54 protein-coding genes (2 of these 54 only partly in view) are annotated in these 57,671 nt (G+C 39.4%); 36 read left to right on the top strand and 18 right to left on the bottom strand.

Features of this window, described 5'->3' with window-relative positions:
- The 3 genes from BUB93_RS01695 to typA all read right to left on the bottom strand — a co-directional run.
- A protein-coding gene (locus tag BUB93_RS01695; RefSeq protein ID WP_073269321.1) for a CheR family methyltransferase crosses the window boundary here: on the bottom strand, window positions 1–411 show its beginning. Its footprint begins 414 nt before the window's first position; only the first 411 of its 825 coding nucleotides appear in the window; the start codon lies at window positions 409–411; its stop codon lies beyond the left edge, outside the window.
- Window positions 412–755: 344 nt separating this feature from the next.
- Window positions 756–2,753 (bottom strand): sensor domain-containing diguanylate cyclase, encoded by a 1,998-nt coding sequence (locus BUB93_RS11220; protein WP_084116808.1) that lies wholly within the window; start codon window positions 2,751–2,753, stop codon window positions 756–758.
- Between the two features lie 583 nt (window positions 2,754–3,336).
- Complete coding sequence (typA, locus tag BUB93_RS01675; protein WP_341465267.1) at window positions 3,337–5,157, bottom strand: translational GTPase TypA; 1,821 nt, start codon at window positions 5,155–5,157, stop codon at window positions 3,337–3,339.
- A 188-nt stretch (window positions 5,158–5,345) separates the two neighbouring features.
- Between typA and BUB93_RS01670 the strand changes: the two genes are divergently transcribed.
- The 13 genes from BUB93_RS01670 to BUB93_RS01610 all read left to right on the top strand — a co-directional run bounded on the left by BUB93_RS01670 (window position 5,346) and on the right by BUB93_RS01610 (window position 17,383).
- Window positions 5,346–6,095, top strand: a complete 750-nt coding sequence (locus BUB93_RS01670) for a hypothetical protein (RefSeq protein WP_073269319.1) — start codon at window positions 5,346–5,348, stop codon at window positions 6,093–6,095.
- 147 nt (window positions 6,096–6,242) lie between these two features.
- Window positions 6,243–7,109 (top strand): SDR family oxidoreductase, encoded by an 867-nt coding sequence (locus BUB93_RS01665; RefSeq protein ID WP_073269318.1) that lies wholly within the window; start codon window positions 6,243–6,245, stop codon window positions 7,107–7,109.
- Window positions 7,110–7,253: 144 nt separating this feature from the next.
- Window positions 7,254–9,173, top strand: a complete 1,920-nt coding sequence (locus BUB93_RS01660) for a BglG family transcription antiterminator (protein ID WP_073269317.1) — start codon at window positions 7,254–7,256, stop codon at window positions 9,171–9,173.
- Window positions 9,154–9,600 carry a fructose PTS transporter subunit IIA gene (locus BUB93_RS01655; protein ID WP_073269316.1) on the top strand — a complete coding sequence of 149 codons (447 nt, stop codon included), beginning with the start codon at window positions 9,154–9,156 and terminating at the stop codon, window positions 9,598–9,600. The genes BUB93_RS01660 and BUB93_RS01655 overlap by 20 nt, the downstream gene beginning before the upstream one ends.
- A 57-nt stretch (window positions 9,601–9,657) precedes the next feature.
- Window positions 9,658–10,728: a PTS fructose transporter subunit EIIC gene (locus BUB93_RS01650; protein WP_073269315.1), complete on the top strand. Its 1,071-nt coding sequence runs from the start codon at window positions 9,658–9,660 to the stop codon at window positions 10,726–10,728.
- Between the two features lie 20 nt (window positions 10,729–10,748).
- Entirely contained in the window at window positions 10,749–11,066 is a 318-nt protein-coding gene (locus BUB93_RS01645) for a PTS fructose-like transporter subunit IIB (protein WP_073269314.1), read from the top strand.
- A gap of 151 nt (window positions 11,067–11,217) precedes the next feature.
- Window positions 11,218–11,733 (top strand): hypothetical protein, encoded by a 516-nt coding sequence (locus BUB93_RS01640; RefSeq protein ID WP_073269313.1) that lies wholly within the window; start codon window positions 11,218–11,220, stop codon window positions 11,731–11,733.
- Window positions 11,734–11,752: 19 nt separating this feature from the next.
- Window positions 11,753–12,223: a heme-degrading domain-containing protein gene (locus BUB93_RS01635; RefSeq protein ID WP_084116806.1), complete on the top strand. Its 471-nt coding sequence runs from the start codon at window positions 11,753–11,755 to the stop codon at window positions 12,221–12,223.
- A 76-nt stretch (window positions 12,224–12,299) separates the two neighbouring features.
- Window positions 12,300–13,166 carry an SDR family oxidoreductase gene (locus BUB93_RS01630; RefSeq protein ID WP_073269312.1) on the top strand — a complete coding sequence of 289 codons (867 nt, stop codon included), beginning with the start codon at window positions 12,300–12,302 and terminating at the stop codon, window positions 13,164–13,166.
- Between the two features lie 217 nt (window positions 13,167–13,383).
- Window positions 13,384–15,396, top strand: coding sequence for a BglG family transcription antiterminator (locus BUB93_RS01625; RefSeq protein WP_073269311.1), 2,013 nt, complete (start codon window positions 13,384–13,386; stop codon window positions 15,394–15,396).
- Window positions 15,397–15,409: 13 nt separating this feature from the next.
- On the top strand, window positions 15,410–15,883 hold the full coding sequence (locus BUB93_RS01620) for a PTS sugar transporter subunit IIA (RefSeq protein WP_242945273.1): 474 nt from the start codon (window positions 15,410–15,412) through the stop codon (window positions 15,881–15,883).
- A gap of 75 nt (window positions 15,884–15,958) precedes the next feature.
- On the top strand, window positions 15,959–17,008 hold the full coding sequence (locus BUB93_RS01615; protein WP_073269310.1) for a PTS fructose transporter subunit EIIC: 1,050 nt from the start codon (window positions 15,959–15,961) through the stop codon (window positions 17,006–17,008).
- Window positions 17,009–17,071: 63 nt separating this feature from the next.
- Window positions 17,072–17,383, top strand: coding sequence for a PTS fructose-like transporter subunit IIB (locus tag BUB93_RS01610; RefSeq protein WP_073269309.1), 312 nt, complete (start codon window positions 17,072–17,074; stop codon window positions 17,381–17,383).
- Between the two features lie 31 nt (window positions 17,384–17,414).
- Here BUB93_RS01610 and BUB93_RS01605 read toward each other — a convergent pair whose 3' ends face one another.
- Window positions 17,415–18,200, bottom strand: coding sequence for a histidinol-phosphatase HisJ family protein (locus tag BUB93_RS01605; RefSeq protein WP_073269308.1), 786 nt, complete (start codon window positions 18,198–18,200; stop codon window positions 17,415–17,417).
- 182 nt (window positions 18,201–18,382) lie between these two features.
- Between BUB93_RS01605 and BUB93_RS01600 the strand changes: the two genes are divergently transcribed.
- From BUB93_RS01600 to mscL, 8 genes are all read left to right on the top strand, one after another.
- Window positions 18,383–18,613, top strand: a complete 231-nt coding sequence (locus tag BUB93_RS01600) for a hypothetical protein (protein ID WP_073269307.1) — start codon at window positions 18,383–18,385, stop codon at window positions 18,611–18,613.
- Window positions 18,614–18,712: 99 nt separating this feature from the next.
- Window positions 18,713–20,521 carry a translation elongation factor 4 gene (gene lepA / locus BUB93_RS01595; protein WP_073269306.1) on the top strand — a complete coding sequence of 603 codons (1,809 nt, stop codon included), beginning with the start codon at window positions 18,713–18,715 and terminating at the stop codon, window positions 20,519–20,521.
- Window positions 20,522–20,535: 14 nt separating this feature from the next.
- Window positions 20,536–21,672 carry a radical SAM family heme chaperone HemW gene (gene hemW, locus BUB93_RS01590; RefSeq protein ID WP_073269305.1) on the top strand — a complete coding sequence of 379 codons (1,137 nt, stop codon included), beginning with the start codon at window positions 20,536–20,538 and terminating at the stop codon, window positions 21,670–21,672.
- Between the two features lie 108 nt (window positions 21,673–21,780).
- Window positions 21,781–22,836 (top strand): heat-inducible transcriptional repressor HrcA, encoded by a 1,056-nt coding sequence (gene hrcA, locus BUB93_RS01585; RefSeq protein WP_073269304.1) that lies wholly within the window; start codon window positions 21,781–21,783, stop codon window positions 22,834–22,836.
- A complete protein-coding gene (gene grpE / locus BUB93_RS01580) occupies window positions 22,823–23,386 on the top strand; it encodes a nucleotide exchange factor GrpE (protein ID WP_073269303.1) in 564 nt (187 codons plus the stop codon). Before hrcA ends, grpE begins: the two co-directional genes overlap by 14 nt.
- Window positions 23,387–23,408: 22 nt before the next feature.
- A complete protein-coding gene (dnaK, locus tag BUB93_RS01575) occupies window positions 23,409–25,247 on the top strand; it encodes a molecular chaperone DnaK (RefSeq protein ID WP_073269302.1) in 1,839 nt (612 codons plus the stop codon).
- Between the two features lie 84 nt (window positions 25,248–25,331).
- A complete protein-coding gene (gene dnaJ / locus BUB93_RS01570; RefSeq protein WP_073269301.1) occupies window positions 25,332–26,477 on the top strand; it encodes a molecular chaperone DnaJ in 1,146 nt (381 codons plus the stop codon).
- 132 nt (window positions 26,478–26,609) lie between these two features.
- Window positions 26,610–27,047, top strand: a complete 438-nt coding sequence (mscL, locus tag BUB93_RS01565; RefSeq protein WP_073269300.1) for a large conductance mechanosensitive channel protein MscL — start codon at window positions 26,610–26,612, stop codon at window positions 27,045–27,047.
- Window positions 27,048–27,088: 41 nt separating this feature from the next.
- Here the strand turns inward: mscL and BUB93_RS01560 are convergent, their stop codons facing one another.
- The 3 genes from BUB93_RS01560 to BUB93_RS01550 form a co-directional block, all read right to left on the bottom strand.
- A complete protein-coding gene (locus BUB93_RS01560; RefSeq protein WP_073269299.1) occupies window positions 27,089–27,667 on the bottom strand; it encodes a nitroreductase family protein in 579 nt (192 codons plus the stop codon).
- A gap of 66 nt (window positions 27,668–27,733) precedes the next feature.
- The gene (locus tag BUB93_RS01555; protein WP_073269298.1) at window positions 27,734–28,054 is read right to left on the bottom strand and encodes a thioredoxin family protein; all 321 of its coding nucleotides are present in this window, start codon (window positions 28,052–28,054) and stop codon (window positions 27,734–27,736) included.
- 89 nt (window positions 28,055–28,143) lie between these two features.
- Window positions 28,144–28,386 carry a (2Fe-2S) ferredoxin domain-containing protein gene (locus BUB93_RS01550; protein WP_073269297.1) on the bottom strand — a complete coding sequence of 81 codons (243 nt, stop codon included), beginning with the start codon at window positions 28,384–28,386 and terminating at the stop codon, window positions 28,144–28,146.
- 148 nt (window positions 28,387–28,534) lie between these two features.
- Here BUB93_RS01550 and BUB93_RS01545 point away from each other — a divergent pair, with 148 nt between their 5' ends.
- Both BUB93_RS01545 and BUB93_RS01540 read left to right on the top strand, forming a co-directional pair.
- The gene (locus tag BUB93_RS01545; RefSeq protein WP_073269296.1) at window positions 28,535–29,164 is read left to right on the top strand and encodes a Crp/Fnr family transcriptional regulator; all 630 of its coding nucleotides are present in this window, start codon (window positions 28,535–28,537) and stop codon (window positions 29,162–29,164) included.
- A gap of 96 nt (window positions 29,165–29,260) precedes the next feature.
- On the top strand, window positions 29,261–29,770 hold the full coding sequence (locus BUB93_RS01540; RefSeq protein ID WP_073269295.1) for a 4Fe-4S binding protein: 510 nt from the start codon (window positions 29,261–29,263) through the stop codon (window positions 29,768–29,770).
- Between the two features lie 65 nt (window positions 29,771–29,835).
- On the opposite strand, the gene pflA is transcribed toward BUB93_RS01540, so the two are convergent.
- Window positions 29,836–30,570, bottom strand: a complete 735-nt coding sequence (pflA, locus tag BUB93_RS01535) for a pyruvate formate-lyase-activating protein (RefSeq protein WP_143159039.1) — start codon at window positions 30,568–30,570, stop codon at window positions 29,836–29,838.
- 16 nt (window positions 30,571–30,586) lie between these two features.
- A complete protein-coding gene (gene pflB / locus BUB93_RS01530) occupies window positions 30,587–32,821 on the bottom strand; it encodes a formate C-acetyltransferase (RefSeq protein WP_479722684.1) in 2,235 nt (744 codons plus the stop codon).
- A 513-nt stretch (window positions 32,822–33,334) separates the two neighbouring features.
- Here pflB and nuoE point away from each other — a divergent pair.
- The 4 genes from nuoE to BUB93_RS01510 are packed head-to-tail and all read left to right on the top strand — an operon-like array spanning window position 33,335 to window position 37,780.
- Window positions 33,335–33,820 (top strand): NADH-quinone oxidoreductase subunit NuoE, encoded by a 486-nt coding sequence (nuoE, locus tag BUB93_RS01525; RefSeq protein WP_073269293.1) that lies wholly within the window; start codon window positions 33,335–33,337, stop codon window positions 33,818–33,820.
- Between the two features lie 2 nt (window positions 33,821–33,822).
- Entirely contained in the window at window positions 33,823–34,221 is a 399-nt protein-coding gene (locus BUB93_RS01520; RefSeq protein WP_073269292.1) for a (2Fe-2S) ferredoxin domain-containing protein, read from the top strand.
- Window positions 34,222–34,232: 11 nt separating this feature from the next.
- Window positions 34,233–36,023 carry an NADH-quinone oxidoreductase subunit NuoF gene (nuoF, locus tag BUB93_RS01515; RefSeq protein WP_073269291.1) on the top strand — a complete coding sequence of 597 codons (1,791 nt, stop codon included), beginning with the start codon at window positions 34,233–34,235 and terminating at the stop codon, window positions 36,021–36,023.
- Window positions 36,024–36,037: 14 nt separating this feature from the next.
- On the top strand, window positions 36,038–37,780 hold the full coding sequence (locus BUB93_RS01510; RefSeq protein ID WP_073269290.1) for an NADH-dependent [FeFe] hydrogenase, group A6: 1,743 nt from the start codon (window positions 36,038–36,040) through the stop codon (window positions 37,778–37,780).
- 51 nt (window positions 37,781–37,831) lie between these two features.
- On the opposite strand, the gene phrB is transcribed toward BUB93_RS01510, so the two are convergent.
- The 3 genes from phrB to BUB93_RS01495 form a co-directional block, all read right to left on the bottom strand.
- Window positions 37,832–39,142, bottom strand: a complete 1,311-nt coding sequence (gene phrB, locus BUB93_RS01505; protein WP_073269289.1) for a deoxyribodipyrimidine photo-lyase — start codon at window positions 39,140–39,142, stop codon at window positions 37,832–37,834.
- A 66-nt stretch (window positions 39,143–39,208) separates the two neighbouring features.
- Window positions 39,209–40,237 carry a 3-deoxy-7-phosphoheptulonate synthase gene (locus BUB93_RS01500; RefSeq protein ID WP_073269288.1) on the bottom strand — a complete coding sequence of 343 codons (1,029 nt, stop codon included), beginning with the start codon at window positions 40,235–40,237 and terminating at the stop codon, window positions 39,209–39,211.
- 104 nt (window positions 40,238–40,341) lie between these two features.
- Window positions 40,342–40,821 (bottom strand): flavodoxin domain-containing protein, encoded by a 480-nt coding sequence (locus BUB93_RS01495; protein ID WP_073269287.1) that lies wholly within the window; start codon window positions 40,819–40,821, stop codon window positions 40,342–40,344.
- Between the two features lie 169 nt (window positions 40,822–40,990).
- Here BUB93_RS01495 and BUB93_RS01490 point away from each other — a divergent pair, with 169 nt between their 5' ends.
- The 3 genes from BUB93_RS01490 to BUB93_RS01480 are packed head-to-tail and all read left to right on the top strand — an operon-like array spanning window position 40,991 to window position 43,986.
- Entirely contained in the window at window positions 40,991–41,392 is a 402-nt protein-coding gene (locus BUB93_RS01490; protein ID WP_073269286.1) for a DUF2177 family protein, read from the top strand.
- A 23-nt stretch (window positions 41,393–41,415) separates the two neighbouring features.
- Complete coding sequence (locus BUB93_RS01485; protein WP_073269285.1) at window positions 41,416–43,200, top strand: DAK2 domain-containing protein; 1,785 nt, start codon at window positions 41,416–41,418, stop codon at window positions 43,198–43,200.
- A 12-nt stretch (window positions 43,201–43,212) separates the two neighbouring features.
- Window positions 43,213–43,986, top strand: coding sequence for a DUF1295 domain-containing protein (locus BUB93_RS01480; RefSeq protein ID WP_073269284.1), 774 nt, complete (start codon window positions 43,213–43,215; stop codon window positions 43,984–43,986).
- A gap of 9 nt (window positions 43,987–43,995) precedes the next feature.
- Here BUB93_RS01480 and trmB read toward each other — a convergent pair whose 3' ends face one another.
- The 4 genes from trmB to BUB93_RS01460 all read right to left on the bottom strand — a co-directional run bounded on the left by trmB (window position 43,996) and on the right by BUB93_RS01460 (window position 48,483).
- Window positions 43,996–44,631 (bottom strand): tRNA (guanosine(46)-N7)-methyltransferase TrmB, encoded by a 636-nt coding sequence (gene trmB / locus BUB93_RS01475; protein ID WP_073269283.1) that lies wholly within the window; start codon window positions 44,629–44,631, stop codon window positions 43,996–43,998.
- A 62-nt stretch (window positions 44,632–44,693) separates the two neighbouring features.
- Window positions 44,694–45,833, bottom strand: a complete 1,140-nt coding sequence (nspC, locus tag BUB93_RS01470) for a carboxynorspermidine decarboxylase (protein WP_200789372.1) — start codon at window positions 45,831–45,833, stop codon at window positions 44,694–44,696.
- Window positions 45,834–45,842: 9 nt separating this feature from the next.
- A complete protein-coding gene (locus BUB93_RS01465; RefSeq protein WP_073269282.1) occupies window positions 45,843–47,042 on the bottom strand; it encodes a saccharopine dehydrogenase family protein in 1,200 nt (399 codons plus the stop codon).
- A 106-nt stretch (window positions 47,043–47,148) separates the two neighbouring features.
- Window positions 47,149–48,483 carry a citrate/2-methylcitrate synthase gene (locus BUB93_RS01460; RefSeq protein ID WP_073269281.1) on the bottom strand — a complete coding sequence of 445 codons (1,335 nt, stop codon included), beginning with the start codon at window positions 48,481–48,483 and terminating at the stop codon, window positions 47,149–47,151.
- A gap of 211 nt (window positions 48,484–48,694) precedes the next feature.
- Here BUB93_RS01460 and BUB93_RS01455 point away from each other — a divergent pair, with 211 nt between their 5' ends.
- Both BUB93_RS01455 and sfsA read left to right on the top strand, forming a co-directional pair.
- Window positions 48,695–50,122, top strand: a complete 1,428-nt coding sequence (locus BUB93_RS01455) for an MFS transporter (RefSeq protein ID WP_073269280.1) — start codon at window positions 48,695–48,697, stop codon at window positions 50,120–50,122.
- Window positions 50,123–50,149: 27 nt separating this feature from the next.
- Window positions 50,150–50,851 (top strand): DNA/RNA nuclease SfsA, encoded by a 702-nt coding sequence (gene sfsA / locus BUB93_RS01450; protein ID WP_073269279.1) that lies wholly within the window; start codon window positions 50,150–50,152, stop codon window positions 50,849–50,851.
- 22 nt (window positions 50,852–50,873) lie between these two features.
- On the opposite strand, the gene BUB93_RS01445 is transcribed toward sfsA, so the two are convergent.
- Both BUB93_RS01445 and speA read right to left on the bottom strand, forming a co-directional pair.
- Window positions 50,874–51,368, bottom strand: a complete 495-nt coding sequence (locus BUB93_RS01445; RefSeq protein WP_073269278.1) for a rubrerythrin family protein — start codon at window positions 51,366–51,368, stop codon at window positions 50,874–50,876.
- 151 nt (window positions 51,369–51,519) lie between these two features.
- On the bottom strand, window positions 51,520–53,439 hold the full coding sequence (speA, locus tag BUB93_RS01440) for a biosynthetic arginine decarboxylase (protein WP_073269277.1): 1,920 nt from the start codon (window positions 53,437–53,439) through the stop codon (window positions 51,520–51,522).
- A 191-nt stretch (window positions 53,440–53,630) separates the two neighbouring features.
- On the opposite strand from speA, the gene BUB93_RS01435 reads away from it, so the two are divergent.
- From BUB93_RS01435 to BUB93_RS01420, 4 genes are all read left to right on the top strand, one after another.
- Entirely contained in the window at window positions 53,631–54,572 is a 942-nt protein-coding gene (locus tag BUB93_RS01435) for a carbohydrate kinase family protein (protein WP_200789371.1), read from the top strand.
- A gap of 192 nt (window positions 54,573–54,764) precedes the next feature.
- A complete protein-coding gene (gene licT / locus BUB93_RS01430; protein ID WP_084116800.1) occupies window positions 54,765–55,616 on the top strand; it encodes a BglG family transcription antiterminator LicT in 852 nt (283 codons plus the stop codon).
- 153 nt (window positions 55,617–55,769) lie between these two features.
- Window positions 55,770–57,668: a sucrose-specific PTS transporter subunit IIBC gene (locus BUB93_RS01425; RefSeq protein WP_073269275.1), complete on the top strand. Its 1,899-nt coding sequence runs from the start codon at window positions 55,770–55,772 to the stop codon at window positions 57,666–57,668.
- Window positions 57,661–57,671, top strand: the start of a protein-coding gene (locus tag BUB93_RS01420) for a glycoside hydrolase family 32 protein (protein WP_073269274.1). 1,402 nt of this gene lie beyond the right edge of the window; only the first 11 of its 1,413 coding nucleotides appear in the window; it begins with the start codon at window positions 57,661–57,663; the stop codon falls past the right edge of the window. Before BUB93_RS01425 ends, BUB93_RS01420 begins: the two co-directional genes overlap by 8 nt.

Raw genomic sequence — 57,671 nt, 5'->3', positions numbered from 1 at the left:
TATGTCCGTGGCAATAATGCGATACCTCTTTTTTATTTGTTTTTTTGAAGTTATACTTTCAATCAGCATTGCGATTGAATAAACTTCCTGACCTGACGAACAACCTGCAGACCAGATCCTCAGCTCATTATTGTCTGATTTTTCTTCCATCAGACGCGGCAGGATCCATTGCTCTAAATGTGCAAAAGTTAGAGGATTTCTGAAAAATTCAGTATGGATAATATTCAATGATTGGAAGAGTATTGTCGCTTCATCGGAATTGCTTGATAAATATTGTATATAGTCGGAAATGTTCTTGGTTTCTGTAATCGAGCATCTTTTTTCCACCGCTCGTTTAAGAAATGAAATATCATACTTTGAGATATCTAATCCGTAGATGCTTCGCACGCTATGTATTATTTCGTTGTTCATCTTATCTCCTCGAACATGCTTTTTTTCATTAAAAAGTCTATAAAAGCTGAATTCACTTATTTTTTTCAATCAATGGACTTCTCGGCTTATAATGGAGTAAGCTAGACGCTTATCAGCTGCTTATTTTGGGGTTATACACTCTAAGTATTTACACCTCATGCTTATTTAAATATTTAAATATTTAAATATTTAAATTTATTATATTCTATATATCGAATAATGTTAATTAAAATATTCATTGTTGTCGAAGCGAAGAGATTAACCTATGTTGTAACCACAAAAGAACTATATTCTAGGCACTCATATTGTCGTGACTGGGGTACTCTACACTTTGAAAGATACATTTACAGCGAGTTTACGAAGGTTGTTTTATCATTGGCAAATGTTATTCGATTACGGCCTTGTTTTTTAGAGCTATACAGAGCTTCATCTGCCATTGCGACTACTTGTTTTGGTGAAAATAAGCTAATCGTGTTAACGCTTACAACTCCAAGGCTAACCGTAACATATTCAGCAGTATCGGATGCAGAGTGAGGAATCGAGAGATCCTCAACGCCTTTTCGAATTCTTTCCGCCAAAGTTTCCGCGCCAAGGCGTTCTGTTACCGGCAGGATAACAGCAAACTCTTCTCCACCAAATCGTGCAACAATGTCAGTTGCTCTTCCGACAATCGTCTTAAGCGTAGTTCCAATCCTTATCAAACAATCATCCCCGGCTAAGTGGCCATAGCTGTCATTGAATTTTTTGAAATGGTCGACATCGAGCATGATTAGAGACAAAGTTGCCCCAAAGCGCTTCAACCTGTAAAACTCCGTATTGAGAGCCATATCGAAAAATCTACGATTCACCAATCCGGTCAGACTATCTGTTATTGAATTGAGTTGAGCTGTATTTTTCTCGATTTCAAGCTGTTGAACGAGCTCTTGTATATGCTGCTCAGCCAGCTTGCGCTCTGTTATATCACGGATAATAAATACCATTTTAATCGGTTGTCCGTTGGCGTTTCGAACAAACCCGCTATTTACCTCAATATTAAAGATGCTTTTATCTTTACGCACTCCCCGGTATTCATTCGGCCTCCTGGGATCTCCTTGGTACATTAGTAGGAGGTTGGATTGTGCCCTTTCAATATCCTCGGGCACGATGAAGTCAAGGAGTCGCATGCCAATAAACTTATCAAAATTCGGTTCGTAACCGAACATTTTTTTTGCCGCTGGTGAAATCATGAGGATGCGTCCATCTAGGTCCGTGATGGTTATGTTATCAGGGGAAGCGTTGAGGATAGATCGATATTGTTCCTCGCTTTCCATAAGCGCCTCTTCAGCCTGTTTGCGTTCGGTTATATCGCGAACAACGCTGACAATATGTGGTATCGACTGAATTAAAATAATTCTGGCGGAGATCATTCCGAAAAATTGATTGCCGTCTTTGCGATGAAAAATAAATTCCTTGTTTTCACAAATCCCTTGATCATTCAATTCAGCGAGAAATAGTTTTCGATCCTCAGTATTATGCCAGACATTAATATTTATTGTGGAGGATCCAAGTACTTCATCACGAGTATAACCGGAAAGAACTGTAAATCCAACATTAACGTCTACAAATAAACCATCACTCAATCGAGTTATCAATGCAGCATCAGGACTTGTGTTGAAAACCAATTGCATTTTTTCTTTTTCTAAGCGGTTTTCTATATTCAGACGCTGGTTATTCATGAGGATAAACCCAAAAGTCCATAGAGTACTGGCTACAGTTGAAACAATAAATCCTGCGTTAAGAATAGAAGCGTGCTCAAGATACGTTTGTGCAGGGGGTATACTGATTGTCCAAAAAAAACGCGTAGTTAAAAAAACTCCATAGATGAGAAAAACAGTAGCGATAAAGTTGGCTGAGGTAGCGATAAGGCTGTCTTTTTCGGAGAATAGCTTGCGTGCGCTCAGAAATGAAATCGCAGCTAACGCAACATTTATTACAATTGAACGACTAGAAATACTATTACTAAAATACATATAGTAATAATAAAAAAGGCTAAATATAATATAAATTGAGCTGAGCATCCATAGATTCTCTTTCTTATCAAAAAATCGTATAATGCCAATATAGAGGAAAATTTGACCTAAGACCATCAGTGGGTTAGCAATCCTAGCAAGTATTTCTAGTGATTTTACGTTAATCATAGGCATAAAGATTACCCCAAGTGCCATTAGGCTAGAACCCAGTAGCCACCATCCAATGCCATTATAAGTTCTATTTCCAATTTTATATTGAACAAAAAGAGCTATAAACTGGATAAAAAAGGCTAGGCTCAACATAAAAGCAAGGGTTTGAGTATCAAGTTTCATAAATACCGCTCCTTATTTCTTAATATATTTTGATTTTTTAGAACCCAACGTATGGGAGAAGATATCAAATATATACACATTATAAGAATACTATCAATATTTTAAATAGTCTATAAATTTCTTTACCGCCAAAGATGCGGTCTTTTTATCTCTCATAATAAGGCCGATATTCTTGTATGGCGGCACATCCTGCTCTTTTTCTGCTATATGTTATGGCAGACGCTTCAGAATCAGTTGTGGAAGGATACTTATACCAAGGCCGATTTCTGATTGCGTAATCGTCTCATGTGGCAAAAGCTCATTTGGTATCAGGCCATGTCGCTCGAGAATTTCCGATACCTAAGCTTTTGCTCTTTTTTCAAGAAGCAGAAAAGGGTCAAGGGAACACTTCAGCCGATTCAGATTATCTGTGGTGGCGTATTTGCGGCTTTATCGATTTTTAACTTGATACTAATTATATTTCTAGGCATAAGAAAAACTCCTCTCAAAGTAGATTCGAAATTTTTGTTATTTCAAGTGTTTACTTTGAAAGGAGCATATCAACATTTGGGGTGCATCTTAATTTCGGTAGCTTAGTTTATTATCAGGAAACTTTGCCGCTTCTCTTTCTGTCCAGTTCTTTAAGGAATTTCTTTCTGATTCTTATTTGCTCTGGAGTGATTTCAACCAGTTCATCGTCGTTGATGAATTCAAGGGCATCCTCCAAGGTCAGCCTCAAAGCAGGTGGAAGCTTTATCGCATCGTCAGAGCCGGAGGCACGAACATTTGTCATTTTCTTGTTCTTGCAAGGATTAACGGTCATGTCATCGCTTCTCGAATTAAGTCCCACGATCATTCCTTCATAAACTTTTGTCCCTGGTTCGATAAAGAATTGGGCTCTTTCACTTAAGTTCATCAGGGAATATCCCATGGCCTCACCGTCAGTTTGAGATACCAAAACGCCGTTTGTTCTTTGAGGAATTTCGCCCTTGTATGGCTCGAAACGCTCAAAACGTCTGACCATTGTGCCTTCTCCTCTGGTGTCGTTTATAAAATCTGTAGAATATCCAAGCAGTCCCCTTGTAGGCACTAAATATTCTAGATTTGTAAACTCACCTTCTCCATTCATCGCCTCCATAACGCCTTTTCTAACATTCAGCTTGGAAATGACTGCGCCTGAGAATTCCTGGGGTACCGATATAAGGACCTTTTCTACAGGTTCCATGAGCTTGCCGTTTTCCCTGTGCATTATTACTTCTGGTTTAGATACGCCCAGCTCGTAGCCTTCTCTTCTCATGTTCTCAATTAGTATGGACAAGTGAAGCTCGCCTCTTCCGGATACTTTAAAGCCGTCAGTTTGGTCAAGAGTTTCCACTTTAAGGCCTACATTTACTTCAAGCTCTCTTTCGAGTCTTGCTTTCAGGTGTCTTGATGTAACGTATTTGCCTTCTTTGCCGGCAAAGGGAGAGCTGTTTACCAAAAAGTTCATGGATAGAGTGGGCTCTTCGATATGCAGCAGTTCCAAAGGATCTACTTTGTCGATTTCACCTATGGTTTCGCCTATTGAAATATGTGGGATGCCGCTAATTACCACTATGTCTCCGCTTTGAGCTTCTTTTACAGCTATTCGCTTTAGGCCTGCATATGTAAATACAGATGCGATTTTACCTTTTACCAGGGTTTCATCTTCCTTGAAGATTTCCACAGCCTGGCCCTCTGAAAGAGTGCCTTTGTAGATTCTTCCAATACCCAATCTGCCCAGGTAATCGTCGTAGGCCAAAGAAGAAATTTGAAGCTGTAAAGGCTCGTCGTTTAAGTTGGGGTATGTAGAAGAGTGCTCTAAAATAGTTTCAAACAACGGAACGATTCCGTTTTCTTCGTCTTCCATGTTCTTTTTGACGATTCCGTCCCTTGCGATTCCGTATAGTATAGGAAAATCAAGCTGCTCGTCATTGGCTCCAAGCTCTAAAAACAGATCGAATACCATGTCGACGACTTCTTCAGCTCGTTGGTCTTTTTTATCGATCTTGTTGATTAACAGTATAGGATTAAGTCCTATTTCCAGAGCTTTGTTGAGCACGAACCTTGTCTGGGGCATAGGTCCTTCAGATGAATCTACAAGAAGTATGACCGTGTCTACGGTCTTGATGATTCTTTCAACCTCGGATGAAAAATCCGCATGGCCAGGGGTGTCCACGATATTTATCTTTATGTCTTCGTACATGACAGAGCAGTTTTTTGAGTAAATAGTAATTCCTCTTTCACGCTCCAGGTCGTTTGAATCCATAACGCATTCTACAACCTCTTCATTTTCTCTAAAAACGCCGCTCTGTGATAAAAACGCGTCTACAAGTGTGGACTTGCCCGCGTCTACGTGGGCGATAACAGCAATATTGATAATTTTGTTGGTAGTGATGGTAATCAATTCCTCTCTATTAATATAACTTAATTATTTTATACTTTTTTTGAGAAAAATACAAGAAAAAGATTGTTAAATCTAGATTGAAGAGAATTAAATGCTCTAAAATCAGCTTTTCAGGAAGAAATGATATAACCATTCAGCTAAGGGTATAAATACAATGAGATTTAAGTTAAGTAGAGAAGGTGAGAAATATGAAAAAAGCATCAAGCGCATTATTTGCGATTTTTTTGATTTTGATATTGACAGCGGGATGCTCCATCAACGGAGGAGAAAATGGCAACGACAACGGAAGTGGTGAGGCGGATTTAATTACAACAGAAGGTTATTACATTGGATTGGCAGACACCAACAGCATGGAAGTTCTCGTGGATGGCGAGCCCGTTATCTTTAGAAAAGCAGGTTTAGTTGATATCGTGGAGGATATGAAGCTGACTGAAGATGAAAAGATTAGGATCGATTACATCCAGACTGAAGACGAAAAGACCGTGCAGGAGATAGAGATATTAGAAGTTGAAGCTTCAACAGGGATTTTTGTAGGATTTGAAGACAATAATTCATTTGAGATGATCGATGAAGAACAAGGATTCAAAATGATGTACGCTGAAGGCGTTTACGATGAACTTTCTGATAAGGAGATAAACACCGGTGATTTGATAAAGGTTTTTTATCAGATTATTGATGATCAAAATCGGATGGACAGGTTTGTTCTAGTTGAAAATACAAGCCAGGATGTGCAGTTAGAAACAGCAACTCTGACTCTTAACGGGATAATCGACAACAATAGCTTCGAGGCGACGGCGGCAAGCGAGACATTAGTTCTGAGATACTACAATACACCGGAAAAATTTGATGAGCTGGGAATTGAAGACAAAGATGAAATTAATGCCACTTGGTACGAAAACAATGCAGGGCAGCTTATTGCAGTTTGGCTTGAAAAATAAAAAGCATTAAGATTATGCGATTCGTAAAGGACACAGGTACAATCCTTGCCACATTATGCGGTAAGGATTGTGCACTTTAGGTCCTTTTTTTTTATTGTTCCAAAGAGTATGATTGACTTGTAAATAAAAGTGAAAAGGAGATTGCTGATGAAAAAGATATTTGTAACAGGGGGAAATGGTTTTTTTGGAAAGAGGTTTACAAATGCATACAGCTCGATGTATGAAATATTGTCTACAGATGTGGATACCCTGGATATTACTGATGAAAGACAGGTGATTAAGACAATAGTAGATTTCAAACCGGATTATATCGTTCATGGAGCAGCGGTTGCTGATACCGGATTTTGCGATAACAACAAGGAACTTGCAAGAAAAATAAACGTAGATGGAGCTAAATACGTTGCCAAGGCTGCTAAAGAAGTGGATGCAAAATTGGTATTTTTCAGTACAGAACAGGTTTTTAACGGAAATACGAAAGGCGCGCCCTTCAAAGAGATCGATGAGCCGGTTCCAAATACTCAGTATGGAATAACTAAGCTTGAGGCAGAGGGGGAGTTAAGAAAGATTCATAACAAGTTATGGATTTTGAGATTTACCTGGCTTTTCGGGCTTCCTGAGAGAAACCTGGCGATAAATCCAAATATATTGTGGGATACGATTAATATTGCACTTAAGGGAGAAGTGCAAAAGGTTGCCTGTAATGAATATAGAGGACTGACATATGTATATGATATTATCGATCAATTCGAAAAGGTGTTCGATCTGGATTACGGGACTTATCATACAGGCAGCAATAATGATTTAAGCAGGTATGATGTTAGCAGATTCATACTGGAGAAGCTCGGGATGGATGAGGGCAAGATAAGGGAGCTATTGGTAAAGGATGAAAAGAAGTATAGTGAATGTGCAAGAAACGTGCGCCTGGACACAGGGAAAATCAAAAGGTGTGGATTTGTATTTGACGATACCGTTCAATCGATTGAAAAATGCTTGAAAGAGTTTAGATATCTATAATAGGCGATGGCCATAAGCTTGATATTTCCACATTAATAAGGTAAGCATATTGAATAATGCCGTATATCAAAACAGGATGCAAAGTGATAATATTATATTTAGAAGAATGATGGCATGATGCACTATGTGAGTGAGGTAATATAAATGGCAAGAAAAAAGGATTTGAATAGTGAGATATTAAGCGTATTGATTGAAGAAAAAGCGCCTGTGACAGTGGAGGAGATTGGCAAAATCGTTGGGAGGTCCGGAAAGACTGTCAGAAACCATTTGAACTCGCTGGCTGAATTCCTGAAAGAAGAAGGAATGAGCCTGGTAAAGAAGCCCAATGTAGGTGTTTATCTAGATGTAAACGAAGAGCAAAGGGTGAAGCTGAAAAGTAATTATGGAAATCTCAAAAGAGAAGAGACATATGACTTTCGGTACAGAAAAGAGTACATCCTTGAGATTCTTTTGATAAATAAGTTCAACTACACGATGCAAATGTTTGCCGATGAGCTATACTGCAGCAAAAGCACCATTGTAAACGATTTGGAAGCGGTGGAAGAATGGTTGGAAAACTACAGCTTAAAGTTAAAAAGGAAGCAAAACCAGGGGCTGTGGATTGAAGGTGAAGAGATTGATTTTAGAAAAGCGATAGTCGAATTTTTTCATGATATGGACAAAAGCAAAAATGACGAAATCGCTATAGACTTCGAAGAACTTGACTACAGGTTGAGTATCAGAAACTTCAATAAGCTGAAAGAGTTTTTTTCAGATATCGATTTGATAAAGGTGCAAAAATCCATACAAAATTCTGAAAAGAGACTGGGTTATTCCTTTACAGATCAGGCATTTCTAAACCTTTTAGCCCACATAGCCATCACGATTAAAAGAGTAAAGGGAAACCAGGAAATCATAATGCCTGATGGTTACACTAAAAATATCCAAGGAAATAAGGCTTATGATATAGCCAAGGAGCTATTGGAAGAACTAGAAGAAGCCTTCAGCCTTAAATTTCCTGAAGACGAAACGGGTTATATCTGCCTTCACATGCTAGGGGCGAAGATACAGGAAGATATAACTGATGATAACTGCAAAGAGATCCTTGCTGTGCAAAATGAGCTGTATGTAAAGCTTGCAAAAGAGATAATCCGGGTTACCAGCGATATCTTAGGGGTTGATATGACGAAGGACGATGTACTGTTAACATCACTGGTTCTGCATATAAGACCGATCATCGTACGGCTTGAAAACGGACTTAAGCTCAGAAACCCCATGCTCGAGACCATAAAAAACGAATATACAGGAATATTTGGTGCTACGTGGGTATCCGGCTCGATTTTTGAAAAAGAATGCGGGATTATGATCAATGAAGACGAGGTTGCCTATATCGCGATGCATATCGCAGCAGCGGTTGAAAGAAGCATGAAAACTTATAAAACGGTGATAGTGTGTTCCAGTGGGATAGGTACGGCGCAATTAATTAAAACAAAACTTGCAAAGAGATTTCATAACTTGGAGATAATAGCTGTTATTTCGGCCGAAAAGCTAAGTCAAAGCCTTATTGAACAATCAGACATAATAATATCCACAATTCCATACAACATAAGCTCAAAAAAAGTGGTTTATGTCAGCGCTTTGCTGAATAATGAAGACATATTTAAGATAAACAGACTTTTAGGAAGCTTCAATCAAAGACAAGAATCTGTTTTACAACCCTCCGACGACGATAAAGGCTACGCGGCGGAAGGCTTTATAGAAAGCATACTAATAAGGGAGAAAAAATCATCTACATACATAGGCAAAGGTTTGGCAATACCTCACAGCAAAACGGAATTTGTTAAAAAATCTAAAATAGCGGTGATAAGGCTTAAAAGACTGATGGTTTACAAGCATGAAATGATAGACACCATATTTATCCTGTGCATAAAAATGGAAGGTTATGACATGGCTGCTAATGTATTTGGACAATTTTACGAGATGCTTGACGATGACAGCCAGATAGCAGAGCTGAAAAAAGCTTACACACCACAAAAAATTAACGAGGTACTAAGGAGATTTAATTATGGAAAAATTGATAAATGAAAAACTGATTTTTTTAAAAGAAGAGCTGGATTCTAAAGATGAAATAATTACATTTATGGCTTCAAAAATCAATGATGAGGATAGGCTGCACGATATGGACAAGTACATTGAATGCGTCTATGAGAGAGAAAATAGCTTTCCCACATGTGTAGGATTTCATGTAGCGATTCCCCATGGGAAATCCGGTAGCGTTAAAACACCTACTTTGGCATTCGTGAGTTTGAAAAACGACGTAGTATGGCATTGTGATGACAGCGTGAAACTGGTATTTATGATTGCTGTCCCTTCTGAGTATGAAGGCAATTTTCATCTAAAGGTACTGGCTGAGCTGTCAAAAAATTTGATGCATGACGAGTTCAGAGAAAAGCTTTTATGTTCAGAAGACAAAGGAGAAATAGAATCCATGCTTTCGTTTTCCATTGTTTAAAATATATGCAGGCCTTAAAAAGCATGCTGTATATAATATTTAAAGGGAGGAACATTAATGAATGATTTAAGACTTATTTTCAAGGACACAAGAAAGCATCTGATGACGGGGGTATCCTACATGATACCATTTGTAGTAGCGGGCGGTATTTTGCTGGCGCTGTCAGTTGTAATCTACGGTGAAGGAGCGGTTCCCTTAGAGGGAACATGGCTAAACGATCTGTTTTTTATCGGAGTAGCCGGATTCGAACTGATGATTCCGATATTGGCGGGTTACATTGCATTTTCCATATCTGATAGGGCAGGAATCGCACCTGCTGCGATAGCGGCTCACGTTGGCAATAAAATGGGAGCAGGGTTTTTTGGAGCGATACTGGCGGGTATAATAGGTGGCGTCGTGGTTTATTATCTAAAAAAGATAAAAGTTCCGGAAACGTTGAGATCTATAATGCCAATATTTGTTATACCTATAATTGGTACATTCATTACAGCAGGATTTATGCAGTGGGGATTGGCCACTCCTATAGCGGCATTGACAAATGCTCTTACAGGCTGGCTTCAAGGTATGTCTACAACGAATTTCGTTTTATTGGCAATAATAATTGGTCTTATGGAAGCATTCGACATGGGTGGTCCTGTAAATAAGGTAGCATATGCTTTCGTTATACTTTCAGTAGGAGAAGGAATATACACGATTCCCGGAGTATCAGCTGTCGGAGTCGCGGTGCCATCTATTGGAATGGGACTAGCTACTTTCCTGGCACCTAAAAAGTATACTCCTGAAGAAAAAGAAGCAGGTAGAGCTGCCTTGTTGATGGGTACCGTCGGTATTACAGAGGGCGCTATACCTTTTGCAGCAGCAGACCCGATTAAAGTCATTCCATCTATCATGGTTGGTGGAGCTACAGGTACGGCAGTTGCTGCGATATTTAATGTTCAGTGCATGGTCGCGTGGGGCGGACTTATAGTATTGCCTGCAATTATAGGCAAGGTTGGATTCCTGATAGCATTAGCTGCTGGTTCTGTAGTTACAGCTTTGATGGTGAATGCATTAAAAAAACCTGTATCTGAAAGAGTGATGAAGGATATTAAGACCTGTTCAGACGAATTTGAAGTAAGCATTGATTGATAGCAATAGGAGATGAGAAAATGAAAATTATTGGTGTTACAGCGTGTCCTTCGGGAGTTGCACACACGTATATGGCAGCAGAAGCCATCAGAAAAGCATGCAAGGAAAGAAACATAGAGGTAAAAGTCGAAACTCAGGGTTCAATAGGATGCGACAATTATCTTACTGAAGATGATGTAAAATCAGCAGACGGAATAATTCTCACCAAGGATATAGACATTCAGGAAGCTGAAAGATTCAAAGGAAAGCCCGTGATAAAGGCTTTTGCCGGTGACGTAATAAAAAAAGCTCCTCAAATTGTTGAGAAGCTCGTCCAGTATTTAGAGCAAAACAAGTAACACTGAGTTGCCCATGGGAAGGAGCCGGCCTAAGGGCTCCTTCCCCTCCATTTAGTAAAAATATACCCAAAAAAAAGGGATAAGTCAATGTGTTTGTGTTGAATTTCGTAAATGTTGATTATTTAAATTATAAAAGAGGGTCGTATGAGTTATGGATGATATAAAAAATTTGATATACATATTAATCGTTACTCTTATTACTATTCAAAGCCTTGTAAAAATTGGGGTTACGGAATATAAGAGAAAGAACGCAGGCAAGTGCTTGGAACAAATGGATAAAAGATTTGATGTGAAAGGGATATTCCAACTGGGGATTTATTATTTGTTTTCACAGGGGCTTATAAATGTCATTGCTCAAGGAGAAACGTCATATAAAATTGAGGTTACAACTCTGTATATAAATGTTATAATGACAATAATCGCAATCACTACTGTATATTTCAGCATGATGGATAAAGGGGTTTATGAAAACGGCGTGGCAGGTGATTATGGCATAATATTTTGGGATGAAATCAAGGAATGGGAGATCACGAATCCAAATAAGGGCAACAGCCGGACCATAAAAATTCATTCGAAGAAAAATCGCGTCATAAAAAGGATTAAAATCAAAGCAAGTAAAACAATCATTGCCAAAATGGAGAAAATTTTAAAAAAGCAGGTTGTTTGAGAGTGTCGGAGGGATAGTCGTGGGAAAACTTGATGTTAAGATGAAAGAGATTTTAGAAACTGAAAAAAAACTTGTATTTGATTCATTTACCAGTCAGGACGCACTGAATCTGGGTATGATGTTGATTGAAAAGGGGAAAAAGGCGTATAAGCCGATTGCTATCAATATAAGCGTGAATAGAAGATGCTTATTTCACTTTTCTTTTGACGGAGCTTTACCGGATAATGACAATTGGATTCAAAGAAAAGAAAATATAGTTTATCGTTTTTTTAAGAGCTCTTATTTTATGGAACTCAAACTGGAAAACGAAGGTAAAACAGTAGAAGAGAAGTACGGAATCAGCTTGTCGGAACTAGCGCCTTTTGGAGGATCGATTCCGATAACCATCGATAAAACCGGTGTAGTAGGTGCAATTACGGTTTCAGGCTTAAACCCTGAAGACGATCATGCCTTGGTTGTAGAGTGCGTTGAAGCCTTATTGTCGAAGTAAAGCTGATATTGACCGATGGCTTTAATAAGGATATACTTTACCACAAACGAATTGTGGAAGGGTGTGTCTTTTTTTTATGAAAAAACTTCTTATAACCGGAGGCAATGGCTTTTTGGGATCTAGAATCATCAAGGTGTTACATGACAAATATGAAATATTTTCAGCTACATCTGACAAACTGGATATAACTGACGAAAAACGGGTACTGAACCTTGTAAAAGAGCTGAAGCCAAATTTTATAATACACGGCGCTGCTGTCGCAGAGACAAAATTCTGTGATGAAAATCCTGAATTTGCCTATAATTTAAATGTAAATGGAGCTGTAAATATGGCTAAGGCTGCTGACGCGGTAAAAAGTAAAATGATATTTTTTAGCACGGAACAGATATTTAACGGAAACTCTGGAGAGGGACCTTTCAAGGAAGAAGATTTAGCTATGGCAAATACCCAGTATGGCAAGACAAAGCTTGAAGCTGAAAAAAAAATACTGGATATAGTAGAGGGGCTTTGGATATTAAGGTTGACCTGGATGTTTGGAATGCCTGAAAGGGGACTTAAGATCAACCCGAACATCCTATGGGATACTGTAAAATCTGCATACAGGCAACAGGAAATAGTAGCCTCGGTAAATGAATATAGAGGAATGACTTATGTTTATGATCTGGTAGATCAAATCGAAAAGGTGTTCGATATGGATAGGGGAATTTACCATACAGGAAGCGAAAATAACATAAGCAGATATCATACCGTTAAATTTATTCTTAAGGAGCTGGGTTTGACAGAAGATAGAGTCGATAAGATGCTTATTCCCGACAAGGAAAAATACGCGGACAAGAATAGGGACGTAAGGCTTGGTACCCTAAAGATCAAAAGCTCAGGATTAGCCTTTGATAATACACAAGAGGCCTTGGCAAAAGCGATAAGAGAATATTCTATGTGTTAACAGCTGGCAAAAGTTAATATAATAACAATAGTAAAAGACTGAGATTCCAAGTGGAAAACTCAGTCTTTTTAAATGTGATTATAAAGTATTGCCACATTAATGTGTACGCAATTGATACATTTGAACCTATTGAAAACATTGTTAAACAGTGATATTATAAAATCAAAGCAAAGAGAAATTAGTTAAGGGTATTCCACATTGAGGGAGGACGCCAGGTTTGAAAAACGCAACTGATGATAGATGCGCAAAGATTATCCAGATTCTCATACAGGAACAGCAACCGATTACATCCGAGGTGATTGCCAATAAATTAACGGTGTCCAATCGTACGGTCAGGAACGATCTTGAAAAAGTCGAGAGCTATCTATCAGATATTGAGGGCGTGAGGTTGTTTCGCAAGCCAAGAGTTGGCATATGGTTGGAAGGAACTCCTGAATCGAAGCAGAAGATATTGTCAAACCTCAGAAAAGGAAATATTTATGTCGAACCCTTTTCGGTGCTTGAGAGGCAGAGGTTCATCATAAAGAAGCTGATGCAGTCAGAAGAGCTTCTAACCATGCAGGCGCTGGCAGATGAATTGTTTGTAAGCAGGGTCACCGTGCATAAGGATCTGGACGGTGTCGAGGAGTGGCTTAAAAAATACGACTTAAAGCTGCTTAGAAAACAAAATTACGGCATAGAGATAGTGGGCAAGGAAAAAGATTGGAGAAAAGCAGCGACTGCTCTGCTTATCGAGATAAGAAAGACGAATTCCAAACCTGGGGACGAGATGGAAAAAACTTACCATAGGCTCAACCCGGATGATCTTTCCCACATAAAAGATCTTATTCCCGATATGGATTTCATGAAAATTGAAGACATCCTCATCGAGGCGGAAAAGAAAATGACATACCCTATATCTGATGAGGCGTTTGTTGCGTTACTGATACATATAGCAATCAGCCTTGAGAGGATTAAAAGCGGAAAAGACATTAAGATGCCTGTAAAACAGCTTTTGGGCTTAAAAAAATACAGCGAATTTGATATCGCAACATGGGTTGCGGGGGAGCTCGAGAAAGTCCTTGGAATAAAGATGCCGGTTTCAGAGATAGGTTATATAACGCTGCATCTGTTAGGAGCTAAGATACTTGGACCAAGTGAGAAGGTTTCAGATTCTAAAGAAATAATAAGCACCATAGAACCTGAAGTTGTTGAATTGACTAAAGATATCATACTGCTGGTTCAAAATATTTTAGATGTGGATTTTTCCAACGACCATACCCTGTTTACTGGGCTAGCCCTTCACTTGAGGACTACCGTAAGAAGATTGGAGCACGGTTTGAGCTTGAGAAATCCGCTTCTTAATGAAATCAAGGAGAAATTTCCCAGCATATTCGGAGCTTCTTGGGCTACGAGCATATTGTTTGAGAAGAACTTCGGCATAAGGATTACAGAGGAAGAGATAGGATATCTGACCATACACATAGGTGCTGCTTTGGAAAGGATGAAGTCATCAGCTAGGGCGATAGTCGTTTGCAGCAGCGGGATAGGAACATCTCAGCTGGTAGTGAGCAGGTTGGAAAAAAGAATCAAAAATTTGGAAATCGTAGCGGTGTCATCGGTCCACGACGTAGAGAAATATCAAAAAGAGGAGTATGACTTTATTATATCCACCATACCCTTTAAATACCCAGGCAAGCCTGTGATATATGCTGATGTATTCATTACAGATGACAATATAAAAACCATAAACCAGTATATCGCAAACTTCAAGGGCAAAGCAAAAAGCTTCCAAGAGGAAGGAGACAGTCCGGAAAAGAATTTATTTGATAAAGATTTTTTATTCAGTAAATTAAATTTAGAAAATAAAGATGAAATCATCAAATATATGGGTATCAAACTAATAGAAGCCGGTTTTGTAGATAAAAAATTTGTAGAATCGGCACTTATGAGAGAAAAAATTACTTCGACAGCAGTGGGTATAGGAGTAGCTATACCACATGGGGAAACTAAATACGTCAAAAAGTCGGTGATAGCATGCGCAGTCTTGGAAAAGCCTGTAGATTGGTCCGGATGCAATGTGGATATAGTATTTCTTCTTGCACTGGATTTTGAGACTGGATCCCAAACTAGAAAGTTTTTTAAAAAGTTTTATTCACTGCTTGACGATGAAAAAGTGCTTAGGCATCTTAAAAATGCAAAAGATACCGATGAAATGTTAAATTATTTGAATTTGGAAGAATTTGATTAAAGGAAATGAGAGGATGATGAAAGTGAGCGAAATAATCAACAAAAAATTAATTAAACTGAATCTTGAAAGCACAAACAAAAATGATGTCATATCAGAACTGGCGGAGCTTATAGACAACGAAGGCAGGCTTGATAGTTTCGAGAATTATTGTGCAAACGTAAGGGAAAGAGAGGACATGTCCACTACAGGCATAGGTTTTGGAATAGCTATTCCCCACGGTAAATGTATGGCTGTAAAAGAAGCTACAGTTGCCTTTGGAAGAAAAGAAGAAGGGATCGACTGGCAATCTCTTGACGGTGAACCGGCAAAAATAATCTTTTTAATTGCGGTTCCAAATGAAACAGAATCTAATCTTCACCTTAAGATTTTAGCAGCTCTTTCAAGAAAGCTCATGGATGAAGAATTCAGAGAAGAGCTTATCAAGACTCAAAATGAAGATCAGGTGCTAAAAATATTGACAGATATCTTTGAATCTGTAGAAAAGTAAGTTTTATCTAGAAAATTATTATTATTTTTTAATGATAATTAATATATTAATATTTTATTAAAAGGAGGATTTTTAATGGGTAATTTATTGAAAAACATGAGACAGCATCTCATGACCGGCGTATCTTACATGATACCTTTTGTAGTAGCAGGCGGGGTCTTGCTTGCGGTAGCGGTTATGATTTCTGGACAGGCAGCAGTTCCTGAAGAAGGAATACTTAAGGCGATATCTGACATCGGTATTGCAGGACTTACTTTATTTGTACCAATTCTTGGCGGATTTATAGCTTTCTCTATGGTGGACAGACCGGGAATCGCTCCCGGTATGATCGGCGCTTATCTTGCAAATCAAGTAGGCGGAGGATTCCTTGGCGGAATCGTTGGCGGTATCATTGCAGGATTGGTAGTATTTTATCTTAAAAAGATCAAAGTGCCTCCGGTAATGAGATCTGTAATGCCCATCTTCATCATTCCGTTGATAGGAACATTTGTAACTGGCATGCTTATAATATATGTTCTTGGACAACCGATAGCAGGTTTGATGGATTCGATGAGCGTATGGCTGGAAGGAATGCAGGGAGCATCAAAAGTTGTTCTGGGCTTGATTTTGGGAGCAATGATAGCATTTGACATGGGTGGACCGGTAAACAAGGTAGCATACTTCTTTGGCGTAGGCTTGGTTGCAACACATCCTGAAGTAATGGCTGCAGTAGCTGTACCGATTTGTACACCTCCTATAGGACTTGCAATTGCTACATTTATAAGACCTAAGAAGTTTACAGTAGAGGAAAGAGAAGCTGGAAAAGCGGCGATAATCATGGGATCCATAGGTATCACTGAAGGAGCTATTCCTTTTGCAGCGGCTGACCCGATCAAGGTAATACCTGCCAACATGCTAGGTGGAATGGTTGGATCTGTAATAGCACTTCTTGTTGGAGCTACAAACAGCGCACCTTGGGGAGGACTTATAGTACTGCCTGTAGTAAACAATATTCCAGGATATCTTATAGCTGTTCTGGCAGGTTCTTTAACTACTGCGGCAGTGGTCATAGCTCTTAAGAAGGATAAAAAAGAAGATGACCTTGTTACTACATCAGGTGATGATGTTGACCTTGATTTTGACTAAGAAAGTATAGTATTATAATAAGCAAGTATAATATTAGTTAATTTAAGAAGGGAGTGTGTTAGAATGAATGTCGTAGCGGCAACTGCATGCCCTTCAGGTGTAGCTCACACCTACATGTCAGCTGAAGCACTTGAAAGAGCTTTTAAAAAAGCAGGCCACACCATCAAAGTGGAAACACAGGGGTCAATAGGGATAGAAAACCAATTGACAGCTGAAGACATTGCTAATGCGGATTTTGTCATCTTGACAAAAGACATGGGCATTAAAAATGAAGAAAGATTTGCAGGCAAAAAAATTGTCAGAATCTTTATTGGAGATGCCATCAAAAAGGCAGATGCAATAGTCAAAAAGCTTGAAAGTCATTTAGAGAAATAAGATAGAGGCCTCCGGTACCGGAGGCCTCTATTTATATATTTACTGCCGTTGGTTTTCGCCTATCGTATGAAAATACTGCATTAAATCCGATTTGCTTAAGCATTAGATATACTGGAGCGATGTTGTTGCCTATCATATTTGCAGAGTGAGAATCGGATCCTACGGTTAGAAGTTCGCCGCCTAAGTCCATATACATTTTAAGGATTATTTGTGAAGGGAAAATCTCTAAAGAGCTTGACCTAAAGCCGGAAGTGTTTATTTCAAGCCCGATGTTTCTTGAAATCGCCTTCTTTAAAATTTCAGATATCAATTCCTCATAGTCGCCGTGGCGATATTTGCCGTTTAAGTCAAAAGCGTATCTTTTCAATAAGTCGAAGTGGCCGATGACATCCATATCCCCTTCGGTAACTGATAATAGGACTTCATTGAAATAATCCGTATAGCTTTCGATCTGCTCCCTGCCTTGCATATATACTGTGAGATCTTCTTCATCCAAATTGTGAACTGAACCGATAATAAAATCAATATTTTGCCCTGTTTTGTAAGGTTCGATTTTGTTCATGGATAAATGGGGCTCTCCTATTTCCAAGCCTTTTTTTATTGTTAGACTGCCCTGGAAGTGATCCCGACATTTTTCGATATTGATACCGTAAGCATCCATATCAAGCCACCCGAAGCATGGGTCGCCTTCTCGGACAGAAAGATGTTCTGTAAAGCATATTTCAGACACGCCTTTGTTTATGGCGCTTTTGCACATTTCTTCCATAGTGGACATTCCATCCCATGAATGAGTAGTGTGCATATGATAATCAAGCATTCTATTTATTTTTATCACCTCGTTTGTTTATAAATCAATGATACTACTAAGAAGCAAATAGAGCAACGTTATAACGTTTGCAGTTTTATCGCATGCAATAATTTTTCGTGTTGTTGAAATTATAATTGAATTTTAACATTTTTGATGTATAGTAAAAACAAAGACTAAGTGGAGGGATAGGAATGAATGAAGAAATCAGAGCACAAAGTGTAGGAGATTGGTTCATAACGTTATTGCTTATCAGCATTCCGCTGGTAAATGTAATAGTTTTGATCTTATGGGCATTTGGTGGAGACTATGATCTGAACAGAAGGAATTTTGCAAAGGCAGCTCTATTGTGGATGATAATTCCCATAGCATTGGCAGCGTCATTTGTTTCCTGTGGACTGGCAGGAATGCTATTTTACATTTAGTGCAGTTTCGGTAAATCCAGGGCATAAATATATTGATTGTTAGAGTGCTGTGTTTTTGATATAATGTAATAATGAGATTTTATATTTGGAGGAATTTTAATGGCGCCTAACAAACAAGAAATAACAAGAAATTTTAGCATAATAGCCCATATAGACCACGGAAAATCAACACTAGCCGATCGATTGATACAAAAGACTGGTCTATTGTCTGACAGGGAAATGTCTGATCAGCTTTTGGATAACATGGATCTGGAGAAGGAACGTGGAATAACTATAAAGCTCCAAGCAATAAGGCTGGTTTACAAGGATGAAAATAATGACGAATATTTTTTGAATCTGATTGATACCCCTGGGCATGTAGATTTCACTTACGAGGTTTCAAGAAGCTTGGCCGCTTGCGAAGGAGCCATTTTGGTTGTAGATGCAGTTCAGGGAATTGAGGCGCAGACGATGGCAAATGTCTATCTTGCGCTAGAGAATAACCTTGAGATAATACCTGTAATAAACAAGATAGATTTACCGGGAGCAGATCCTGAGATGGTAAAAAATGAAATTGAAGATTTGATAGGAATCGAAGCACATGATGCTCCTTTAATATCTGCAAAAGAAGGATTAAATATCGAAGACGTGCTAAAGGCAATAGTTGACAGAGTGCCGGCTCCCGAAAATAAGGACGACCAGCCTTTGAAGGCTCTTATTTTTGATTCCTACTACGATTCTTACAGGGGAGTAATAGCATCAATCAGGGTAAAAGAAGGAATAATGAAAAAAGGCATGAAAATAAAGATGATGAATACGGGGAAAACCTTTGAAGTCGACGAGGTTGGAGTATTCGCAAAAGGACTTCTTCCCATTGACGAGCTCGTAAGCGGAGACGTAGGATACGTTACTGCAAGCATCAAAAATGTTAAGGATACCAGGGTAGGGGACACCATAACAGACGCGTCAAATCCGGCAAAAGAAGCGTTGCCGGGGTATAAAAAGGTTACGCCCATGGTTTACAGTGGCATATATCCAGCTGATGGGGCAAAATACGAAGACCTTAAGGAATCCCTGGAAAAGCTTCAACTAAATGATGCTTCACTGATGTTTGAGCCGGATACTTCTGTAGCTCTTGGTTTTGGTTTCAGATGCGGATTTTTAGGGCTGCTTCATATGGAGATAATCCAGGAGAGGCTTGAACGGGAATACAACATAGATTTGGTAACTACAGCTCCAAGCGTAATCTACAAGGTTAAAAAAACCAGCGGCGAAGAGTTGTGGGTAGACAATCCCACCAATCTACCACCTGCGGTGGAAATCGACTTTATGGAAGAACCTATAGTGGATGCTTCCATTATGGTTCCTTCCGAGTATGTCGGCGCAATAATGGATTTGTGTCAGGAACGTAGAGGAGAATACAAGACGATGAGTTATATGGAAGAAACTCGCGTCGTGCTGGAATACGAACTTCCGCTAAATGAAATAATATACGATTTTTTTGATGTGCTTAAATCAAGGACAAAAGGATACGCGTCATTTGATTATGATATGAAAGATTACAGAAGATCGGATCTCGTAAAGCTTGATATACTGCTAAACGGAGACGTGGTTGATGCTCTTTCCTTCATAGTGCATAAAAGCAAAGCATACTCTAGAGGACGAATGATCTGCGAGAAGCTAAAAGAAGCGATACCACGCCAAATGTTTGAAATACCAATACAAGCGGCAATAGGAGGCAAGATCATAGCCAGAGAGACTATCAGGGCCATGAGAAAAGACGTGCTTGCAAAATGCTATGGCGGGGATATATCCAGAAAGAGAAAACTTTTAGAAAAGCAAAAGGAAGGGAAGAAACGTATGCGTCAGGTGGGAAGCATAGAGGTTCCCCAAGAGGCATTCATGTCCGTTCTGAAGCTGGACTCTTAAGCAAGGTGAATAAAATGAAAAACACAAGCATATACGTACATATTCCCTTTTGCAGGGAAAAGTGCTCGTATTGCGACTTTTTATCTTTTTCAGGGCAAGAAGAAAGGGCAGAAGCGTATACTTCTGCCCTTTTAAATGAAATTGATGCAAAAAGTCGATACATCGAGAACAGAAAGATAAAAACCATTTATATAGGAGGGGGAACTCCTACATCTATAGAGCCTGTTTATATAGAGAAAATTATGTCAAAACTATGGCATGACTTTAATATCGAAAAAGATACAGAAATAACTATAGAGGCAAATCCGGGGACTCTTGACAGAAAAAAGATAGCTTCTTATGTAAAAAGCGGCGTTAATAGGTTCAGCCTTGGTCTTCAAAGCACTGACGACGATGTATTAAAATCAATCGGAAGAATTCATACATACAATGATTTTGAAGGAAGCTATAATCTCCTAAGGAACTTAAACATAAAAAACATCAACATAGACTTGATGATGGGACTGCCGGGCCAAAAGCTGGAAGGGTTCAAAGAAGGACTTAAGAAGATACTTGATTTAAAGCCTGAACATCTGTCCTGTTACGGACTGGTTCTTGAAGAAGGCACGCCTTTATACAAGCAGGCTTTGTCAGGGAGTTTTAAATTGGATGAAGACTTAGAGCGAGAAATGTATCATATGTTAATAGAGAGCTTGGCTAAAGCGGGTTATATCCATTACGAAATATCAAACTTTGCTCTGCCCGGATTTAGCTCAAGACACAATATGGTCTACTGGAATCTAGATGATTATGTGGGATTGGGGCTTGGCGCCCACTCTTTTTCAGACAACTGCCGTTTTTATAATATCTCGGATATGAAAGAATACATCGAAAAAGCAAATGGTTTTCAGTCGGTAATTAAAGAAACAGAAAGAATAGAGCTTAAAAATCTCAAAGAAGAATTTATGTTTTTAGGTCTAAGAAAAATCCAGGGGGTAAACTGTCAGGATTACGGGGATAGGTTTGCTTCTTCAATATGGGATGACTACGGAACTGAGATAGAAAAGCTGATAAAAGAAGAATTGCTGGAAAAGACGGATGGAAAAATCAAGTTAAGCTTAAAAGGCTTGGATTTTGCGAATAGAGTATTTGGAGAATTTATCAAGTCTTAATTAGAACTTTAAGATACTCAGAACCTATTGACAAAAGGTCGATTAGATGTTATTTTAATATTAGCTTAGCACTCATAGTCAAAGAGTGCTAACAATGGAGATGATAACATGGATGATAAAAGAGAAAGGAAATTAAAAATCTTAAATTCCATAATTAGAGATTATATCGAGACAGCAGAGCCTATAGGTTCAAGGACGATCGCAAAAAAATATAATCTCGGAATAAGCGCGGCTACAATCCGAAATGAGATGTCAGATCTTGAAGAAATGGGCCTGTTAATCCAGCCCCATACATCAGCAGGAAGAATACCTTCCCAAAAGGCATACAGGCTATATGTAGATGAGCTGATGAAAATAAGCAATCTGAATCAAGGGCTTAAAAACGAAATTAGAGATGGATACAGCCAATACGTTGAGGAAATTGACAAAGCCATCAAGCACACGGCAAAGGTCATCGCACAGCTTACCAGTTATACATCTATAGTATCGTTGCCCGAAATGGATACCCTAAACTGTAAGCATGTACAATTAGTGCCCATTGAAGACGAAAGGGTATTGATGGTAGTGGTTACCAAAGAAAACATAATCAAAAATTACGAGCTTAAGCTTAGCAAAACGGTTGTTGACGGAGAGCTTAATAAGTTAAACAACATATTGAACCACATAGTAAAAGGGTCTTCATTCGAGAACATTGGAAAAGACCTTACCCAAAAGATAAATGACTTGACGCTAAAGGAAAACGAATTGCTACAGGAAGTAGTTCCTATGTTTAAAGAAGTTTTGCTAAATAGGAAGGAAAATTCCGTATATTCCAATGGTGTTACCAACATACTTAATTATCCGGAGTTTTTCGATATAGTAAAGGCTAAGGGATTCTTAGATCTTATCGAAAAGAAAAATAAGATAGCAGAGCTTTTAACTCAAGTCAGCAAAGGGTCACTAAACATCATCATCGGATCTGAAAATACAGTTAATGAATTCAAGGAATGCAGCCTGATAACAGCCACCTACAGCTTGAACGGCAAAAACATAGGAAGCATTGGCGTTGTAGGGCCGGTTAGGATGAATTACGATTATGTGGTATCTGTCATGAACTTTTTAAGCTCAGAACTTAACAAGCAACTGAACAAAGAAGAAATAGCAAAGGGTGATGATTTTGAATAATGAAAAAAATAATGATGAAGCACTTAATGACGAAAAGGTAGATTTGGAAGAAAATCAGGAGCAAGAGGCTCAAGATGATCAAAGGGAGTCGGTTGAAGAAAAACCAGCCGAAGAAAATAAAGAAGATGAAAGCCTTCAAAACCAATTGATTCGTCTCCAAGCTGATTTTGACAACTTTAGAAAGCGCACAATTCGCGAGAAAGATGAAATATACAAATATGCATTAGAGGATTTTTCATCGAATCTTTTGCCGGTTTTGGATAATCTTGAAAGAGCGGTATCATCCCTCGAGAAAAGCAAGATTGAAGACGAATATGCAAACGGTGTTAAGATGGTTTTGACTCAACTCAAAGACGTGCTTGCCAAGGAAGGCTTAAGTGAAATAGAGTGCGAAAATCAAGAGTTTGATCCAAACCTGCACCATGGGGTTACGGTGGAAGATTCTGATGAGCATAAAGAAGATCAAATTATTGAAGTTTTCCAAAAGGGATACACATTTAAAGAGAAAGTGATCAGACCAGCGATGGTCAAGATTTGCAAAAAAAGCTGATATTGATAGGAGGAAATAGAATATGGGAAAAGAAAAAATTATAGGAATTGACTTGGGTACAACTAACTCTTGCGTAGCTGTGCTTGAAGGAGGAGAGCCTGTTGTAATTCCAAACGCTGAAGGAAACAGGACCACGCCATCAGTTCTTGCAGTTACTAAAGATGGAGAAAGATTGGTAGGCCAGGTTGCAAAGAGGCAAGCGGTCACAAACCCTGACAAGACAGTGGCATCTATTAAAAGAGAGATGGGAACTGACCATAAGGTAACCATTGATGGAACAGAATATACCCCGCAACAGATTTCTGCAATGATTCTTCAAAAGCTTAAGGCTGATGCTGAAGCCTACTTGGGAGAAAAGGTGACTAAAGCAGTTATAACAGTACCGGCTTATTTCAGCGACAGTCAAAGACAGGCAACTAAGGATGCTGGAAAGATAGCAGGATTAGAAGTATTAAGAATCATAAATGAGCCGACTGCCGCATCGTTGGCATATGGCCTTGATAAGGAAGAGAACCAAAAGATAATGGTTTATGACCTAGGCGGCGGAACATTCGACGTATCAATACTTGAGCTAGGGGATGGAGTATTCGAAGTTCTCGCGACCAATGGTGACAACCATCTTGGAGGAGACGACTTTGACCAAAGAGTCATTGATTATCTTGCAGAAGAGTTCAAGAAGGAAAATGGGGTAGATTTAAGAAATGACAAGATTGCCTTGCAGAGACTTAAAGAAGCCGCAGAAAAGGCGAAAATCGAGCTTTCAGGAGTCATGAGCTCTAATATAAACCTTCCATTTATTACTGCAACACAGGAAGGGCCTAAGCACTTGGACGTGACCTTGTCCAGAGCGAAATTTGATGAGTTGACAGCAGACCTGGTGGAAAGAACAATAGGTCCGGTTAAAAGCGCTATGAAAGATGCCGGGCTTGAAGCAGATAAGATTAACAAGATAATCCTTGTTGGTGGATCAACAAGAACTCCTGCTGTACAGGAAGCTGTAAAGAAAATTACAGGAAAAGATGCTTACAAGGGAATCAATCCGGATGAATGCGTAGCTATCGGTGCTGCGATTCAAGCAGGAGTACTTGCAGGAGAAGTAAAAGACGTATTGCTTCTTGATGTAACTCCTTTGTCACTTGGGATTGAAACCATGGGTGGCGTATTCACTAAGCTTATCGAGCGAAACACGACCATACCAACAAAGAAGAGTCAAATATTCTCTACTGCCGCTGACAATCAAACCGCAGTAGACATACACGTGCTACAAGGGGAAAGAGAGATTGCATCTTATAACAAAACCTTGGGCAGATTCCAACTGGCAGGAATTGCTCCGGCACCAAGAGGAATCCCGCAGATTGAAGTAACATTTGATATCGATGCTAACGGAATAGTAAACGTAAGCGCAAAGGATTTAGGAACAGGAAAATCCCAAAATGTGGTAATTCAATCTTCTACAAACATGAGTGATGAAGAAATAGAAAAAGCAGTAAAAGAAGCAGAAAAATTTGCTGAAGAGGACAAGAAGAAAAAAGACGAGGTAGAAGTTAAGAATACTGCTGACTCTACGATATATCAGATTGAAAAGTCTCTTAAGGACTTGGGAGATAAAGTAGCTGCTGATGAAAAACAAAAAGTTGAAGATGCAGTTAAGGACCTGAAAGAAAAAATGGAAGGTTCTGATGTAGAGGCTATTAGAAAAGCGACAGAAGCACTTAACGAAGTCTTCCATCCAATAGCACAAAAGCTTTATGAACAGGCTTCTCAGGGAGCGCAAGGCGAAGCACAAGAGGCTCAAAACGATGCTGATGACGTAGTAGATGCAGATTATGAAGTTGTAGACGATGAGGATGAAAACAAATAGCATTAAACCCGCAACCAAGGCAATTGCTTTGGTTGCATGTTTATGATATGATGAAACCTTGAATTTAACGCAAGGAGAGAAAATATGAGCAAACGAGACTATTATGAGGTCCTGGGAGTCAGCAAGGGTGCCTCTGAGGATGAGATAAAAAAAGCATACAGAAAGCTTGCAATGAAGTACCATCCGGATAGAAATCCCGAAGACAAAGAAGCAGAGGAAAACTTCAAGGAAGTAAACGAAGCTTACGAAGTCTTAAGCGATTCATCTAAGCGCTCACAATACGATCAATTCGGGCATGCAGGCATGGGAAATGGTGCCGGTGGATTCGGCGGATTTGGCGGCGGTGCCGGATTTGACGATATCTTTGGCGATATATTCGATATGTTTGGCGGAGGCTTTTCGGGAAGTAGATCTAGAAGGCCCCAAAAGGGTCCGGATATAAAGGTCGGCATAACACTTGACTTCGAAGAGGCAGTTTTTGGCGTAGAAAAGGATATTAAGATATCAAGAGATGAAGAATGCGAGGTATGTCACGGTTCCGGAGCAGAATCCGGAAGTGATGTTAAGACCTGTGACAAATGCAACGGATCAGGACAAGTAAGAGTGAATCAAAGGACTCCCTTTGGAGTCATGCAGACTGTAAAGACATGCGATAAGTGCCACGGAGAAGGAAAGATTGTCTCCAAGCCTTGTAAGGCATGTGGTGGAAAAGGGACAAAGAGGAAAGAAAAGTCCATATCAATTAACATTCCTGCAGGAGTCGAGGACGGCAACGTTCTTCCTTTAAGGGGAGAAGGAGAACCGGGAACCTTAGGTGGGCCAAGAGGAGATGTCTACGTATATATTAGCGTCAAATCCCATCCTTTCTTTGAAAGGGAAGGGACGAACATATTTTGTGAAATTCCGATAACATTTGTTCAGGCTGCTCTGGGGGACGAGATAATGATTCCGTCATTGAACGAAAAGAAAAAGAAGATAGAACAAATTAAATTTACGATACCTGAGGGAACACAATCCCACCAGACCTTCAGACTAAAGGGGCGTGGAGTTGCTAATCCCATGGGTTACGGAAAAGGCGATCAGTACGTAAAAGTCAAGGTCGAAATTCCTAAAAAGCTAAATGATGAGCAAAAGGAATTGCTTAGAAAATTTGCTGAAGTCGATGGAGAGCACGAAATTCACGAACAAGGCAAAAGCTTTTGGGACAAGGTAAAAAAATATTTCAACTGATTTAAACTGTTGCAGATGCTTAAATAGCATATGCAACAGTTTTTTATTCTTTTGTTTTGGAAATGAGTTATAATAAATGTATATAGATATCATATGTTGTTAATATTATGAACCATGAAGGAGGAAATCAAAATGATAAAGGAATTCAAAGAATTTGCCCTCAAAGGAAACATGGTAGACCTGGCAATAGGTATAATAATAGGCGGGGCCTTTGGTAAGATAGTGACTTCATTGGTAAATGATATGATTATGCCGCTTATTGGGGTATTGCTTGGGGATACTGATTTCACCAATTTGTTCGTGGTGTTGGGAGAAGGTCAATATCTTACTTTGGAAGAAGCTCAAACTGCAGGGGCATTGACGCTCAATTATGGATTGTTTTTAAATAATATTGTAGATTTTCTAATAATTGCATTTGCAATCTTCATGGTGATTAAGCAGTTAAACAAAATGAAAAGGAAAGAGGAAATGGCGCCAGCACCTGAAACTACAAAAAAATGCAGTTTTTGCTTTGAAGAGGTACATATCGATGCAACCAGATGTCCACATTGTACATCTGTTATTGAATAGAAAGAATAAAACCTTGCCAATAACGGCAAGGTTTTATAACATCATTTAGGCAAGCTTTCATCCATTTCAATTATAAGAGATTCTACAGGTTTTCTTACCCCAGGATGCTCCTTCTTTTGCAGATCCTCCGGTAATCTGGACATATTGCCGGGGTAGCCCATTGCTATAATGGTTACAATATCGTAATCATCGTCGATTTTGAGCTCTTCACGGGTTCTTTTTCTACTGAATCCTCCCATAGCATGTACCAAAAGTCCACGCCTCCATGCTTCAAGGCTTAGATAACCCCAGGCTGTGCCAGTATCGAACATATGCCAGTAATTATCCTTGGAGTTGGAATCAAAATACTTGTAAGAGAGAAGGAGCAACAAAACAGGGGCATCGCATGCCCACCTTTTATTTCCATCGTATAGCAAAGAGCAAATCTTTTGTTTTTTGCCTTCAGTATCTGCAAGAATAAAGCGCCAGGGCTGTTCGTTGAAGCAAGAGGGAGCAAAAGATGCTGCTTCTAGCACTGCCATTACTTCTTCATTTTCAACTTTTTTATCAGAAAAAGCTCTTGAAGACCAACGGCTTTTGATTTCCGGCATGATATCGTATTTAAAGCTCCGCTTATCCATCCAAATCCTCCCAGCTGAAGTTGTTTTATATGTTATATTATACAGAAACTTTTCGGATAACACAAATCATAGGTTCTCATTATAAAAAAGAATTTTATCTTCCAGTTCTTTAAATGGAATGAATCTAGATGCCCTGTAGACTTCTTTGCCTTGGTGAAAAAGCGCAACAGTTGGGACGGTAAAGACCAAAAAATCTCCGCTAGCAGCAGGAAGTTCATCTATGGGAACCTGATAAAAATTTAAATATGGATATTTATTAAGAAGATGTTGGATATTTTCCTTAACCGAGATACAAACGTTGCAGTTGCTTGATGAAAATACCAGTATAAAAAAATTATCTTGGCATATGGCTTCTTTAATATCCGAGATATCTCTAAACTGTTTCATTTTCTCAGCCTCCCAGTTTAAGGTTAATAAAAAAACACCGCAAATCAAAGACATAAATACTTAATATAAATTTGGGTTTGCATTTTTGGTTATGCTGTTTGTAAAATATTACCTATGAAATCTTCAGCGGTTCCCGGAGTTACAGAAAAGATCTCTCCTTCATCTATTTGTACGGACACTCCTTCAGTGCAACGACCGAGACAAAATGTGCCCCGAAGCTCGATTTCGTGAGAAAGACGATTAGCCTTCACATATTCCTGAATTATTGACAAAACCTTATAAGATCCTTTCAAGTGACAAGTATTTCCAACGCAGACTTTAATAGTGCGCATAATGCACCTCCTGTTAATATATTAACGAAACTATCAGTACTATTTTATTCTTATGAAGATGAAAGGTCAAGAGATCAATAGACGGTAAACCTTTTCAAATTTGATTGCCGATAGTATATGGTGTAGAATGATTTCGTGAGGTGATTTGATGTCAAAAAAAGAATTTGAGCGAACTTTTGAAATGCTTTCCCATTTAAAAGATAGTCAACTGTCGGAGATATTCCGACATGCAGTTATTAAAGTTGTAGAAAAAGGTCAGTTTCTTCAAATGGAAGGAGAAGGATGCTATGGTGTCCCCTTCATTTTGGAAGGAAGCATAAGGTTTTATAGAACCACTGAAGACGGAAAAGAGAAGACGCTTTTTCGCCTTGGCAAAGGAGAAGTTTGTCTTTTAGCGGCAATGTGCATATTAAGCGAAATGGATTATAGCTTCAACGCTTATGCGGAAAAGAACAGCAGGATAATGGTGATGCCGACTGATTTATTCTTCGACCTTTACCATCGAGATGAGATTATCCAAAAATATATATTCAGACAGCTGACGACAAAACTGATTACTGCATATGAGCAGGTTGAAGCTTCAGCCCTTTACGATGTAAGGACCAGATTGGAAGAATACTTATCCAATCATAAGGATACGCATAATATAGTTGTTGCTACTCACGAAAAAATTGCAGGCGACATTGGAACTTCTAGGGAAGTAGTGACTAGAAATCTGAAAAAGCTTCAAATGGAAGACAAGATAGAATTAAGACGAGGAAGGATATTTTTAAAATAAATTTAATTCAGTCCTTTGAATGTGACAAAAATCACATAAAAACATAATGAGTCCAGTTAAAATAAGCTTAACAAAATATAAATTTCTGGAGGAATTATGAAGGGTACAAAAAAAATTAAAAATATTCAGTCTTGGAGTTACGTAATTATTATAGGTTTCTTCGTGTTGTCATTTATCGATCATCGTTTTGGCATATTAGGGCTTGTCTGTATGGGACATCCTATTTTTCTTGCCTTTAAAGGCCACGGAAAAGCTCACTGTTCTAAAGTTTGCCCGAGAGGATCTTTTTTTGGCAAGTTCCTGCCTAAGATATCCATGAATAATCCTTTGCCGAAATCATGGCGAACAACAAAGGTGAAAAATGCAGCATTGATCCTCATGGCTTCGGTATTTACTGTAATGATGGCTCTGAGAGGTAGAGGATTTACCGAAATCGCTACAATTTTATTTAGGATGATGTTTATGTCATTTTTGATTGGAGCATTAATGGGGATTATATTCAAGCCAAGGAGCTGGTGTCAGATCTGCCCCATGGGACATGGAGCGTATTTGATAGATCAGAAGTTTGTAAATAAAAAACCGGAATATGATACTGTTAAAAGCTAAAGTCCAAGCAATTGATTTCGGCTCAACTATTTAAAAAGCAACCTTCACAGGTTGCTTTTTAAACGTTAATCTCTTTTTAGGCCAGCTGACAAAATATTTTGAGCTTTATCTACGTCTTCTTGGCTAGGAGTTACAATGCCCTTTAGCTTGTAATCATCTCCAAGCTCCTCCCATTTGCACTGTCCCATGCTGTGGTAGGGAAGAACCTCGACTCTTTGAACATTATCATGTCTGGATATGAATTCAGATGCTTCCTTTAAGTCTTTGATGTCGTCTGTATATCCCGGAACTAGAACATATCGAATCCATACTGGAATTTTTTTTTCTTTAAGATAGGCAGCAAAGCGCCGGATTTTATCAAGTCCTACGCCGGTCAGCTGTTTATGCTTGTTTTCGTCTGTCTGTTTTATGTCTAGGAGAACAAGATCAGTTAGGCTTAATAACTCTTGGAGCTTTTCGGTGTCCGCAAATCCAGAGGTGTCCAGGGCAGTATTGATGTCATGTTCTTTGCATTTTTTGAATAGTTCCGTTACAAAATCTGCCTGTAGCGTAGGCTCTCCCCCAGATACAGTTACCCCTCCACCTGAAAAGCGAAAATAGTCTTTATATTTTAGTATTTCATTGAAAACCTCGTCTACTGTAGTTTCTTTACCGCCTTTGGGATCCCAGGTATCTCTGTTGTGGCAGTAAAGACACCTTAGAGGACAGCCTTGAAGGAATACGATATATCGTATTCCAGGGCCGTCAACCGTCCCAAAGGACTCTACAGAGCTGATTCTTCCTTTAATTGAATCTTTCACCAGGATCAACTCCCGTTTATATTTTTTCGTGGAACGTTCTGTTTATTACATCTATTTGTTGCTTTCTAGTAAGCTTGATGAAGTTTACAGCATAACCTGAAACGCGTATAGTTAATTGAGGATATTTCTCGGGGTGATCCATAGCGTCCAGAAGGGTTTCTTTTTCAAACACATTAACATTTATATGATGGCCGCCATTTGCGAAATATCCATCAAGCAAAGCTGTCATATTGTTGATTCGATCATCGTTATCCTTGCCCAAAGCCTTTGGAATAATCGAGAAAGTATATGAAATTCCATCTTGAGCATGTTCGTAGGGAAGCTTCCCTATGGAGCTCAAAACTGCAAGGGCACCATTTTTGTCTCTTCCATGCATCGGGTTGGCTCCCGGGGCCAATGGCTCTCCGGTTTTTCTGCCATCCGGGGTATTGCCCGTTTTTTCTCCATACACCACATTTGATGTTATCGTAAGAATGGACATCGTAGGTACGGACTCTCTGTAAGTTTTGTGCTTTCTGAGTTTATCCATGAACAATTTGACTACATCCGAAGCGATATCATCTACTAATGGATCGTTGTTGCCAAACTTAGGATAATCTCCCTCTATTTCATAATCTACTGCCAGGCCGGATTCATCCCGGATTGTTTTTACCTTGGCATGTTTTATTGCGCTTAAGGAATCTGCCACCACTGATAGTCCTGCTATTCCGCAAGCCATAGTTCTGAGCACGTCCTTGTCATGGAGTGCCATTTGTATCTTTTCGTAGCAGTACTTGTCGTGCATGTAGTGTATGATGTTCAGCGTATCGATGTATAGGCCTGCTAGCCAGTCAAGGGTTGAATCAAAGCTTTTAATAACATCTTCATAACGAAGGTATTCAGTAGAAATTCCCTTGAATTCAGGTCCAATCTGGAGACCGGTTTTTTCGTCTTTTCCTCCGTTTATCGCATATAGCAATGCTTTTGCAAGGTTGCACCTGGCTCCAAAAAACTGCATCTGTTTACCGATTTTCATGGCAGAAACACAGCATGCTATACCGTAATCATCGCCGTAGTAATCTCTCATTATGTCATCACTTTCGTACTGAATGGAACTGGTGTTTATAGAAAGCTTGGAGCAATAATTCTTAAAGTTGACAGGTAGCTTTTCCGACCAGAGAACAGTCATGTTGGGTTCCGGTGCAGGTCCAAGGTTTTCAAGAGTATGCAGGAATCTAAAAGAACTTTTTGTTACCAGAGTCCTGCCATCGGTAGCCATCCCGCCGATGCTTTCAGTGACCCATGTCGGATCACCACTGAAGAGATTGTCATACTCGGGGGTTCTTAAAAATCTTACTATTCTCAATTTGATTACAAATTGATCCATAAGTTCCTGGGCTTGTTCTTCTGTCAATAAACGATTTTTCAAGTCTCTCTCGATGTATATATCAAGGAAGCTAGATACCCTCCCAAGGCTCATCGCGGCTCCGTTTTGCTCCTTGACTGCAGCAAGGTAGGCAAAGTACACCCACTGTACGGCTTCGGTAGCATTTTTTGCAGGTTTGGAAAGGTCGAATCCATATTTAGAGCCCATCTTCACCAAATCTTTCAGAGCTTTTATCTGTTCAGAGAGCTCTTCGCGCAGTCTGATAGAAGATTCTTCGGATAAATTGACGTTGCACTGTTCAAGTTCATTGTACTTGTCTTCTATTAATCTGTCTACTCCGTATAGTGCTACCCGCCTGTAGTCACCGATTATTCTGCCTCTCCCGTAAGCATCCGGAAGACCGGTTATTACTCCAGCTTTTTTTGCTGTCCTCATCTCTTCGGTATAGGCGTCATATACGCCAGCATTATGAGTTTTTCTGTAAATAGTGAATATTTCCTCAAAGGAGGGGTCGATGTCGAAACCATAAGCTTCACATCCCTTAAGAACCATCCTGATGCCGCCAAAAGGCATGATTGCTCGTTTCAAGGGGGCATCTGTTTGAAGCCCGACTATTACTTCATTTGATTTATCTATATATCCAGCATCATGTGCCGTAATGGTTGAGACGTTTTTAGTATCTACATCCAGCACGCCTCCGTTGTTTCTTTCATCAGTCAGAAGCTGGGATATTTTTTCCCAAATGAGATTGGTTCTGTCAGTAGGGCCAGAAAGAAATTTATCGTCCCCCTCGTAGGGTGTGACGTTTTTCAATATAAAATCTCTAACATTGATTTCCTTAGACCATTTACCACCTTTAAAATCTAAATATGTCATGTTGAACATCTCCTTTCGAGTGATACTGTATCCTGTATACACTTATACTTAAAAATTATAGCGCCTTTAGGCACCGACTGTCTTATGTTTAAATTATACCATACAGAAAATAATTGAAACAGAAAAAACAAGAATTAAACAATGATAAGGATTTCAATAATATTTAAAAAACTTTCCAGAACAGATTCATATAATGCCTTCCTATTATAAAAGCGCACTTAAAAAATTCATTTTATGAATTCTAGAGTTATTTTGTTAATAATATCATTGAAAACAACCCGGATAGCATCAGGGTATTGTCAATAATGGTTTTAAAATGTTGAGTTTAGAGTTATAATTATAGACAAGTTGATTGTTTTTATTATTTTTTTAAAAACTTGAATACGGTTACAGTCAAATATTTGTTACAAGATTGACAACAGGTGATATAATATTAACAATGTTGTTTAATCAATGACTAAGTTTTTGTTTTTCGAAAATTATATTTTAATATAATTATATTCAATCACGAGGAGGATTTGTATGGAAACCAGTATGCTTACAAAAGAACAATATGATGAGCTGGAACAATTTATCGAAGCTATACCGGATAAAAAGGATGCGCTAATTTCCGTGCTTCATAAAGCCCAGCAAATTTTTGGCTACTTGCCAAGAGAGGTGCAATTTTTTATATCACAAAAGTTAAATGTACCGTCATCAAAAGTTTACGGGGTAATTACCTTTTACTCTTACTTCACCATTGAACCAAGGGGTAAATACCAAATCAATGTATGTACGGGAACCGCTTGCTTTGTAAGGGGAGCAGAAAAGATTGTAACTGAATTTGAGAGGAAACTTGGAATCAAGGTCGGAGAGACTTCTGAAGACGGAAAATTCTCTATTGCCGGGCTTAGATGTGTAGGTGCATGTGGGTTGGCTCCGGTTGTTATTGTTAATGAAAAAGTTTATGGTAGGATCAAGCCGGAAGATGTCAACAAAATATTGATCGAGTATTCTGAGGAGGTATAATTATGAATAAAGTCAAGTCATTAGACGAATTAATGAAAATAAGAAAAGAAGCAGAGAAGACATTCAATCTTCGAGCTACCTCAGGAGATAAAGACAGAATCATTTTACGTGTCGGCATGGCGACATGCGGTATCGCCTCGGGAGCTAGAGAAACTATGAATACTCTTATTGAAGAATTGGCAAAAGAAGATATTACAAACGTCAGTGTAACTCAAACAGGATGTATGGGATACTGCGAAGAAGAACCGATAGTAGAAGTTGTATTCCCTGACAAGCCATCTGTAGTTTATGCTCATGTAGATCAAGACAGAGCGAAAGAAATAGTTCAAAAGCACATAAAAGAAGGCGTGCTTTTGGAAAATGCAATAATGAACAAATCCTTTGACACGGTGAGAGAATAGGAGGTATCTTAATGAGTTATAAAATGCATTTATTAGTTTGCGGAGGAACGGGATGTCAAGCATCTGCAAGCAGCAGGCTATTGGATAATTTAAAAGATGAAATCAAGGCAAACGGCCTTGAAAATGAGGTACAGGCATTAGTTACAGGTTGTTTTGGCTTTTGCGAAAAGGGACCGATAGTAAAAGTGTATCCAGACAACGTATTCTATATTGAGGTTACTCCAGAGGATGCAAAAGAAATCGTTGAAGAGCACGTTATAAAAGGTCGAAAGGTAGATAGACTTCTATATGAGGAGCCCAACCTTGAGAAGAAGCTCACAGAAGACAAAGATATGCCTTTCTACAAAAAACAGCTTAGGGTGGCACTTAGAAACTGTGGATTTATCGATCCTGAAAATATCAATGAGTATATTGCGTCTGAGGGATATCTGGCTTTAGGCAAGGCACTTACAGAGATGACTCCAAGAGATGTAATCGACATTATGAAGCAATCAGGCTTAAGAGGAAGGGGAGGCGGTGGCTTTCCAACAGGCCTTAAGTGGGATTTTGCTACAAAATACGATGCAGATCAAAAATATGTAGTATGCAACGCCGATGAAGGAGATCCAGGTGCATTTATGGACAGATCCATCCTGGAAGGCGACCCTCACTCAGTTCTTGAAGCCATGGCAATTACAGGGTATGCAATTGGAGCAAGCTACGGATATATCTACATAAGAGCAGAATATCCTCTTGCTATTGAAAGGCTTAAAATAGCAATCAATCAAGCAAGAGATATGGGAATGCTTGGAGAAAACATATTTGACAGCGGATTTAGCTTTGATGTCGAAATCAAATACGGAGCAGGGGCATTCGTATGTGGTGAAGAAACTGCTCTTATTCGTTCTATTGAAGGAGAGCGTGGAGAACCTACCACAAAACCGCCATTCCCGGCTGAAAGCGGCATATGGGGCAAGCCTACCTGTGTAAATAATGTTGAGACCTTGGCGAATATTCCGGTTATTTTAACAAAAGGTGCGGACTGGTTTGCAAGCGTAGGAAGTGAAAAATCAAAGGGTACAAAAGTATTTGCCCTTGCAGGAAAAATAAACAACGTAGGTCTGGTAGAAGTGCCCATGGGCATTACCTTAAGAGAGATTATCTATGAAATCGGAGGAGGCATCAAATACGGCAAGAAATTTAAAGCTGTACAAACCGGTGGTCCTTCAGGAGGTTGCATAACTTCAGAATTCTTGGATACTCCAATAGACTATGAGTCCTTGACTCAAATCGGATCCATGATGGGTTCTGGTGGAATGATCGTACTAGATGAAGATGACTGTATGGTAAACATAGCTAAATTCTACTTGGAGTTCACAGTGGAAGAGTCCTGTGGAAAGTGTACGCCTTGCCGTGTAGGCAACAAGAGGCTTCTTGAGATTTTGACAAAAATTACTGAAGGAAAAGGAACTCCTGAAGATTTGGATACCTTGGAAGAGCTGGGCAAGATTATCAAAGACACTTCTCTTTGTGGATTGGGACAAACTGCTCCAAACCCTGTTCTATCGACTCTTAAATACTTCAGAGACGAATATGAAGCTCACGTCATCGACGGAAAATGTACAGCAGGCGTATGCGAATCACTGATTAGCTACGAAGTAGTGCCGGAAAAATGTATCGGATGTACGGCATGTGCAAGAGTATGTCCCGTCAGCTGTATAGAAGGAGCGCCAAAACAGGTTCATTTAATTGATCAAACTAAATGTATCAAGTGTGGAGCTTGCTATGATAAGTGTAAGTTTGACGCAATTGTAAAAATATAAGTGAGGTGTGAAGTATGGAAATGGTTACGTTAACGATAAACAGACAGAAAGTCCAAGTGGAAAAAGGTTCCACGATATTGGATGCTGCCAGAAAATTAAATATAAATATACCGACCCTATGTCATCTAGACCTTCATGACATAAAGTTTGTAAACAAATCTGCTTCATGCAGGGTTTGTGTAGTCCAGGTAAAGGGAAGAAGAAACTTAGCTCCTGCATGCTCAACACCTGTTGACGAGGGAATGGTGGTTACAACAAACAGCGTAAGGGCTATGAAGTCAAGGAGAACAGTCGTGGAGTTGCTGCTCTCCGACCACCCAAAAGACTGCTTGTCATGCGTAAAGAACAAAGAATGTGAACTCCAGGATCTTGCTGCAGAACTTAATGTAAGAGACATCCCTTTCGAGGGAGAAATGTCAACATATAGAAAAGATGTTTCCAGCCATTCAATCGTTAGGGATTTGGACAAATGCGTTCTTTGCAGAAGATGCGAAACCATGTGCAACGAAGTTCAGACAGTTAACGTACTATCTGGGGTAGGCAGAGGCTTTGAAACAGTTGTAGGACCTGCTTACGACTTGCCTATGCACGAGACTACATGTACATTCTGTGGCCAATGTGTTGCCGTATGTCCTGTTGGGGCTCTGGCAGAAGCCAATAACGTACAAAAAGTATGGAAAGCCATCCAAAATAAAAACAAGGTAGTTATAGTGCAAACCGCTCCTGCGGTCAGGGTTGCCTTGGGTGAAGAGTTCGGTATGGCTCCAGGAACTCAAGTAACTGGCAAGATGGTAAAAGCTCTAAGAGAGATTGGATTCGATAAAGTATTCGATACTGATTTTGCAGCTGACTTGACAATTATTGAAGAAGCTTCGGAATTTGTTCACAGACTTGAGCACGGCGGGAAGCTGCCTATACTGACGAGCTGTTGTCCAGGTTGGGTTAAGTTCTTTGAGCATCAATTCCCGGATATGTTAGATATACCTTCTTCATGTAAATCTCCTCACGAGATGTTCGGAGCAGTGGCAAAAACATATTTAGCTGAAAAAATGGGAGTGGATCCCGAAAACATGGTAGTAGTATCAGTTATGCCTTGCTTGGCTAAAAAATACGAAGCGGCAAGACCTGAGCTAGGAAACGACAACATGAGGGACGTAGACTTCGTTATCTCCACTAGAGAACTTGGTCAGATGCTTAAGGAAGCGACGATAGACTTCGCGAACCTTGAAGATTCCGACTTTGACAATCCTTTGGGAGAGTCTACTGGAGCTTCTGTAATCTTCGGAGCATCAGGCGGTGTTATTGAAGCTGCTTTAAGAACTGCTTATGAGTGGTTGACAAAAGAAACTTTGGAAAAGGTTGATTTTGAAGATTTAAGAGGAATGCAGGGAATCAAGGAAGCAACAGTAAAGGTAAACGACACTGATGTCAAGATTGCTGTAGCTCATGGCCTCGGAAACGCAAGGAAGCTATTGGAAGATATAAGAGACGGAAAAGCCGAGTACCATGCCATCGAAATCATGGCTTGTCCAGGCGGATGTATTGGTGGGGGAGGACAGCCTTACCATCATGGAGATTTGAACATCCTTAAAGAAAGAGCAAAAGGCCTTTATCAAGAGGATAAGGATAAAACTCTTAGAAAATCTCATGAAAATCCATACGTTAAATCACTTTATGAAGAGTTCCTAGGTGAACCTTACGGGGAAAAAGCTCATAAATTGCTGCACACTCACTATGTAAAACGTGATATGATATAACTAGAATCGGCACTTCCTTAGGAAGTGCCGATTTTTTATGATTTTTTATGATTAAATATAACTTCTTATGTACTTTTCGATATCAAATTTTCGCTTGCATCCGTTGTAATTCATATATCTGATCTTGCCGAATATAGCCCTTTCTTTCCAAGCCCGATCGTGGACTCCTCCTATGGACCATGCAATCCCGGCATAGCCGTTTGGATCCCTTCCGTCCATCATATAACGGTCATTCAATAAGATGCATGCCTCAAGAGCTTTTTCGGCAGAAGGAGACCATTCAAGTATCTTTTTGGCCCAATACATTCGCATATATCCATTCATGTAACCTGTGCAACGCATCTGATTTTGCGCAGCATTCCAGAGATCGTCGTGAGTTGCTGAAGATTCAAGCTCTGAAATGTCATAAATGTATTCACGAGTATCATTTTTGTGGAGTTCCAAGGTGTTCTTAGCCCAATCGGGAAAGGATTCTACAGAATCATAGTTTTTTTCATAGTAGCAAAAATTATCAGCAAGCTCACGTCTTATGATAAGCTCTTCCAAAAAACCGTTGTCAGGAATCCCCGAATTTATTACTTCGAGTGCTATCCTCTGGCTGCTTATCTGTCCAAAGTGAAGAAATTTTGACAAATTCGACTCAGCACCTGCGTTTGGGTCATTTCTAAGGTGGTAATTTTTAAGTTTGTGCTGAATGAAGTCATTAAAGACCTTCATGGCCTCGCAGGAACCGCTATTTAAAACTGACAGGGTCGTAGCGTGGGGTGTATCATAAAGGCGTATTTTAAAGCATTCAGGGGGCACGAAATCTATGGGATGGATAAGAAGCTTGGGGATTTTCTTCAAGTAAATATCCAATAGCTTGTGAATCTTAGGCCTAATCGTATAGGCTCCGTATTCCTTTTTATCTGAGGCGACAAAGCAGGGGACGATATTTCTCGTATCAACCTCTACGTGGGGAATATCTATTCTTTTATTGATCTCTGTTTTCCAATCCAGATTAATCTTCAGAGGAGAAAAATCGCTGACCAGCAATGAGGCATTAGCAGATTCCAGATAATAAGGTATGATTTCAGAAGGATTTCCTTCAATAATATGCATAGGTATATTATGTTTTTTTAACTTTTCTTGGCACTCCAGAAGGCCTGCCAACATGAAATCGAAGTGCTCCCTTTGTGCTCTGGGATAATCGGGATAAAGACAAAAAACAACGCTCATGCTCTTGGATTCTTTAATTGCGGCATTTTGGGCATATAGTAGAGCCCAATTGTCTTCAGTTCTTTGATCCCTGCTCATCCAATATACGATGTGAGATCCGCCTTTATTATTCCCATTCTTAAGAAGCCTGCTTCTTCTATCCATAAGGACCTCCTCGTGATTTGATTTTAGTTAGATAAAAAGACAAACTATAAAGTTTGCCCTTGTATTTTATGAATTTTCAGCTATGTGATAAACAAGTTTTTCCGTGTCTTCCCATCCGAGACAAGGATCAGTTATTGATTTTCCGTATGTATTCTCAGAAACATCCTGGCTTCCTTCAACCAGGTAGCTTTCAATCATTAGACCCTTTACCATCTTTTTAAGCAATGGATCGTATTTTCTGCTCCATAAAATCTCCTTGGCGATTCTAGGCTGTTCTTTGTATCGTTTCATGGAATTAGCGTGGTTAGTGTCAATTATGATGGCTTTATTTGCAAATTCGGTTTTCTCGTAAAGCTCGGAGAAGAATTTTAAATCTTCATAATGGTAATTTGGCACGTTCTTTCCATATGGATCGACCGCTCCTCTTAGTATCCCATGAGCGTAAGGATTTCCTGAAGATTCAGCGTCAAAACCTCTGTAAATGAATCTGTGACCTTGTTGAGCTGCATTTATCGCGTTTAGCATGACAGAACAATCACCGCTTGTTGGGTTTTTCATGCCCACAGGAATATCTACTCCGCTGCAAGTCAATCTGTGTTGTTGATTTTCAACAGATCGTGCTCCGATGGCGATGTAACCAAGAATATCTTCAAGGTAAGAGTAATTGTCAGGATAAAGCATTTCATCTGCTGCAGGCATATGGAAGCTCTCAAGTGCTTTTATGTGTAATTTCCTCATGGCCTTAATGCCTTCAGACATGTCAGGTTCTTTGTTGGGGTCTGGCTGGTGTAGCATGCCCTTGTAACCTCCGCCTGTGGTTCTGGGCTTGTTTGTATAGATTCTGGGTACCATCAGTACTCTGTCTTTAACCTCTTCTTGCAGTCGTGCCAGTCTGTCAATATACTCATAGACAGAATCTTCATTGTCTGCAGAGCATGGACCTATCACAAGGAGAAAACGATCGTCTTCTCCGGAGAAAATTGATTTTATTTCATCAATTTTATTTGCTCTTGCTTTTTGACTGTCAGGTGATACAGGCAATAGATCACGGATTTCCTCTTTTGAGGGAAGCCTTTTTATTAATTTCATATTCATATATTGAACTCCTCGTTATGTATTCAATATCCATATTTAAAAATGGTTATTAAATATATTTTATATAAAAATGCAGGATTATTCAATAAAAATTTAATGACCATTTAAATATTATTCATATTCGAGATAAAACTCTCTATCTTACCTTGATTTAAATTTGAAGTATCATTCTCCATTCCGGAGACTTTTTTAGCAATGACTTTGTCCAAGAATTTCATCTTGCTGAATATGAATTCTCCCCCGAAAAATTCTTTTGCGACAGCTATTTTTCGCAAGCTTTCAGGAAAAGCTCCATTAAGTTCCTGCAAGGCTTCTTCTCCTTCCCGCATTCCGCACACGAAAAGTCCGATTTTTTTATCCTGCAGCGCTTCGAGGTTGGCGGATGTGAAATTCTGCAGTTCCTTTTGAATCCTGCCGGCATAAATGGATCCGCCCAAAATTATCTTGTCGAAATCTTGGATGTCAGGGCTTTTTTGTGTTTTTAAGTTTACAGTCTCAACATCCCCATTGAGACCTTGGGCCAATTTAGTGACACATTTTTCAGTGCAGCCATATTTTGTAGTAAACGCTATCAAAGTTTTCATTTATACTCCTCCTTGAAATAATGAATATCTTACAATGATAGAATATATCTGACAATGTAGGATGTCAACAATGAAAAAATTATATATAAAATAATTATGAATATTAAGCTTATTTGAAAAATGAAATTTGGGGTAATAATTATTTAAGAGAATAGAGAGGAGGAGGACAATGCAATTTCTAAAGGTATACGGCGTAGCTGTATTGGTGTTCTTTGCAATAGACTTGATTTGGCTCGGAGTTATTGCTAAAAATTTGTATCAGAGATACCTGGGCTATCTGTTGGCTCCAGAAGTTAATTGGACAGCAGCAATAGTATTTTATCTATTGTTCGTTGCAGGGATGGTGTTTTTTGTAATCAACCCGGCGCTTGAAAAGGGGGATATAATGTATGCGATTTTAGCCGGAGGGCTTTTTGGATTTATAACATACGCGACTTACGATCTCACAAACCTTGCTACTATAAGAGACTGGCCTTTGACTATAACAATAATCGACTTGATATGGGGTACGGTTTTAAGCGGCTTGACCTCGACGATAAGCTTTCTGGTCGTCAAGACATTTTTAAAATAAAATTACATGAAGGGATGATGTAAATGAAAGTTACGCATTTAGATGGAGAGAAGATATATTATTCATTTTTGTCGGGAGCAAATGAAGTTATCAGTCAAAAAAAAGTTCTAAATGAAATAAACGTTTTTCCTGTTCCAGACGGAGATACGGGCAACAACTTGGCTTCGACGATGACGACAATAATAGAAGAAGCAAAATTTGAAGGTTCCGCAAGGGAAACATTCAAATCCATAGCAGATGCGGCCTTAATCGGTGCCAGGGGCAATTCCGGAATAATATTCGCCCAGTATATAAACGGAATTTCCATGGGCTTGAAAGAAGATGATAGAATATCGATAAGCACTTTTGCAGAATCGGTAAAACAAGCGGTTCCTCACGCATATGCTGCAATAAGCAATCCGGTGGAAGGAACGATGATTACCGTGATAAAAGATTGGGCCGACTCCATATACAGTTTAAAAGAGAATGCGGCAGATTTTTACGATTTGATTTCCGGTTCCTTGGATGCTGCTATCAATTCACTAAAAGATACACCGAATAAATTAAAGGTTTTAAAGGATGCAGCTGTCGTCGATTCAGGAGCAAAGGGGTTTGTTCACTTTATTGAGGGCTTTGCAAGGTTCCTTCATACAGGAAAGATAGAAGAGCTCAACAAGGATAGCTTTGGTGGGATTTCATTTGAAGATCATCCTGAAAATGTCCACAATGAATTCAACTTCAGGTATTGTACAGAAGGCTTGGTTCAAAATGAAGGGATTAATCTGGACAGCATAAAAAAAGAGCTGAAAGATCTCGGTGATTCCCTTATAGTTGCCGGAAATGAAAGCAAGGCTAGAATTCATATCCACACGGACAATCCCGATGAAATATTTATGATACTGCGAAATTACGGGATAATCAAACAACAAAAGGTGGATGATATGAAGTCGCAATACGACTCTATTTATAATAGAAAATACAAGATAGCTCTAGTGACCGATTCTATTGCTGATTTGCCTCGAGATATCATGGATGAACACCAGATTCACATGATACCTTTGAACCTTATGATGGAGGACACAGCTTATTTAGACAAACTAACTATAACTTCTGAAAACTTCTACGATTTGATGGATCAGGTAGAGGAATATCCTACATCTTCACAGCCAAACTATAAAGTTGTGGAAAGCATATTTGCATCACTTACAGAACATTACGATTCAGTGATAGCCATTACTGTGGCGAAAGCCCTCAGCGGCACCCATCAAACAGTATCAAATGCGGCAGAGCTTTTCATTAAAGCAGGTAAAAAAATAGATGTCATCGATTCAAAGCAAAACTCGGGAGCACAAGGGCTGTTGGTAATGAAAGCGGCAGAACTTATAGAAAAAGGGTACGATCATGACGAAATTGTCGATGAAATCAACAGACTGGCTCAAAAGACAAAAATATTCGTAAGCGTTAATACTCTCAAATACATGGTCAGGTCGGGAAGAGTAAATAAGGTCACGGGTATTGCAGCAAAAATAATGAATCTTAAACCTGTTATATCATTGGACGAGAATGGCATGGGAACTATTCTCGATAAAGCTTTCAGCACGGGAGCAAATACAAAAAAAATCGTCAAGAGAATAAAGGAAATCAAGAAAAAGGAAACCGATATTAGATATGCCATCGTCCATGCAGGAGCAGAAGAAAGAGCGGCTGAGTATGAATCAACATTCAAAGAAGTAATCGGGAAGGATCCAGAGTATATAATGAGCATATCGCCAATTGTAGCAATGAGCGCGGGAATCGGGTGCGTAGCAATTGCAGTGATGGCGGACTAAGGGGTGTTTTCAATGATATTGTACTTGGAAATCGGAATCTTGGTTTTCCTTTACTTCAGCATCGTATTTTTGATCGCACAGAAGGTTGAAAACAATTCAATAGCTGATATTGCATGGGGACCCGGTTTTGCAGCTGTAGCTATTTATGCTATGATTTCTAACCAAGCAGCTAACCATAGGCTGGTACTTGGGGGAGGGCTGGTAATAATATGGGCTATCAGACTCTTTTTCTATATTTCCATAAGAAACTGGGGTAAGCCGGAAGACTATAGATATGTTGAAATGCGAAAAAAATGGGGAACTAAAAATTACTATATTAAAGCATTTGTTAATGTATTCCTAATACAGGGAATGTTTTTGTATGTAATATCCACTCCTATTATGATAATGAGCGCATCTCCCACCGGTAATTTGGGAATAACGGCATATATAGGTTTGTTAATATGGATGGTAGGTTTTTTCTTTGAAGCTGTTGGAGACTATCAGCTTAGAAAGTTTGTGAAAAACTCAGAAAACAAGGGTAAAATCATGAGTTCCGGTCTTTGGAAGTATACTCGTCACCCAAATTATTTTGGAGAGGCGATAATGTGGTGGGGGATATTTTTAGTTTCATTAAGTTCCTTAGAAGACATATGGGGCATAGTAAGTCCCATAACCATTAATTATCTTCTGTTGTTCGTATCAGGGGTTCCACTTCTTGAAAAGAAGTACATGAAAAGGGAAGAGTTCAGGGAATATGCTAAAGTCACAAATAAATTTTTTCCGTGGTTTCCAAAAAGGCGCTAGACATGGGGTCTAGCGCCTTTCTACTGATGCATACTTGATTTTTATGCCCATTGATGAAAATTTTTCTTCATACTCAGTCTTTGTATTGTCCTTCAAATCGCTGTTGTGAAGGTCTGTTGTTTTAAAGATCAGTGAATAACCGGAATTATAAAAATATCTCAAGCTGTCATTATAGAGCTGGGTATCGTCAGTCTTAAATTCCAGTAAACCTCCTGTTTTTAAGAAAGCATCGTATTTTTCCAAAAAGCGGGTGTGAGTGAGCCGACGCTTTTGATGTCTGTCCTTTGGCCAAGGATTGCAAAAATTTATATAGATTTTACTAATTTCATCTTTTGAAAAAACAGCTTCCAGAAAATCAGCTCTCATGGGCAAAATTCTTACATTTTCTATATTCAGTTCATTTATTTTTCTTAAAAGATATATCAGAACTTCATTTTGATAATCTAAGGCGATAAAATTCATGTCAGGGTTTTCCTGTGCTTTTTGTGTTATGAAGCGCCCCTTGCCACATCCCAGCTCCAGATGTATTGGGCTTGCATTTCCAAAGACTTCTTTCCAATGGCCTTTGTGCTCTGATTGATTGAATATGACTTTTGAATCTTTCCTCATTTCTGGTTCAGCCCAGGGTTTTTTTCTCAATCTCATAATAAATCTGCCTTTCTCCACTTTAAAATTTATGCAATAGAAAAGAGCAGAAAGCCTGCTCTTTAAGATAGCCTGTTTTTATAATCTTCGAAAGTGAATTTTCTGATCACTTTCAACCCCTCTTTTTCACTATGTATTGCGATTGAAGGAAGATTGACGCCATTAAACATGTTATTCTTTACCATGGTATAGTGAGCCATATCGCAAAAAACTAATTTATCTCCAGGCTTGAGAGGCTTATCAAAGGAATAATCCCCGATTATATCACCTGCCAGGCAGGTGTTGCCTCCAAGTCTATAGGTATGCAAAAGCACACCTGGTTCATCAGAATTTATGATATGAGGGCGGTATGGCATCTCCAGCACATCAGGCATGTGGCATGCTGCAGATGCATCCAAAATGGCTATTTCCATGCCGTTTTCAACTATATCAAGGACTGAACCTACCAAGTAGCCGGTATTCAAAGCTATTGCCTCTCCGGGCTCTAAGTAAATTTCGATATCGTATTTATCCCTCATGAAAATAATGGAGTTTATAAGCTTTTCTATGTCGTAATCTGGTCTCGTTATGTGATGACCCCCGCCAAAGTTAAGCCATTTCATATTTTTGAGGTATTTGCCAAACTTTTCGTCCACTACCTTGATTGTTCGTTCCAGCGTATCAGAATTCTGCTCGCACATGGTATGAAAATGAAGTCCGTCTATACCATCCAACAAATCTGGCTTGAAATTATCCAAAGTCACTCCCAACCTTGAATTGGTGTAACAAGGATTATAGATGGGAGTAGATATCTCAGAATACTGAGGGTTTATCCGTATGCCGCACTCGATGTTTTTTGACTTCACTGACTTCACCTTGGCCTTGTACTTAAGCCATTGATCGAAACTGTTAAATACCAAGTGGTCTACATAACCTAAAAGCTCATCGAAATCCTCTTCCACATAAGCTGGAGCATAAGCGTGGACTTCTTTGCCCATCTCTTCATATCCTAAACGAGCTTCAAAGAGAGAGCTGGAGGTGATGCCCTTTAAATACTGACCTATAAGGGGGAAAAGAGCATGCATTGAAAAACCTTTTAGGGCTAGAAGTATCTTGCATCCGGTTCTGTCTTGAACTGATTTTAGAAGCTCGAGATTCTTTATGATCAAACTCTCGTCTACCACGTAGCAGGGAGTAGGGATTTTATTAAAATCTATAGTCATAATCTGCTCCTAGTCCAATAAAATCGGATCAAAGGATTCCTGCCATGGAAGACCATTTTCGTTTAAAGCTTCCATAAAAGGATCCGGATCAAATTCTTCTACATTGTATACTCCAGGTTTTTTCCATAAGCCTTTAAGAATCATCATCGCTCCGATCATTGCAGGTACGCCTGTTGTATAGGAAATTGCTTGTGAGCCCACTTCCCGATAAGCTTCCTGGTGGTCGCAGACATTGTAAACATAGTAAGTCTTTGGTTTGCCGTCTTTGATTCCCTGAATTACGCAACCTATATTCGTCTTGCCTTTTGTTCTAGGTCCCAGTGAAGCAGGATCAGGCAGTACCGCCTTTAGGAAGTGAAGAGGAGAAATCTTTTGACCCTCAAAATCGATGGGTTCGATAGAAGTCATTCCTACATTTTCCAATACTTTTAGGTGTGTCAGATATTTTTCGGAGAATGTCATCCAAAAACGGATTCTCTTGATGCCTTTTATGTTTTTAGATAAAGATTCCAGCTCTTCGTGATAGAGAAGATAAATATCCTTTTCGCCTATCTGGGGCAGGTCATAGGTTTTCTTCATAGACATAGGAGGAATTTCCACCCAATCGTCGTTCTCAAAGTACCTACCGTTAGCAGTAATTTCCCTGATGTTAATCTCTGGATTAAAATTTGTTGCAAAGGGATATCCATGATCTCCTGCATTTGCATCCACGATGTCGATATAATGAATTTCATCAAAATAGTGCTTTTGCGCATAAGCACAGAAAACGCCTGTTACACCGGGATCGAAGCCGCTGCCTAACAACGCAGTAAGGCCTGCCTTTTCGAACCTTTCCCTATATGCCCATTGCCACTTATACTCGAATTTAGGGACATCCGGCGGTTCATAGTTGGCTGTATCCATATAATGAACGCCTGTTGCAAGGCATGCATCCATTATCGTAAGATCCTGATAAGGCAGGGCAACGTTTATTACTATATCCGGGTTGAACTTTTCAATCAAGGATATTACCTCATCCGTATTGTCTGCATCCACTTTTGCTGTGCTTACCTTTGTTTTCGTTTCAGGAAGCTTAGCCACGATGGCGTCGCATTTTTCTATAGTTCTGCTTGCCAAGCAGATTTCTTCGAATATATCGGAATTTTGGCAGCATTTATGTACTACGACATTTGAAACGCCACCGGCTCCAATAATCAGTGCTTTTCCCATTTATAATCCTCCCTTGTATTATAAAAATTATTAACATGCGTGATTATACAAAAAAATATTTTAATATTCAAGATATATTTTATCTAGATAAAATATATCACAAGCTTTACTTTCTGCTTTCTAGGCTGATATAGTCTTTGCGCTTTGATATGCTCTTGTATGCGGGTCTGATTATCTTGCCTCTATTGACTATTTCTTCGATTCTATGGGCGCTCCATCCAGCAATTCTCGATATAGCAAAAATGGGTGTCAGCAGCTCCTTTGGCAGATTAAGCATGTGGTAAACAAAACCAGAATAGAAATCTACGTTGGCACTGACGCCTTTATAGATTTTTCGCTCTTCCTGTATGACTTCCTGCGCAAGTTTTTCAACCTTGTGATAAAGATTAAACTCATGCTCAAGACCTTTGTCGTGAGCAAGACTTTGGCAGTGGGCTCTTAATATTTCTGCTCTCGGGTCGGATACAGAATAAACTGCGTGACCCATGCCGTATATCAGCCCTGACTTGTCGAATGCCTCTTTTCTTAAAAGTTTGGTCAAATAGGCTTTAATCTCATCGTCACTTTCCCAATTCTTTACGTTTTCTTTGATATCATCAAACATCTGAACAACTTTGACGTTTGCTCCGCCATGTTTTGGTCCTTTTAGCGAGCCTAAGGCGGCGGCAACTGCAGAGTAGGTATCTGTTCCCGCCGAGCTTACAACGTGGGTAGTGAATGTGGAGTTATTTCCTCCGCCGTGCTCGGCATGAAGAACAAGAGCCAAATCAAGTATTTGAGCCTCAAGGGGAGTAAACGCGCTGTCAGGTCTTAGAAGATGAAGTATGTTTTCAGCGGTGGAATACTCAGCCTTTGGGCTATGTATTATCAAGCTCTGATTTCTATGATAATGTGAGATAGCCTGATAGCTGTAAACGGCTAAAAGTGGGAATTGCGCTATCAACATCAAGCTTTGACGAAGCACGTTTTCAACAGATGTGTCATCTGCATTTTTGTCGTAGCTGTACAGTGCCAGTACACCCCTTGCGAGCATGTTCATTACGTCTTTGCTGGGCGCTTTCATAATTATGTCTCTTACGAAGCTTTTGGGAAGACTTCTGTAATCAGCAAGAAGTTTGTTGAATTCTGTAAGCCTTTCCTTAGTCGGCAGGGAACCGAAGAGCAAAAGGTATATCGTCTCTTCAAAACCCGCTCGTTCCTCTGTCATGAATCCGTTAGTCAAATCGGCTACATCGATTCCTCTGTAAAACAATTGGCCGGGTTCCGGCACCATTTCATTGTCGCATATTATGTAAGAATGGACTTCCCCAATTTCGGTAAGTCCTGTAAGCACTCCCTTGCCGGTGATATCCCGCAAGCCTCTTTTAACCTCGTATTTAGTATATAATTCAGGATTTATATAGCTGCTTTTTTCTGCCATTTGGCTCAGTTCTTTTAACATAAACCAGTACCTCCAGTTAGTTAGATTTGTGTATTCTAGAAGACAAGCCTCGAGTAAATCGAGGCTTGTAATATCTAATGTTCCGACATAGTTATTATATCCGATAAAAAAGATTATATCAATGTCTTATGCTTCAAAAATCTGGTGATAAAAGGTCTAAAATATGCTAAAATCATCTAAATGGGATGCAATAATCTTAAGGAGAACAGGTTTGAGATATAAAAATTCAATAACTGATAAAAAGATGATACCGATGAAAGACAAAATAGGATACGGCTCTGGAAATTTCAGCACAGGAGTCATCAACCAGGTTGTAGGGACATATCTGGTTTTTTATTGCACCGCAATTTTAGGAATCCCAGGTAGCTTGATTGGTACAGCATTGAGCTTGAGCATAATTTGGGATGCTTTGACAGACCCCTTCATGGGATATTTTTCAGACATAACAAAGTCCGAAAGATTTGGAAGAAGGCATCAATACATAATTTTTGGAAGCATCGGAATGGCGGTGGCCAACTTTTTCTTGTGGAACATAGATCCCGATATGCCCTTGACCTTTAAGTTTTCAGCTATTGTGTTGCTCATTATTCTTATAAAAACCTTTAGCACTGTATATGTTACCCCCTATACGGCCCTAGGTGCTGAGCTATCAAAGGATTACGATGAAAGGACAGAAATCCAAAGCGTTAAGACGGTGTTTTTTCTTTTGGGGCTGGCCTTTGTTTCAGTTTTTGGAATGTACGTGTTTTTCAGGCCTTCTCTGCAGTTTCCTTCAGGACAGCTGAATCCTTTGTCATATAGGACTATGGGAGTTTTTTCTTCCTTGATAACTGTCACATTCGCCATGTATTGCCACTTTACAACAAGAAAGTACATTCCGACACTTAGGGAGAACATTCAAAAAGACAACCCGAGATTAACGGTAAGGGAGCTTTTCGGGGAATTTAGGCGGATATTTGGTAATCTTAATTTCAGGGCATTGTCTTTTTCATACATGTTCAACAATATCGCTTCAGCACTTATAGCTAACATGGGCCTGCATGTATTTACTTATACGTTTTTTTTAACGAGTCAGCAGATAGCAATAGTGGTTGGCGTACAATTTGCGGTATCCATTGTTTCCCAGCCTGTTTGGTATAAGATATCCGAAAGGTTTGACAAAAAACCAGCTGTGATGATGGGGGTATTCATAAGCATCGCGAGCTGTCTTCTATTTGCATTTTTAGTTGCCATCAGAGAGGAAGCCAGGGGCAGCGTGCTTTATTTTATTCCATTCGCAGTTTTGGCGGGTTTTGGAACTTCAGGTTTGTACACCATACCCTTATCCATGATGGCTGATGTCATCGATTTGGACGAGCTTAACACCGGTAAGCGTTCAGAAGGAAGCTATTATGGGTTTTTGACCATGTTTTACAAACTGTCTCAATCAATAACTTTGTTTATAATAGGATGGATACTAGACCTGGTAAGATTTAATCCGGACCTGGATTTTCAGATGGAGAGCACCGTGATCATAATAGGTCTGGTAATAGGCATCGGTTCCGCTGTGAGCTTTGTAGCTTCATTTTTAAGCCTCAAGGCTTACGGGCTAAATAAGATGTCGGTAATTGAAATACAAAAAAAAACAAAAACCAATTAAGTACAATTTAGAAAGCAGGATGTATGAATGATTTATCAAAGGGTCAAAGAAGGCGTTTTTTTAGATAGACCGAACAGGTTCATAGCAAATGTGATAATCGACGGCAAAAGAGAAGTCGTCCATGTGAAAAATACAGGCAGATGCAGAGAAATACTTATGGAAGGTGCTAAGGTATACCTTCAAAAGAGTATTAATCCAAACAGAAAAACTGCATATGATCTTATTGCAGTTGAAAAGAGAGTGTCAGAGGAGAAAAAGATAACCATAAATATAGATTCGCAAATTCCAAATAATGTGGTTGAAGAGGCAATTCTTCAAGGGAAAATCATCGAGATAGGAAAACCCTATAAATTGAAAAGAGAAGCATCTTATGGAAATTCAAGATTTGATTTTTATTATGAAAAGGATGGGGCAAAGGGGTTTATCGAAGTTAAGGGGGTGACATTGGAAGAGGTTGGCCATGCCAGGTTTCCAGATGCTCCCACACTTAGAGGAACAAAGCATCTTAAGGAACTAATAAGGCTCCAGAATGAAGGGTATGAAAATTACGTGTTTTTTTTGGTGCAGATGAATCATCCTCATATATTTTCGCCAAACTATGAAAGGGACCTGGAATTTTCCAATACCCTTATAAAAGCAAGAGATGAGGGAGTTAAAATACTTTGTTATGATTCATTTGTCGGCGGGGACTATATCAGAATAGACAAAAGGGTAGAAAAATCTTTTTAAGATTTCTCCACCCTTTATTTCTTTAATATTTAATGAACTTGTCTCCCGGCACTCCACAGATGAAGCATTTATCAGGTATTGATTTTTCTATGTTTCCACAGACAGGGCATAAGTAATAGAATACTTCTTCTTCGCTATCCAGGTTTTCCAATGCTTCTTTGTAAAGGTTGGCGTGAACTTCTTCTGCTTTCAAGGCAAAAGTAAATGTTCTTATTGCTTCTTTGTTGCCTTCTGCCTTAGCTACTTCTAAAAATTCAGGATACATGCTTTGGTATTCGTGGTTTTCTCCTTCAACAGCGTCATTAAGATTATCTTCTGTAGTTTTGATTTTTCCTGCCACTTCAAAATGCTTAAGAGCATGCAAGGTTTCGGCATCAGAAGCCGCCTTGAATAATTTAGCAGCATTTTTCTTTCCGTCAGCTTCAGCTTTTTGCGCATAAGCCAGGTATTTTCTGTTCGCTTGAGATTCACCAGCGAATGCTTCCATTAAATTTTGCAGTGTCTTTTGATTTTCCATAATTGCCTCCATTCATCTTTGAAAAAAAATTAATCCATCGTAAATAATAATTTGAATTTACAACGAATTCATATAACATAATATACCACAAAAAAATAATTATAAACAAAAATAATTGCGATTAAATTTTATTTAATCGCAATTGAGTTAGTTATCTCTCGTAGTATGTATATCCTCTTAAACCTGTATCATAAGCTTTCATGATCTCCCGCCGGTCGGTTGGGTCGATAAGGCCTTCGCGTATGGCTGCTTCGGCAGTTTCCCGGAATCTTTCTATCATGTCTTTAGGATCAAACTCAACATATGAGAGTACATCTGCGACACTATCACCATGGATTTCCTTGACAAAATCATAGTCACCGTCAGGATAGATTCTTACGCTGACGACATTTGTATCACCAAAGAGATTGTGGAGATCTCCCAAGGTTTCTTGGTATGCCCCTACAAGAAAAACGCCCAGGTAATAATCATCGCCGTTTTTTACATCGTGCAGCGGCAAAGTATTTCTTACATCGTGAAGATCTATGAACCTGTCAATCTTACCGTCACAGTCACAGGTAATATCCGCTATTATTGCATTTCTTTTGGGAAGTTCCGTCAACCTGTGTAGAGGCATTATGGGAAAGAGCTGATCAATAGCCCAGCTGTCGGGTATAGACTGGAATACCGAGAAGTTGCAGTAGTAGATATCTGCAATGGCGCTTTCCAAATCTTCCAGATCAGGTGGGGGGTTTTTAAGCTTTTGCTTTTCCTTGGAGATCTTGCTGATAAGGCTCCAAAATATCTTTTCAGAAAAAGACCTCTCCCTAAGGGTGATGCTTCCATGCTTGAACATCTCTCTGATTTGATCCCTGTAGTATAGAGCGTCGTTGTAGCACTCTTGGATATTTTTAAGAGTCAGGCTCTTATATACTTCAAATAGATTTTTTATCTGCTCAGGAGTCTCATCTTTCAGAGATTCAGGAATTTCGTATTCTTCGAGTTTTTCTACATCAAGAACATTGAATAAAAGTACCGAGTAGTAGGCTACAGTGGTTCTGCCGGATTCAGTCACAATTACCGGGTGTGGTATCTCACTAGGATCGAGTATGGACATGACTGCTTCTACGATGTCGGTGCAATATTCTTCTACTGAGTAGTTTCTGCTGTTTGTGTAGTTTGTATTCGATCCATCATAATCAACGGCAAGCCCGCCTCCGAGATCCAGGTAACCCATAGGAGCTCCTTCTTTGACCAGCTCCGCATATACCCTGGTAGCTTCCAGGACAGCAGAACGAATATCTCTTATGTTGGGAATCTGTGAACCCAGGTGGTAGTGCATCAGTTTTAGAGAATCCAGCATGTTGCATTCTTTGAGTTTGTCAACCATGGTTATGACTTGGGAGACGTTTAGTCCAAAAATGCTTCTATCCCCACCGGAGTCGGTCCAATGGCCTCCTGCTTTGGCTGAAAGCTTGATTCTTATTCCGATGTTCGGCTTTATTCCCAGCGCTTCGGATCTTGCAAGGAGCAAGTCGAGTTCCCCGGGTATCTCGATAACGAAAAAGCAATTAAAGCCCATCTTTACTGCATATAGGCAAAGATCTATGAACTCTTCGTCTTTGTAGCCGTTGCATATAAGGCAGGCTTCCTTGTCTTTTAAAAGAGAAAGAGCCGCAATAAGTTCTGGCTTGCTGCCTACTTCCAAACCATGATGGTACCTTTGGCCGAATTTTGTAACTTCTTCTATTACTTGCTGCTGTTGGTTTACTTTAATCGGATAAACGCCCCTATAAAAACCTTGGTAATTAAGGGTTTTTATAGCATTGTTGAATGATTCGTTCAGAAACGAGATCTGCGCGTCCAACAGGTTTTCAAATCTCAACAAAACGGGCATATCCAGCCCTCTTTCTCTAATGCCTGAAATTATATCCATTAGGCTGGTGTCCGATTCCTTGTTTTTCATATAAGGGTTAACCATGACTTCGCCCTTGTCAGATATTGAAAAGTATCCTGCTCCCCAGTTTTTGATGCCGTAAAGCTCTTCTGATTTTTCTTTTGTCCAGCGGCCTAAAAGTTCAGTTTTATTCATTGCAACTATCCTTCCATTAACAATATCTTATTGCATACATTATGATATTATCACGCTTGAAGCCCAACCGCAATAAGTAACCGGATGAATATTGCAATAAAAGACTAAAAGCGAAAATGGAAAATATGAGAAGTTGATTTTTACAGTTAAATGGAATAGAATTAAATAAAAATCATACGAGGGGTGTTATCGTGAATAAAGAGCTCATTTGCATCGGAGAACTTCTGATAGATTTCATTTGTCAGGACGTGGGTAAAAACTTAAAAGAAGGGGAGAATTTCCTGAAAAAAGCTGGAGGAGCTCCTGCAAATGTGGCGGCAGCTGCAGCAAAAATAGGAGTAAATGCCAGCTTTGCAGGTTGTGTTGGAGAGGATCCATTCGGCGATTTTCTGATTGCGTCCGTTGAGCATTTTGGAGTGGATACTTCCATGATTCAAAGAAAAGGAAGGACTACCAAGGCATTTGTATCTATAATGGATGATGGAGAAAGGGACTTTGTATTTGACAGAGGAGCAGATGCAGAATATGAATTAACCGGTTTTAAAGCAAGATACGAAAAATGTGAAGTATTGCACTTGGGATCTGCTACAGCACTATTGGGTGGCAAGTTGAAAAATTCATATGAAGAGGCTATCAAGCTAGCTAAAATAAATGGCGGAATAATATCCTTTGATCCAAACTACAGAGAAGACCTTTGGAAAGAAAGAAAAGAAGAGTTTGTACTATTGGCGATTGAATATGTCAATAAATCGGATTTTGTTAAGCTTTCTGACGAGGAGCTGTTGATGATATTTGAAAAGGGAAATCCAGATGATGCACTGGATACGCTATTTGAAAGCTTTAAAGGAATCGCGGCCATCACCCTTGGGAGCAGCGGTACGTTGTTGGCAAGTTCAGATAAGCGGGTGTTGATTCCCAGCATAAAAATTAAGCCTGTTGATACTACGGGAGCTGGGGACGCATTCGTAGGCGCTTTTTTAAGCGGTTTGATGATTGAAGGAAATAGCAGAGAAGCCTTAAATGATTTTGCGGTGCTGGAGGGGATAACAGCTAGAGCAAACAAGGTGGCAGCAATGGTATGCACAAAAATGGGTGCCATGTCTTCATTAGAAGTAATAGATAAAAGAAAATAAATTCCTGAACTTTATTGACATATCGTCAGAAATTTTGTAAGATTAAATCAGAAATAAGCGAATGTGAAGTTTTATATCTGGATTGTTACTGGTAAAGCAGGCAAAACCTGAGTCGGCCCCTGGGGGTTTTGGTTCGGGTTTTTTTGTTGCATAGGATACCGTGCTTGATAATTAATAGTCGGAGACGGGGAGATGAGGATGCGGATTAGAAAGATACTCAACAACAACGTGGTAATTTCCCATCAAGAAGATACAGGTAAAGAGATCGTTGTTATGGGAAAGGGCATAGCTTTTCAAAAGGCTGGCGGGGATATCATAGAAAAGGATAAAATCGAAAAAATCTTCACCTTGAAGGACGAAAGAGAAGCAGATATTTATGAACAGATGATTAAGGAAATATCTCCTGCCCTTTTGGACATCTCTGAAGAAATAATAATCTACGGAGAAAAAATACTGGAAAGAAAGCTTGAAAACAACATCCACATCGCCCTAGCCGACCATATATCTTTTGCAGTACATAGACACAAAAATGGCCTAGTCATAAAAAATCATCTTCTATGGGAAATAAAAAAGCTTTACAAAAAGGAGTTTAAAACCGGTTTGTGGGGATTGGAGCTTATAGGAAAGAGACTTGGCATGGAAATGCCTGAGGATGAGGCTGGATTTATCGCACTTCACTTGATCAATGCCACCATGGGGGAGGAAATGCCTAACACCGTGGATATTACAGAGATGGTTCAAGACATATTGAATCTTATAAAATACACCTTAAGAATAGACTACGATGATTCAAGTCTATCTTATGAAAGGCTCGTCACCCATATCAGATTCTTTGCTCAGCGCATCGTAGGCAAAAAAAATAGCGTTAACATGGAGACCCCGTTCTACGGGCATATGAGAGACAACTATCAACAGGCATTTCACGCAGCAGAAAGGATTAAAGACTACATCCAAAAGAATCACGATTACAAAGTAGGAAGAGACGAAATTGTCTACCTGTGCATTCACTTGCAGAGGTTGATAGATGAAAATAAAACCAAATAATGAGATTGTTACTGGTTAAGCAGGCAAAACTCGGTTAGAAGATATCTAAAATTGTTTAGTGTCATTAAAAAATGGGAAGCTAAATAATAAGACTATATTTAGATGTTTTTGAATCCGGGTTTTTTTATTTAAAAAAAGAAAGGGGTTTAAAAAATGGACTATAGGAAAGCAGCTGAAGAGATATTAAAAAACATAGGTGGAAAAGACAATATTGAAAGCGTCACACATTGTGCAACAAGGCTGAGGATGGTTTTAAAAGACGAAGGGAAGGCAGATGCCAAGGCAATTGAGAAGCTAGATTTGGTAGAGGGATCATTCAGCAATGCGGGTCAGTTTCAGATTATCCTGGGGCAAGGAAAGGTAAATAAGGTATACAAGGAATTAAGCGAGATAGCCGGTATCAAGGAATCGAGCACTTCCGATGTAAAAAAGGCAGCAATGAAGAACTTAAATCCCTTGCAAAGATTTGCAAGGATACTATCCAATATATTCGTACCGATCATACCTGCGATAGTGGCCAGCGGACTTTTGATGGGTTTGCTGGGAATGAGCGCCACATTCGGATGGATAGAAGGAGATAGCGGACTATTTGTTCTACTGGACATGTTTTCAAATGCGGCATTTGTTTTCTTGCCTGTTCTAATAGCCTTCAGTGCAGCCAGGGAATTTGGAGCGAATCCTTTTTTAGCGGCAGCCTTGGGCGGCATTATGATACATCCGGCTCTCCAAAATGCATGGACCCTGGGTGGAGGCGTGGAAAACACCATAAGCCTTTTCGGTTTTGAAGTTGGCATGGTAGGGTATCAGGGAACAGTTTTGCCTGTAATGATAGCTGTATGGATAATGAGCTATATCGAAAAGTTCTTTAGAAAAATAGTACCCAATATTTTAGATATCATACTGACTCCATTTTTGACACTTATGACTACTGCGTTCTTGTCGTTGATAGTAATAGGGCCTGCGGGCAGATTCCTAGGAGATATCATTTCCTACGGATTACAAGGTGTCTATTCGACAGCAGGATTTTTAGCAGGGCTTGTTTTTGGGGGATTGTACTCAACAATTGTAATTACAGGGATTCATCACAGTTTTCACGCAATTGAGGCAGGGCTGTTGGCAAATCCATCAATCGGAGTAAACTTCCTCCTTCCCATTTGGGCAATGGCAAATGTGGCTCAGGGTGGAGCAGCTACAGCAGTTTACTTTAAAACAAAGAATCAAAAGATTAAGCAAGTCGCTTTGCCGGCGGCGACAAGCTGCTTGCTGGGGATTACAGAGGCTGCAATTTTTGGTGTGAACCTTAGGCTTAGAAAGCCATTTGTAGCGGCAGCTCTCGGTGGCGCGTTGGGCGGAGCATACGTAGTATTTATGAACGTTGCTATGACTGCTGTGGGGGTTACGGGTATACCAGGCATTGCAATAGTGCAGCAGCAGTCTATGATTCACTACATAATTGGTATTCTGTTGGCATTTGGTGGAGCCTTTGCGTTTGTAAACGTGCTTGGCTTTGAAGATGAGCCGGAAGAGATTGAGGACTTTGTTGATTCAGATGAAACGGAAGAGATCGTCTTAACTGAATCAGAAGTTGTTATTAGCGCACCTGTTGACGGCAGACTCCTTAAGATTGAAGAAGTTCCAGACAAAACTTTTGCCGACAAGATCCTAGGAGACGGCTTTGCTATAGAACCATCAAACGGAAAGGTTTTTTCCCCGGTAGACGGTAAGATTTTAATGGCATTTGAAACAGGTCACGCACTTGCTGTAGGAAGTGAAAATGGTGGCGAGATACTGGTGCATTTTGGAATAGATACTGTAAAGCTAAACGGCGAAGGGTTCAAGCTGCTGGTCAAAAAAGGAGATGTAGTTAAAAAAGGAGATCCAGTCCTTGAAGTTGATTTGGAGGCTATAAATAAAAATGCACCATCTTCCATCACTCCTGTAGTAATAACCAACAGCAAAGATTTTGATATTACACTCATTAAAGAAGGTGGCATGATAAAGGTTGGTGAGGACATAATTAAACTAACAGCAAGGGAGGCAAAAAATGAGTAAAGA

It is taken from the genome of Alkalibacter saccharofermentans DSM 14828 (assembly GCF_900128885.1).
Classification (GTDB): domain Bacteria; phylum Bacillota; class Clostridia; order Eubacteriales; family Alkalibacteraceae; genus Alkalibacter; species Alkalibacter saccharofermentans.
Note: the sequence above shows the minus strand (reverse complement) of the source record. Positions and strands in the feature narration are given on the sequence as shown.

Bases quoted from the DNA above. Each gene is read 5' to 3' on its own strand.
- BUB93_RS01605 (WP_073269308.1), bottom strand. From the start codon at position 18,200: ATGCTTGATTATCATATGCACACTACTCATTCATGGGATGGAATGTCC.
- hemW (WP_073269305.1), top strand. From the start codon at position 20,536: ATGAAAAACACAAGCATATACGTACATATTCCCTTTTGCAGGGAAAAG.
- BUB93_RS01510 (WP_073269290.1), top strand. From the start codon at position 36,038: ATGGAAATGGTTACGTTAACGATAAACAGACAGAAAGTCCAAGTGGAA.
- licT (WP_084116800.1), top strand. From the start codon at position 54,765: ATGAGGATGCGGATTAGAAAGATACTCAACAACAACGTGGTAATTTCC.
- BUB93_RS01485 (WP_073269285.1), top strand. From the start codon at position 41,416: ATGAAAGTTACGCATTTAGATGGAGAGAAGATATATTATTCATTTTTG.
- BUB93_RS01465 (WP_073269282.1), bottom strand. From the start codon at position 47,042: ATGGGAAAAGCACTGATTATTGGAGCCGGTGGCGTTTCAAATGTCGTA.
- BUB93_RS01445 (WP_073269278.1), bottom strand. From the start codon at position 51,368: ATGGAAAATCAAAAGACACTGCAAAATTTAATGGAAGCATTCGCTGGT.
- BUB93_RS01615 (WP_073269310.1), top strand. From the start codon at position 15,959: ATGGGTAATTTATTGAAAAACATGAGACAGCATCTCATGACCGGCGTA.
- BUB93_RS01620 (WP_242945273.1), top strand. From the start codon at position 15,410: ATGATGAAAGTGAGCGAAATAATCAACAAAAAATTAATTAAACTGAAT.
- BUB93_RS01645 (WP_073269314.1), top strand. From the start codon at position 10,749: ATGAAAATTATTGGTGTTACAGCGTGTCCTTCGGGAGTTGCACACACG.
- nspC (WP_200789372.1), bottom strand. From the start codon at position 45,833: ATGACTATAGATTTTAATAAAATCCCTACTCCCTGCTACGTGGTAGAC.
- mscL (WP_073269300.1), top strand. From the start codon at position 26,610: ATGATAAAGGAATTCAAAGAATTTGCCCTCAAAGGAAACATGGTAGAC.
- BUB93_RS01500 (WP_073269288.1), bottom strand. From the start codon at position 40,237: ATGAATATGAAATTAATAAAAAGGCTTCCCTCAAAAGAGGAAATCCGT.
- BUB93_RS01460 (WP_073269281.1), bottom strand. From the start codon at position 48,483: ATGTTAAAAGAACTGAGCCAAATGGCAGAAAAAAGCAGCTATATAAAT.
- BUB93_RS01650 (WP_073269315.1), top strand. From the start codon at position 9,658: ATGAATGATTTAAGACTTATTTTCAAGGACACAAGAAAGCATCTGATG.
- speA (WP_073269277.1), bottom strand. From the start codon at position 53,439: ATGAATAAAACTGAACTTTTAGGCCGCTGGACAAAAGAAAAATCAGAA.
- BUB93_RS01545 (WP_073269296.1), top strand. From the start codon at position 28,535: ATGTCAAAAAAAGAATTTGAGCGAACTTTTGAAATGCTTTCCCATTTA.
- BUB93_RS01555 (WP_073269298.1), bottom strand. From the start codon at position 28,054: ATGAAACAGTTTAGAGATATCTCGGATATTAAAGAAGCCATATGCCAA.
- pflB (WP_479722684.1), bottom strand. From the start codon at position 32,821: ATGTTCAACATGACATATTTAGATTTTAAAGGTGGTAAATGGTCTAAG.
- nuoE (WP_073269293.1), top strand. From the start codon at position 33,335: ATGGAAACCAGTATGCTTACAAAAGAACAATATGATGAGCTGGAACAA.
- BUB93_RS11220 (WP_084116808.1), bottom strand. From the start codon at position 2,753: ATGAAACTTGATACTCAAACCCTTGCTTTTATGTTGAGCCTAGCCTTT.
- BUB93_RS01630 (WP_073269312.1), top strand. From the start codon at position 12,300: ATGAAAAAACTTCTTATAACCGGAGGCAATGGCTTTTTGGGATCTAGA.
- BUB93_RS01665 (WP_073269318.1), top strand. From the start codon at position 6,243: ATGAAAAAGATATTTGTAACAGGGGGAAATGGTTTTTTTGGAAAGAGG.
- BUB93_RS01655 (WP_073269316.1), top strand. From the start codon at position 9,154: ATGGAAAAATTGATAAATGAAAAACTGATTTTTTTAAAAGAAGAGCTG.
- BUB93_RS01550 (WP_073269297.1), bottom strand. From the start codon at position 28,386: ATGCGCACTATTAAAGTCTGCGTTGGAAATACTTGTCACTTGAAAGGA.
- dnaK (WP_073269302.1), top strand. From the start codon at position 23,409: ATGGGAAAAGAAAAAATTATAGGAATTGACTTGGGTACAACTAACTCT.
- BUB93_RS01480 (WP_073269284.1), top strand. From the start codon at position 43,213: ATGATATTGTACTTGGAAATCGGAATCTTGGTTTTCCTTTACTTCAGC.
- sfsA (WP_073269279.1), top strand. From the start codon at position 50,150: ATGATTTATCAAAGGGTCAAAGAAGGCGTTTTTTTAGATAGACCGAAC.
- BUB93_RS01660 (WP_073269317.1), top strand. From the start codon at position 7,254: ATGGCAAGAAAAAAGGATTTGAATAGTGAGATATTAAGCGTATTGATT.
- BUB93_RS01540 (WP_073269295.1), top strand. From the start codon at position 29,261: ATGAAGGGTACAAAAAAAATTAAAAATATTCAGTCTTGGAGTTACGTA.
- BUB93_RS01670 (WP_073269319.1), top strand. From the start codon at position 5,346: ATGAAAAAAGCATCAAGCGCATTATTTGCGATTTTTTTGATTTTGATA.
- BUB93_RS01560 (WP_073269299.1), bottom strand. From the start codon at position 27,667: ATGGATAAGCGGAGCTTTAAATACGATATCATGCCGGAAATCAAAAGC.
- BUB93_RS01495 (WP_073269287.1), bottom strand. From the start codon at position 40,821: ATGAAAACTTTGATAGCGTTTACTACAAAATATGGCTGCACTGAAAAA.
- trmB (WP_073269283.1), bottom strand. From the start codon at position 44,631: ATGAGATTGAGAAAAAAACCCTGGGCTGAACCAGAAATGAGGAAAGAT.
- BUB93_RS01640 (WP_073269313.1), top strand. From the start codon at position 11,218: ATGGATGATATAAAAAATTTGATATACATATTAATCGTTACTCTTATT.
- lepA (WP_073269306.1), top strand. From the start codon at position 18,713: ATGGCGCCTAACAAACAAGAAATAACAAGAAATTTTAGCATAATAGCC.
- BUB93_RS01425 (WP_073269275.1), top strand. From the start codon at position 55,770: ATGGACTATAGGAAAGCAGCTGAAGAGATATTAAAAAACATAGGTGGA.
- nuoF (WP_073269291.1), top strand. From the start codon at position 34,233: ATGAGTTATAAAATGCATTTATTAGTTTGCGGAGGAACGGGATGTCAA.
- phrB (WP_073269289.1), bottom strand. From the start codon at position 39,142: ATGGATAGAAGAAGCAGGCTTCTTAAGAATGGGAATAATAAAGGCGGA.
- BUB93_RS01600 (WP_073269307.1), top strand. From the start codon at position 18,383: ATGAATGAAGAAATCAGAGCACAAAGTGTAGGAGATTGGTTCATAACG.
- hrcA (WP_073269304.1), top strand. From the start codon at position 21,781: ATGGATGATAAAAGAGAAAGGAAATTAAAAATCTTAAATTCCATAATT.
- dnaJ (WP_073269301.1), top strand. From the start codon at position 25,332: ATGAGCAAACGAGACTATTATGAGGTCCTGGGAGTCAGCAAGGGTGCC.
- BUB93_RS01490 (WP_073269286.1), top strand. From the start codon at position 40,991: ATGCAATTTCTAAAGGTATACGGCGTAGCTGTATTGGTGTTCTTTGCA.
- grpE (WP_073269303.1), top strand. From the start codon at position 22,823: ATGATTTTGAATAATGAAAAAAATAATGATGAAGCACTTAATGACGAA.
- BUB93_RS01610 (WP_073269309.1), top strand. From the start codon at position 17,072: ATGAATGTCGTAGCGGCAACTGCATGCCCTTCAGGTGTAGCTCACACC.
- BUB93_RS01520 (WP_073269292.1), top strand. From the start codon at position 33,823: ATGAATAAAGTCAAGTCATTAGACGAATTAATGAAAATAAGAAAAGAA.